The organism is Bacteroides graminisolvens DSM 19988 = JCM 15093, assembly GCF_000428125.1.
In the GTDB taxonomy this organism is placed as follows: domain Bacteria; phylum Bacteroidota; class Bacteroidia; order Bacteroidales; family Bacteroidaceae; genus Bacteroides; species Bacteroides graminisolvens.
In genome coordinates, this window is sequence record NZ_ATZI01000004.1 from 1 (window position 1) to 56946 (window position 56946).

70 protein-coding genes and 1 pseudogene (1 of these 71 only partly in view) are annotated in these 56946 nt (G+C 40.5%); 57 read left to right on the plus strand and 14 right to left on the minus strand.

Annotation, left to right across the window (positions count from 1 at the left end):
• The first annotated feature begins 8 nt into the window (after positions 1-8).
• On the plus strand, positions 9-116 hold the full coding sequence (locus tag C511_RS18270) for an ATP-binding protein (protein ID WP_262482321.1): 108 nt from the start codon (positions 9-11) through the stop codon (positions 114-116).
• Positions 117-310: 194 nt separating this feature from the next.
• On the opposite strand, the gene C511_RS17180 is transcribed toward C511_RS18270, so the two are convergent.
• From C511_RS17180 to C511_RS0104700, 3 genes are read right to left on the minus strand one after another with little or no spacing between them, the layout of a single operon-like run.
• Positions 311-1462: a KilA-N domain-containing protein gene (locus C511_RS17180; RefSeq protein ID WP_161625895.1), complete on the minus strand. Its 1152-nt coding sequence runs from the start codon at positions 1460-1462 to the stop codon at positions 311-313.
• The gene (locus C511_RS0104695) at positions 1449-1808 is read right to left on the minus strand and encodes a hypothetical protein (protein ID WP_024997413.1); all 360 of its coding nucleotides are present in this window, start codon (positions 1806-1808) and stop codon (positions 1449-1451) included. The genes C511_RS17180 and C511_RS0104695 overlap by 14 nt, the downstream gene beginning before the upstream one ends.
• The gene (locus C511_RS0104700) at positions 1805-2239 is read right to left on the minus strand and encodes a hypothetical protein (protein ID WP_024997412.1); all 435 of its coding nucleotides are present in this window, start codon (positions 2237-2239) and stop codon (positions 1805-1807) included. Before C511_RS0104700 ends, C511_RS0104695 begins: the two co-directional genes overlap by 4 nt.
• 267 nt (positions 2240-2506) lie before the next feature.
• On the opposite strand from C511_RS0104700, the gene C511_RS0104705 reads away from it, so the two are divergent.
• The 54 genes from C511_RS0104705 to C511_RS16235 all read left to right on the plus strand — a co-directional run bounded on the left by C511_RS0104705 (position 2507) and on the right by C511_RS16235 (position 36754).
• Positions 2507-3829: a phage portal protein family protein gene (locus C511_RS0104705; RefSeq protein WP_034781647.1), complete on the plus strand. Its 1323-nt coding sequence runs from the start codon at positions 2507-2509 to the stop codon at positions 3827-3829.
• 3 nt (positions 3830-3832) lie between these two features.
• Positions 3833-4642 (plus strand): hypothetical protein, encoded by an 810-nt coding sequence (locus C511_RS0104710; protein ID WP_226992570.1) that lies wholly within the window; start codon positions 3833-3835, stop codon positions 4640-4642.
• On the plus strand, positions 4639-5211 hold the full coding sequence (locus tag C511_RS0104715) for a hypothetical protein (RefSeq protein ID WP_024997410.1): 573 nt from the start codon (positions 4639-4641) through the stop codon (positions 5209-5211). The genes C511_RS0104710 and C511_RS0104715 overlap by 4 nt, the downstream gene beginning before the upstream one ends.
• Positions 5208-5954, plus strand: a complete 747-nt coding sequence (locus tag C511_RS0104720) for a hypothetical protein (RefSeq protein ID WP_024997409.1) — start codon at positions 5208-5210, stop codon at positions 5952-5954. Before C511_RS0104715 ends, C511_RS0104720 begins: the two co-directional genes overlap by 4 nt.
• A gap of 728 nt (positions 5955-6682) precedes the next feature.
• Positions 6683-6943: a hypothetical protein gene (locus C511_RS0104725; protein WP_027317870.1), complete on the plus strand. Its 261-nt coding sequence runs from the start codon at positions 6683-6685 to the stop codon at positions 6941-6943.
• A gap of 213 nt (positions 6944-7156) precedes the next feature.
• Positions 7157-7396 (plus strand): hypothetical protein, encoded by a 240-nt coding sequence (locus C511_RS18065; RefSeq protein ID WP_148297761.1) that lies wholly within the window; start codon positions 7157-7159, stop codon positions 7394-7396.
• Positions 7397-7572: 176 nt separating this feature from the next.
• A complete protein-coding gene (locus C511_RS16185) occupies positions 7573-8136 on the plus strand; it encodes a hypothetical protein (RefSeq protein ID WP_024997406.1) in 564 nt (187 codons plus the stop codon).
• Between the two features lie 518 nt (positions 8137-8654).
• Positions 8655-8879, plus strand: coding sequence for a hypothetical protein (locus C511_RS17780; protein ID WP_148297760.1), 225 nt, complete (start codon positions 8655-8657; stop codon positions 8877-8879).
• A gap of 116 nt (positions 8880-8995) precedes the next feature.
• Positions 8996-9133, plus strand: a complete 138-nt coding sequence (locus tag C511_RS17785; RefSeq protein WP_154657476.1) for a hypothetical protein — start codon at positions 8996-8998, stop codon at positions 9131-9133.
• 143 nt (positions 9134-9276) lie between these two features.
• Positions 9277-9672 (plus strand): hypothetical protein, encoded by a 396-nt coding sequence (locus C511_RS0104750; protein ID WP_024997405.1) that lies wholly within the window; start codon positions 9277-9279, stop codon positions 9670-9672.
• Positions 9659-9940 carry a hypothetical protein gene (locus C511_RS16195; protein WP_024997404.1) on the plus strand — a complete coding sequence of 94 codons (282 nt, stop codon included), beginning with the start codon at positions 9659-9661 and terminating at the stop codon, positions 9938-9940. The genes C511_RS0104750 and C511_RS16195 overlap by 14 nt, the downstream gene beginning before the upstream one ends.
• A complete protein-coding gene (locus tag C511_RS0104760; protein ID WP_230201966.1) occupies positions 9937-10257 on the plus strand; it encodes a hypothetical protein in 321 nt (106 codons plus the stop codon). The genes C511_RS16195 and C511_RS0104760 overlap by 4 nt, the downstream gene beginning before the upstream one ends.
• A gap of 46 nt (positions 10258-10303) precedes the next feature.
• Positions 10304-10456, plus strand: coding sequence for a hypothetical protein (locus C511_RS18110; protein ID WP_162831803.1), 153 nt, complete (start codon positions 10304-10306; stop codon positions 10454-10456).
• A gap of 12 nt (positions 10457-10468) precedes the next feature.
• Positions 10469-10675: a hypothetical protein gene (locus C511_RS0104765; protein ID WP_024997403.1), complete on the plus strand. Its 207-nt coding sequence runs from the start codon at positions 10469-10471 to the stop codon at positions 10673-10675.
• Entirely contained in the window at positions 10641-10877 is a 237-nt protein-coding gene (locus C511_RS0104770; protein ID WP_148335644.1) for a hypothetical protein, read from the plus strand. The genes C511_RS0104765 and C511_RS0104770 overlap by 35 nt, the downstream gene beginning before the upstream one ends.
• Positions 10878-10887: 10 nt before the next feature.
• Positions 10888-11130, plus strand: coding sequence for a DUF6926 domain-containing protein (locus C511_RS0104775; protein WP_027317873.1), 243 nt, complete (start codon positions 10888-10890; stop codon positions 11128-11130).
• Positions 11131-11160: 30 nt separating this feature from the next.
• Positions 11161-11454 carry a DUF4120 family protein gene (locus C511_RS0104780; RefSeq protein ID WP_024997401.1) on the plus strand — a complete coding sequence of 98 codons (294 nt, stop codon included), beginning with the start codon at positions 11161-11163 and terminating at the stop codon, positions 11452-11454.
• 4 nt (positions 11455-11458) lie between these two features.
• Complete coding sequence (locus C511_RS17790) at positions 11459-11656, plus strand: hypothetical protein (RefSeq protein ID WP_148297759.1); 198 nt, start codon at positions 11459-11461, stop codon at positions 11654-11656.
• Between the two features lie 201 nt (positions 11657-11857).
• Complete coding sequence (locus tag C511_RS18070; RefSeq protein ID WP_034781652.1) at positions 11858-12058, plus strand: hypothetical protein; 201 nt, start codon at positions 11858-11860, stop codon at positions 12056-12058.
• A 24-nt stretch (positions 12059-12082) separates the two neighbouring features.
• Positions 12083-13729, plus strand: coding sequence for an LPD29 domain-containing protein (locus C511_RS0104790; RefSeq protein ID WP_024997399.1), 1647 nt, complete (start codon positions 12083-12085; stop codon positions 13727-13729).
• Positions 13730-13731: 2 nt separating this feature from the next.
• Complete coding sequence (locus tag C511_RS16205; RefSeq protein WP_034781655.1) at positions 13732-13953, plus strand: hypothetical protein; 222 nt, start codon at positions 13732-13734, stop codon at positions 13951-13953.
• Entirely contained in the window at positions 13950-14927 is a 978-nt protein-coding gene (locus C511_RS0104800) for a hypothetical protein (protein ID WP_024997398.1), read from the plus strand. The genes C511_RS16205 and C511_RS0104800 overlap by 4 nt, the downstream gene beginning before the upstream one ends.
• 29 nt (positions 14928-14956) lie before the next feature.
• On the plus strand, positions 14957-15292 hold the full coding sequence (locus C511_RS0104805) for a hypothetical protein (RefSeq protein ID WP_024997397.1): 336 nt from the start codon (positions 14957-14959) through the stop codon (positions 15290-15292).
• Positions 15293-15355: 63 nt separating this feature from the next.
• Positions 15356-16624: a reverse transcriptase domain-containing protein gene (locus tag C511_RS0104810; RefSeq protein ID WP_148297763.1), complete on the plus strand. Its 1269-nt coding sequence runs from the start codon at positions 15356-15358 to the stop codon at positions 16622-16624.
• A gap of 886 nt (positions 16625-17510) precedes the next feature.
• The gene (locus tag C511_RS0104820; protein WP_024997394.1) at positions 17511-17969 is read left to right on the plus strand and encodes a hypothetical protein; all 459 of its coding nucleotides are present in this window, start codon (positions 17511-17513) and stop codon (positions 17967-17969) included.
• Positions 17970-17991: 22 nt separating this feature from the next.
• Positions 17992-19065: a hypothetical protein gene (locus C511_RS0104825; RefSeq protein WP_034781663.1), complete on the plus strand. Its 1074-nt coding sequence runs from the start codon at positions 17992-17994 to the stop codon at positions 19063-19065.
• A gap of 179 nt (positions 19066-19244) precedes the next feature.
• Positions 19245-19592, plus strand: a complete 348-nt coding sequence (locus C511_RS0104830; protein ID WP_024997393.1) for a hypothetical protein — start codon at positions 19245-19247, stop codon at positions 19590-19592.
• 18 nt (positions 19593-19610) lie between these two features.
• Positions 19611-20537 carry a DUF4866 family protein gene (locus C511_RS17795; protein ID WP_148297758.1) on the plus strand — a complete coding sequence of 309 codons (927 nt, stop codon included), beginning with the start codon at positions 19611-19613 and terminating at the stop codon, positions 20535-20537.
• A 12-nt stretch (positions 20538-20549) separates the two neighbouring features.
• Positions 20550-21257, plus strand: a complete 708-nt coding sequence (locus tag C511_RS0104840; protein WP_024997391.1) for a hypothetical protein — start codon at positions 20550-20552, stop codon at positions 21255-21257.
• A gap of 1 nt (position 21258) precedes the next feature.
• A complete protein-coding gene (locus C511_RS0104845) occupies positions 21259-21531 on the plus strand; it encodes a hypothetical protein (RefSeq protein ID WP_024997390.1) in 273 nt (90 codons plus the stop codon).
• The gene (locus C511_RS0104850) at positions 21528-21899 is read left to right on the plus strand and encodes a hypothetical protein (RefSeq protein WP_024997389.1); all 372 of its coding nucleotides are present in this window, start codon (positions 21528-21530) and stop codon (positions 21897-21899) included. The genes C511_RS0104845 and C511_RS0104850 overlap by 4 nt, the downstream gene beginning before the upstream one ends.
• A gap of 12 nt (positions 21900-21911) precedes the next feature.
• Positions 21912-22196, plus strand: a complete 285-nt coding sequence (locus C511_RS0104855) for a hypothetical protein (RefSeq protein WP_024997388.1) — start codon at positions 21912-21914, stop codon at positions 22194-22196.
• A 6-nt stretch (positions 22197-22202) separates the two neighbouring features.
• Entirely contained in the window at positions 22203-22793 is a 591-nt protein-coding gene (locus C511_RS0104860) for a tyrosine-type recombinase/integrase (RefSeq protein ID WP_024997387.1), read from the plus strand.
• A 3-nt stretch (positions 22794-22796) separates the two neighbouring features.
• Positions 22797-23093: a hypothetical protein gene (locus C511_RS0104865; protein WP_024997386.1), complete on the plus strand. Its 297-nt coding sequence runs from the start codon at positions 22797-22799 to the stop codon at positions 23091-23093.
• 14 nt (positions 23094-23107) lie between these two features.
• Entirely contained in the window at positions 23108-26101 is a 2994-nt protein-coding gene (locus tag C511_RS0104870) for an N-6 DNA methylase (protein WP_024997385.1), read from the plus strand.
• 21 nt (positions 26102-26122) lie between these two features.
• Positions 26123-26707, plus strand: coding sequence for a hypothetical protein (locus C511_RS0104875; RefSeq protein WP_024997384.1), 585 nt, complete (start codon positions 26123-26125; stop codon positions 26705-26707).
• 4 nt (positions 26708-26711) lie between these two features.
• The gene (locus tag C511_RS0104880; RefSeq protein WP_024997383.1) at positions 26712-28514 is read left to right on the plus strand and encodes a hypothetical protein; all 1803 of its coding nucleotides are present in this window, start codon (positions 26712-26714) and stop codon (positions 28512-28514) included.
• 92 nt (positions 28515-28606) lie between these two features.
• Complete coding sequence (locus C511_RS0104885) at positions 28607-29278, plus strand: hypothetical protein (RefSeq protein WP_024997382.1); 672 nt, start codon at positions 28607-28609, stop codon at positions 29276-29278.
• Entirely contained in the window at positions 29275-29526 is a 252-nt protein-coding gene (locus C511_RS0104890; RefSeq protein WP_024997381.1) for a hypothetical protein, read from the plus strand. Before C511_RS0104885 ends, C511_RS0104890 begins: the two co-directional genes overlap by 4 nt.
• A complete protein-coding gene (locus C511_RS0104895; RefSeq protein WP_024997380.1) occupies positions 29510-30049 on the plus strand; it encodes a hypothetical protein in 540 nt (179 codons plus the stop codon). Before C511_RS0104890 ends, C511_RS0104895 begins: the two co-directional genes overlap by 17 nt.
• A gap of 3 nt (positions 30050-30052) precedes the next feature.
• Positions 30053-30220, plus strand: a complete 168-nt coding sequence (locus C511_RS18115; RefSeq protein ID WP_162831802.1) for a hypothetical protein — start codon at positions 30053-30055, stop codon at positions 30218-30220.
• Between the two features lie 17 nt (positions 30221-30237).
• Complete coding sequence (locus C511_RS0104905; protein WP_024997379.1) at positions 30238-30549, plus strand: hypothetical protein; 312 nt, start codon at positions 30238-30240, stop codon at positions 30547-30549.
• Between the two features lie 13 nt (positions 30550-30562).
• On the plus strand, positions 30563-30820 hold the full coding sequence (locus C511_RS0104910; RefSeq protein WP_024997378.1) for a hypothetical protein: 258 nt from the start codon (positions 30563-30565) through the stop codon (positions 30818-30820).
• Positions 30821-30823: 3 nt separating this feature from the next.
• Complete coding sequence (locus tag C511_RS17185) at positions 30824-31399, plus strand: hypothetical protein (RefSeq protein ID WP_024997377.1); 576 nt, start codon at positions 30824-30826, stop codon at positions 31397-31399.
• Between the two features lie 78 nt (positions 31400-31477).
• Positions 31478-32152, plus strand: coding sequence for an antitoxin VbhA family protein (locus C511_RS0104920; RefSeq protein ID WP_024997376.1), 675 nt, complete (start codon positions 31478-31480; stop codon positions 32150-32152).
• Between the two features lie 10 nt (positions 32153-32162).
• Positions 32163-32810, plus strand: coding sequence for a hypothetical protein (locus C511_RS0104925; RefSeq protein WP_024997375.1), 648 nt, complete (start codon positions 32163-32165; stop codon positions 32808-32810).
• A 6-nt stretch (positions 32811-32816) separates the two neighbouring features.
• Positions 32817-33068 (plus strand): hypothetical protein, encoded by a 252-nt coding sequence (locus C511_RS0104930; RefSeq protein WP_024997374.1) that lies wholly within the window; start codon positions 32817-32819, stop codon positions 33066-33068.
• 195 nt (positions 33069-33263) lie between these two features.
• Positions 33264-33677, plus strand: a complete 414-nt coding sequence (locus tag C511_RS0104935; protein ID WP_024997373.1) for a hypothetical protein — start codon at positions 33264-33266, stop codon at positions 33675-33677.
• Positions 33678-33969: 292 nt separating this feature from the next.
• Positions 33970-34458, plus strand: coding sequence for a MutS N-terminal domain-containing protein (locus C511_RS17420; RefSeq protein WP_081698261.1), 489 nt, complete (start codon positions 33970-33972; stop codon positions 34456-34458).
• Complete coding sequence (locus tag C511_RS16230) at positions 34430-35125, plus strand: hypothetical protein (protein ID WP_024997370.1); 696 nt, start codon at positions 34430-34432, stop codon at positions 35123-35125. The genes C511_RS17420 and C511_RS16230 overlap by 29 nt, the downstream gene beginning before the upstream one ends.
• A gap of 122 nt (positions 35126-35247) precedes the next feature.
• Complete coding sequence (locus C511_RS0104955) at positions 35248-35766, plus strand: hypothetical protein (protein ID WP_024997369.1); 519 nt, start codon at positions 35248-35250, stop codon at positions 35764-35766.
• Complete coding sequence (locus C511_RS0104960; RefSeq protein ID WP_024997368.1) at positions 35766-36161, plus strand: ribonuclease H family protein; 396 nt, start codon at positions 35766-35768, stop codon at positions 36159-36161. The genes C511_RS0104955 and C511_RS0104960 overlap by 1 nt, the downstream gene beginning before the upstream one ends.
• A 77-nt stretch (positions 36162-36238) precedes the next feature.
• Positions 36239-36445: a hypothetical protein gene (locus C511_RS0104965; RefSeq protein ID WP_024997367.1), complete on the plus strand. Its 207-nt coding sequence runs from the start codon at positions 36239-36241 to the stop codon at positions 36443-36445.
• 15 nt (positions 36446-36460) lie between these two features.
• A complete protein-coding gene (locus tag C511_RS16235) occupies positions 36461-36754 on the plus strand; it encodes an HU family DNA-binding protein (protein WP_024997366.1) in 294 nt (97 codons plus the stop codon).
• A gap of 670 nt (positions 36755-37424) precedes the next feature.
• Here C511_RS16235 and C511_RS0104975 read toward each other — a convergent pair.
• Together C511_RS0104975 and C511_RS0104980 are read right to left on the minus strand one after the other, a co-directional pair.
• Complete coding sequence (locus C511_RS0104975) at positions 37425-38348, minus strand: Abi family protein (RefSeq protein WP_024997365.1); 924 nt, start codon at positions 38346-38348, stop codon at positions 37425-37427.
• 539 nt (positions 38349-38887) lie between these two features.
• A complete protein-coding gene (locus C511_RS0104980) occupies positions 38888-39691 on the minus strand; it encodes a tyrosine-type recombinase/integrase (protein ID WP_154657478.1) in 804 nt (267 codons plus the stop codon).
• An 83-nt stretch (positions 39692-39774) separates the two neighbouring features.
• Here C511_RS0104980 and C511_RS16240 point away from each other — a divergent pair, with 83 nt between their 5' ends.
• The gene (locus tag C511_RS16240; RefSeq protein ID WP_394356831.1) at positions 39775-40857 is read left to right on the plus strand and encodes an Eco57I restriction-modification methylase domain-containing protein; all 1083 of its coding nucleotides are present in this window, start codon (positions 39775-39777) and stop codon (positions 40855-40857) included.
• A gap of 41 nt (positions 40858-40898) precedes the next feature.
• Here the strand turns inward: C511_RS16240 and C511_RS17425 are convergent, their stop codons facing one another.
• From C511_RS17425 to C511_RS0105020, 8 genes and pseudogenes are all read right to left on the minus strand, one after another.
• A complete protein-coding gene (locus C511_RS17425; RefSeq protein ID WP_244877221.1) occupies positions 40899-41654 on the minus strand; it encodes a restriction endonuclease in 756 nt (251 codons plus the stop codon).
• A gap of 48 nt (positions 41655-41702) precedes the next feature.
• Positions 41703-41942 (minus strand): annotated as a pseudogene (locus C511_RS18525) (Eco57I restriction-modification methylase domain-containing protein); the annotation flags it as partial.
• Positions 41943-41963: 21 nt separating this feature from the next.
• Positions 41964-45881 carry an Eco57I restriction-modification methylase domain-containing protein gene (locus tag C511_RS0104995; RefSeq protein ID WP_027317876.1) on the minus strand — a complete coding sequence of 1306 codons (3918 nt, stop codon included), beginning with the start codon at positions 45879-45881 and terminating at the stop codon, positions 41964-41966.
• Between the two features lie 3 nt (positions 45882-45884).
• Positions 45885-46883: a hypothetical protein gene (locus tag C511_RS0105000; RefSeq protein ID WP_024996407.1), complete on the minus strand. Its 999-nt coding sequence runs from the start codon at positions 46881-46883 to the stop codon at positions 45885-45887.
• Positions 46884-47563: 680 nt separating this feature from the next.
• Positions 47564-52441, minus strand: coding sequence for a RecQ family ATP-dependent DNA helicase (locus tag C511_RS0105005; RefSeq protein WP_027317877.1), 4878 nt, complete (start codon positions 52439-52441; stop codon positions 47564-47566).
• A 428-nt stretch (positions 52442-52869) separates the two neighbouring features.
• Entirely contained in the window at positions 52870-53397 is a 528-nt protein-coding gene (locus C511_RS0105010) for a hypothetical protein (protein ID WP_024996406.1), read from the minus strand.
• On the minus strand, positions 53387-54100 hold the full coding sequence (locus C511_RS0105015) for an ImmA/IrrE family metallo-endopeptidase (protein ID WP_027317878.1): 714 nt from the start codon (positions 54098-54100) through the stop codon (positions 53387-53389). Before C511_RS0105015 ends, C511_RS0105010 begins: the two co-directional genes overlap by 11 nt.
• The gene (locus C511_RS0105020; protein ID WP_024996405.1) at positions 54097-54432 is read right to left on the minus strand and encodes a helix-turn-helix transcriptional regulator; all 336 of its coding nucleotides are present in this window, start codon (positions 54430-54432) and stop codon (positions 54097-54099) included. Before C511_RS0105020 ends, C511_RS0105015 begins: the two co-directional genes overlap by 4 nt.
• Before the next feature lie 1056 nt (positions 54433-55488).
• Here C511_RS0105020 and C511_RS0105030 point away from each other — a divergent pair.
• Positions 55489-56841, plus strand: coding sequence for an alanine/glycine:cation symporter family protein (locus tag C511_RS0105030; RefSeq protein WP_027317879.1), 1353 nt, complete (start codon positions 55489-55491; stop codon positions 56839-56841).
• Positions 56842-56858: 17 nt separating this feature from the next.
• On the opposite strand, the gene nfo is transcribed toward C511_RS0105030, so the two are convergent.
• Positions 56859-56946: the final stretch of a deoxyribonuclease IV gene (gene nfo, locus C511_RS0105035; RefSeq protein ID WP_027317880.1), read on the minus strand. Its footprint extends 752 nt past the window's final position; the window shows 88 of its 840 coding nt (coding positions 753-840); its start codon lies beyond the right edge, outside the window; the stop codon is at positions 56859-56861.

The following is a 56946-nucleotide window of genomic DNA, read 5'->3' on the forward strand; positions in this document are numbered from 1 at the left end:
AGGATAAAATACTTGTTGCTGCACTTATAGACAGAATTACGCAAAAAGCTTATCTGGTAAATATGAACGGGGATTCTTACAGACTGAAGCAGACGAAATTATTAAACAAAAAATAAATGATTTATTATGTGTATAGAAGTTTATCTAAACAGAAAACGGGAAAAGGGAAAATATCCTTTGCCACGTTCCAACATTTTAATATTTTTGCAAGTGGCAGTGGTCCATTTTTTAATTATTATATGGTACCTTTTCTGATTATTATTTACATCCGGTCTTGCGGATGATTTTTTGCAATACATTCTCTGCCATCTTACCGCTTCTTAGAATATAACTCCGGGTGTTGTTCACGCCACATCTCAATGATATACTCACGTCCGGCCTGCGTCCATCGTTTGACCGAACCTGTCGGGTAAATCTTGCCATCCTGTTTTTCCCACATATAGGGAACATCACATTGAAGAGCCTGATAGGGAGTGTGAACGACCCAGCGATAACCCTCAAACTTGATGATGTTATTCTCCGCCAAGAACCGATGTAGTTGTACGGTGCTGATTTCTAGTTCGTCCGCTATCCGGGAACTCTTGAAATGATCGCGTTCTTCGACATACTCTTCGTAAAAAGTGACTTTGGGTTCATCTTCCCGTATCTTCCGGGCTTGGTCGGCAGCCAGCATCAACGCCTCTTCAAAGTTTTGAGGGACAGGAAAATTACCAACGGCTTCGCTGAATGAGTTCCGATGTTCCCGTTTGGCAGGAACAAGTGTTACATATCCCTTTGTACCAAGTTCCTTAATGCGCTCGTTGCACCAATCGGAAAACTCAGGAGAGAGCCAACGGGCAAACTCCATCGCTAAAGGTTCTTCAATCCATGTTGCACCGTAATGACCGCGAGTAGTCATTACCTGGCTTTCCATCGAGAGCGATTTGCCGTCCCGGACCAGGGCAGATCTGAACTCTGTCGTGGAAGACTGCGTAAGCCATGTCGAAGGTAATTTATCAAATCCTTTGGCCATCTGAGTGGCATTGACATATATTCGTCCACTGTCGGCCTTGAACGTGTTGGGAAATTTATCCTGATAGGTAAACACCACGGGCTCTCCAGTCGGGATTGACAAGGATTTCCGTTTACTCTGTACCATTGAGGTAGGCAGGTCATTGACCCATTGTTGCATCCGTTCGCATAACTTCCCGACAATCGCATTTTCTGGTTGCACCACACGCAACAAGTTATGTACATCGTGGGGCTTTACACCCCAGCGGTTCCGCCCTCCATCTTTGAAGGGGATTCGAAAGGAAGTACGACAAAGTTTCATTGCCGTACCATTGTCCATCATACAAGTGCGGTCAAGAACCTTAAGTAAGTCATTTAGGCAAAGCCACTCGACCGCTTCTTGTGAACTGTATATCACTCTGATCGGCGCATCCTCAAAACGGATAACACCCATACTACTATTTGTTTTCATCCGCGTCATCGTTTAAATTGTTTTTTCTTTTATCATCTGCTATTTTCCTGCGTCGGGCCATTTCCCGCACAGAATGGTATCGCCGCTCTACATTACACATTTTATCGTATTCCTGTAACTTGAGCGTATCCAAATCCGTAATCTCTATTTCGATGTCGGGATGGATATGGCGATAATAAAAATTACCCGCAGAAATGGCTCGCCCCGTGCAGGCGAACGAGATGGCTTGCGGGTTGCCTCCGGAAATCTCGGAGGCACTACGAATGGAGCGCGTTATGCCTACCAGAACATAGGCTCCATTAAAAATTAAAACCGGCTTCGGTTTGTGAAATGGACTTCGTTTCATAAATCTTCAATTAAATTAGATAATGTTTCTTTCGTTAATCTATCTCTGATCATTTGCATGATTCGGGTGTCCGAAAGTGCTACACCATCCAGAAGCATCTCTGAAACTCGTTCAAGCATATATACCCCGAAAGCAGGGTCAATATATGCCACAAAGAGTAAAGCCAGCGACTCATCAATTAATACGTGTCCGGTTGCCTCATCCGTTATCACAACCTCATTGTCAGGTATCTCATAAGCCGCTTTTACACTTTCAAACCAGTGTGTAAACTTGCGAATGAAATCTACTGGTGAATGCTTCTGTGAATCTCCTTTCTGAAGAACATAAAGGGTGGCATCAAAATATACAGTGCCACTTTCGGACTTCCCAAACAGCAATTCCGGGAATTCCCTATACTTCAAAGTAAAGGAAGTCACGGTTTTAAGTTTCATTCATACTCATTTTTGTTTTTACAGTTAATAATTACGCTGCAAAGATAGATAATTCACTCAAAAAAAACGCTTTTTTATTTAGCTAAATACCTATTGTACAGCGTGTTAGATGCAAGAAAGTAGCTATTTTTGATATACTTTAATGTCGTATAAATCACTGACTAAGTAACTGTTTATGATATAATTACATTTGCATTGTTTAGATACTCTGATTTTACTTTCAACTTTTTTATGTGCGTAAGGCTATTCTGCTAGAAAATCAGATACATGCAGGTAGTTACAGCCCAAAATTCTTTCAATGGTGAGTTACTTGAGAGTATATTTCGCACCTCTAAAAAGACCATCACGGAATACGTTCGAGAGATTGAACGTAATAACCGATATAAATCCGTCCGGCAGGATATAACACTCGGAACCATACTTGATGACCGTTCAAGACTTGTAGATTTATACGAAGCTTGTCTGGAGCAGGATGCCCATATCCGGGCCGTTATTGAAACACTTGAAAGCCAGATTCTCGGTGACAGGTATATGCTTGCCCGGATGAATGACAAGGGTAAGTATGTTAAGGATATCCAATATACACAGAGGGTTCAAGGTTCCCAATTTGATAAAATCATAAAAGGAATCGTAGAGTCAAAGCTCTATGGTTTTTCCTTGATTGAGATAATGCCACACATTGACCCCAAGACCGGAAAACTGGCAGAGGTCAATCTCATCGAAAGACGTAACGTTCTGCCAGACCAGCACACAGTAGTGAAGCGGCAGGGCATTTGGCTTCCGAATTGGAATGTCAGTTCCAAAGCCTATCGTTCCAACTATGTATTGGTAAACTCCGGCGGCATCGGCCTTTTCTCCGCCACAACCCCTTTGATTCTGGCTAAGAAATTTACGGTTGCGAACTACGTGAACTTTAGCCATACTTATGGACAACCTATCATTCATGGGAAGACTGTCAGTGAGAGCAACGCTGACCGCAAACGTCTTGCCAATGAAATCGCAAATGCCGCTCAAAACAAAGTGGTGATCACGGGCATAGAAGATGAGGTGGATATCAAGACTTTCACCATGTCCAATTCGGAGAAGATATACACCAGCTTAATCGAGTTCGTCAATCGTGAAGTTTCCAATTTGATTTTGGGCTCTGAGTCAATGGCGGGTGCAACCCAGTCTTATGTAGGTTCCACCAAAGCACATCAAGATATTTTCAGGGAACGTATTGAGGTCTATCGTCGATACATCGAAAACATTATGAATGAGGAGGTGATGCCTCGTCTGGTCGCAATGGGTTACATCCCGGAAGGATTAGAGTTCAAATACTCTAACCGCATTGAGATGAACAACGAAGACCGGATCAAACTCTACCAACTTATCACTGATAAATACGAGGTCTCAGCCGATGAGATCGAGAAAGAGTTCGGTATCAACGTGGGTAAACAGCTAAACGCTGTCCCGATGACAAGTGGTGGAGTCAGCTCCGGTATTGGATCAAAGTCAAACAATGACCGTCGAGTGATGAGTGACGAAGAATATTATAAACGCTACGGCCATTCCAGAAGCAGCCAAATTGCCAACTTCCTAAAACAGTAACAAATGGCAGAGAGAGTTGAAATAAAATCAGGCGACAAAGCGCATCAAGAATACCTGCTGATTCTGGATGCCTTTCGCCGTATGGTGTATAACTACGAAAACAGTGCCCAGCGGCTTGAAGTATTCGATGACATCATATCTCTTCGAGCTTCGTTCTTGATAGGCCGGGCACTTACCGGACTACGCATTGACTTTGACAGGGCATTGGAGATTCTGCAAAGCAAGAACATTCACCTCACCGAGCGGGAGGAACTGGAACGCGATACATTGGTTGCAGCCATCGACAACTTGGTCGATTTCGCAGCAGTCGAAGAGGTCGCTATGATGCAAGAACTACCTGACACGTTAAGCCTTGCTGAGATGGAAACATACGAGTTGGTGTGCCAGAAGTATAACGAAACTTATGCGGAAACTGAAAATGCTCAGGTACTACATTCGGCAACCATAGCAGCATGGTGGATGGGCATATCGATGGACAGCATAGTTACTTTCAACACCCAGAACGATGAGCGGGTTCGGGCATGGCACCAGTCGTTTGATGGCATATCATACCTCAAGAGTGAATTTCCGCCGGAACTGATACCACCGATTGAATGGGCGTGCCGCTGTTATCTGACCTCGGATGGTTACGGTTCTGTTTTTGGCTCTATCTTAAAACCCGATTTTAAAGGAAAGGTAAATCCGGTGTTCTCGGAAAGTCTTGCCACTGGTGGCCGGATATTCTCAAAGGCGCATGTGTACTTTGCCATCTCTGTCCCCGTTGAAGTTGAAGCAATAAAATTGCGTATCAAACGTAAATTCGGTATCGCATGAGCAAGTTAACCTTAGAACAGTTCTGTAATCTCTGGGCCAAGGATATAAGATCAAAGCAGTGGCACAGCATACTGGCTAAGAATGCTGAGGACTTTGCGACAGAGGCGGGTGAATATGCTTTAAGTTGTTTTAGAGAATCATTTACCCAAGGTGGCTTCTACGGCAGTGGGACAAAATGGGCTCCTCGTGAGTCGAAATGGGGAAAGAAATTCACTCATCCGGTTCTAATTGATCAGGAAGAACTGAAAAGTAAGATTAAAGGAGAAAAAGGGCAGTACGGTTCATACAGTGCTTTCGGGAAACGGGATTACCGTCGTCGTTATAGTTATGACATTTGGACGAGTGAAGAGAGCAAGGCCATTAAAGGTAAACGAGGCAAGAAACGGGGACGCAATCAAAGTTATGCAGCAGTACACAACACCGACCCCAAATTTGGACTATATACCGTGAACCAATACTCATCACGCCGTCCCGTACAGAGGCAGTTTATCGGTCATAGCCTCAAAGTCTTAGAACATATAAATTCAGTATTAACACCAATAATTTTTAAAGGATTCCCACATACATGATAAAAGATAAGCAACAAGCCATCACAGCAACACCTCCGGTTAGCACTGAGAATAGGAAAGTTACCACACCAGAGGAAGTGGTAAAGAACCCGTTTGCTGAAATGTATTATGCCGTCAAACGGGCACTGCTCACCATTCGCGAGAATCCTGAAGTTCCGACTTCACCACCGTTCTTCAAAACTATTGCTATTGATAACGGACAGTACCTGCGCATCATTCGTGACACAAACATGGAGATGGAGGTCGCTTTCCCGGCTATTTTTATCCATTTTGTCAACGTCCGCTATCTGGTGCAGCAGCAACGCATCGGCGAAGGTCGGGCCACCATGCGGGTACGATTCATTCTGAACAACCTGAACAATAGCGATCCGGACAAGGAGTGTGAACCCTTCGAGGTCTTCCAGCGCATCAATGTTGCCATTCAGAATGCAAAAGGTAAGGAACCGGCACTTAACGAACGCTGCAACCTGACCTACTTCGATATGCCGCAAACCACCAATATGCTACAAGCTTACTGGATAGACTATGAAGTATGGTTCCGGGAAATCTCCGCATGGAAGTACAAAGACTGGATAGAGCGTTATCTCGTCATGCCACCGTTCACAAATCATAGCGATGCACCCCTGCACGACACAGAGAATCACGGGAACCATCCTCGCCCTATTTACAAAGAAGCAACAGGGCTGGTTCCTTCAGTTGAGGAACCGGGAACTCCCGAAGAACCGGAACAACCTGATGAGTAAAAACAGAAAAGCGAAGTGAGATTTTCCCGCTTCGCTTTTTTCATTGTAAAAATATCAAATAAGTAGCGGAAATCAACCAGGCGAAAAAACGTCAATTGTAATATATACACCTCGACAATAAAGATTCCCTATCCAACATATACAGTTGATGAAATAAATTGGGCTGGCTATTAAGCTCTTGTGTATTCCATTGTTACTTACCTCATGCTTATTCATATATACATAGAAGCAAAGCATCCTATTCTCTGTATAAGTCAAAACCCATCATTAAGGAGCTGAGAACGGTGTCTTTGGAACTCCGTTTACTTACTTACGATAAGTAAGTAAATCCTAAAACGAGACTTGAAAAATTACCCCCATCTCACGTATACACCTCGCACCGGCAGGCACACCCTCCCTCATCTTTTTATTTTTATCACACCATTGTATTTCAATTAGTTAGACGGTTTACTTTGTACAAAAGTAAACCTCTTTTCTCTGTATATTCAAAATTTGAAAGTAAAAAATAATTTTCTTATTCAATTGTCGTTTCTTAACAATTCTAATACATTGATAATCAGATAGTTGAATAATCTTTCATTTTTTCATACACTCATAATCATACCCAAAACCAAAAAACAGAAAGAAAAATATTTTTTCAAAAATCAATCTTTTTCTTTTTAAGTTGATATTCAACTACTTACAGCCTCCCCCTCGCGTGCGTGTGTGTTCAAGTCTATTTTTGACGTATGCAAAGAGCCACACCGAAAAAAAAATATTCAAAAAGTTTGGAGATTGAAAAAACGGTGTTATACTTAATCATGTCGAACGGCAAACGAAACAAGCCGAACGGCAAACAAAAAACAATATCAAAAAACGAATTAAAAAATAGTTTTAGGAAAAAAAGAAAAACAGACCGCAAAAGCGAGAAACAAAAGAGTTTTTTTATTGGAAACATTTTTTTGCACTCTGGAAAAGCAAAAAACGTCCGTTCGCTTTGGAGCGATTAAAGAGGGTGTTAAACAACCACACCGCACGGAACTACAAACCAATGTAGCAAGTAGGAACGGCAAAGTACGTGTACTTTGACCGCATACACAAAACGCAATAATTTGGGAGCGTGAGTTGTATGGAAACAAGGTAGTGAAAAAATAGTGCCATAAGTCTGCCCAGTTGCAGCCGGAGTAAAGTTCACAATGCGGGAAAAACAATCCGCACGGAGCTTGAGAAAGAGTGTATGCCAATGTTATGCACTGAAATCACCAGCCGCCCACCGCCTTGCTGTTAGCTGCCGCACTGGAAAAGGTGCGGGACGTGCCAAAGAAACACCTTTGCGAAATTGGAGTACCAAAGGGTTTGCCACGATGCAGAATAGTATCTATTTGCTGTCTGAACACTGCAAATATAACGCTTTATTCTTGTGGAGCAAACTATGTGGCACGTTTTTGAGTGAGGCATATTGAAAAAATTGCACGCATTTCAGGTGAATGAATTGCGTGCATTTTTTATGGGCTGACGGTAAGGTTGCCGTGTTTTGCTATACTCTGGCAAAATGTGGGGTTCGAGTCCCTGCCTGCCCTCAATATGCACTATTGCATAGGTTCAAACAATTCATTAACAATCTAAAAATTAAAAGATTATGGCAACTTGTAAGTTAAATGCAGAACAATTGGCAAATTTGGCAACAAACTTTGCAGGTGTGGTATTGGTGTACAAATCAACCAACAAAGATGGAGTAGAAACACGTACCGCACAACATTTTTTCGGGGCTGAATATGAACCTGCCGACAAATCGCAGGACGAAGTATTCCGTGTATGGAAAAATGTAGTGGCTACTTTCTGGGCTGTAAAACAGAAAGAAACAGACCTACGTGCCGACAATGACGGTATCCGGTCAAAACTTCGTGCCTCAACTCCGACTGAAATCATTTTCCAGACAAAAAATGGCGAACGTATTAAACGCTATGAACTGGAGGAATCCGTGTGGCAAAAAATCGGTCTTGTTCCTACTAAAAAGGATTTAGAACGTACCGCAAGGGACTACAAAAAAGCAATTCACGCCGCAACAAAGGCAAGTTTCGACGCACTCGGTTTCCGTGTGGAATTGCCGAAAGAAGCTGAAAAGCCTATTGAAAAAGTTACTGAAACAGAAGCGAAAAAACCAGCGACCAAGCACCAGCAAGCAACTCAAGCCGCTGCGTAACTGCGTGGTAACAGTTAGTTTGGTTTGGGGAGTATGCAGATAGCGGGTTGAAATAGACCTGCTGTCTGCTACTTTTTTATGTATGCCGTACCTATGTGGTAACGTGTAATCCATTCAGATTTTTCCACGAGTTTAGTGGGAAAGTTCTGCCCGAATTATCTATGACTATGTACAGACTAATAGCTTTTAACGAAGTATCTGCCAACTTTACGGCTCATTTTGAAGTAAGTATATCGCCGTATTTTAACAGGCAAGCAAGTAACAGGTCAGGCAAATTAGAGTTTATTACCCACAAATTTGTCCGATACCTAATGAACCGATACGGATATGCAGGAAGCAAAGGAGAATCTTTGCGGTCTTTTATATGCCGGAAATTCGGTGAATCTGCGTGGAATCTCCTTAAACGATTGATGTAAGGATATGGAAACGTCTCTATAAATGCTCAATGCCCAGTATCAAATGTGGTGCAAAGAGTGGACTACGTGAAGAAAGTAACAACAAATAAATATGCCGGTAATATGATAGAATTACACGATGTTAAGGGAACCAAAAGTTTTGGCTGCTTTAAGAACTTCAAAGCGTGCAAGAGTACGCTCCAGCGACTGAAAGAGAGTGGCGAATTGCAAGAGAATCGCGACACGGTAACTGTGTGTAGCTTCAAAAACGAGGTATTGCAACGGGTGTATAATGTGCGGTTTCTCCGAAATAAGTGGAGACCATTGCCACCAACACCAGCCGCGTAACGCTTCACACGTCTGGTAATTTGCCGGACTTTTCAGAAACAATTTTGTCTCGAAAGAGCATAGAACCAGCGTCTTATGCTCTTTTTTGTTTTTACCAGCCTCTAAATAAACTCAATATGAAAAAAATATATTCCCTGATCCAGAAGCACGAAGATCTGATTGCCAATACTGTATTTATTACCGGTTTGGTACTGATGGGAATTATAGCCTATGCTGTATTGTCTTGTCCCCGTGTCCCATGCTTCGGGTTCTAACACCTAAAGCGACTCAATATTTCCCGCCGGAATCCTGCAAAGTGTTCCGGCTTTTTTGTGCCCTACAAAAAAATGTTGCCGATAAAATAACCAAAAAAGTAATCGGGCAACTACTCTGAATGAAACCAATAAAATCATAAGATATGAAGCAAAGAACCTTTCACGGTGGCGACCTCAACAAAGCCACCAGCCTGTTTGAATATGGTCTGCTTGTCAGATATGTGCCCAACGTAAAAAGCTGGCAATGTGTCTATAAATCCGGCACGAACAGATACAGCTATGGTTGGATTAGCGAAATTGCTCTCAACGAAATCTTCACGAAAGACTGGGGCAAAAAACATCTCAAAGTCTTTATGGAAAACTGTTGCAGCTATTGGGACGAATGGGTATTGTTCCCGATGCAGCACAAGATAGATGATTTCATCGCCTATTTCGGTAGCCTTGAATTGTTCGGCGAGGATTATAGCGGAGGATATACCGCAAAAGAGATTTGCCGGAAGTTACACCTCAAATTCGACATCGACTATGAGCAGGCTTAATTACTACTACCTCGACTACTTGCATAAGGAAGTCGGGCTGACTCGGAAAGATGTTGATTCAGTCCCCGAATCCGGTAGAGCTGATGATGCGTGTTCTGTTATTGCCGACAAAAAGTATGTGCAAAAACAACTGGCAGAAGTTTCTGACGAGCAGTTATTCAAGGCTGTAAAAAGCCTCTGTGATGATCCGGAATTACCAACTCGAAAAGATGCTATCATGTACATTGTCTGGATGGTAGCTCTATCAATTAAGGAGGAAATAATATGAAAACACGGAAATTCTGCCCTAAATGCGGACAAGCATTAACCAAGTCTTCCACTGAAGGCTATGCCTTTCAATGCCTTACATGCGACGAAGATTTCTATGAGATTGAAGCTATATGTAAAGAAGAAAAACTGACACTTGATGATGTGAAAGAGGAATATCACAAAAGTGATGTCTGTATGGGCGAAACACTCGCTTTGATTCCCGCCGATTCACTTTCATTGGAAGAAGCCTTTCAACTTTACATTGAAGCGATGAAATGGGCTGAAGGTGACCGATTTTATAAATCAGAGAACGACGAACCCCCACAGGAGATTTAACATACTCCAATCAACTAAATATTAACTGACAAATAGATTAAAGATTATGCAAGGAAAATATGCAACCCTGATAACCCCATACAAAGGCTATCGAAACATTCTAATCCTCAGCCAAGAAGGTAACCGCTGGACTGTAGAAATCTGTGGTAGCGGTGCGATTATCGAAGTCTATGAGGATGAATTTATTATTGATTCTTAAAATGTTACGAATATGAGCGAAGAAAAATTACTGGAACTTGCCGAGAGTGGCGAGTGGAAAGATAGAGCGATTGAATTACTCCAGCAGAAAACAAATGCCTGCTTGGATGTGATTCAATCGTTTGTTTGTGACCATTGGCAAAACCTTGCCAGTGACGAAGAGAACCTATATAATTTCGAGATATATGAATCGGAATATCAAGAAGTCTATGCGTACTAACGATGAGGCTGAGACTGCAACAGTCCGCCAGCTCAAAAAGGGTGATTTTTTCCGACTGAATGACTCTGAAACTGCTCCTGTGTGGGTTCGGGATGAGTATATCCCATCAGCAAAAAAGTTTAGCACCCATCTGTACGACGATGTGAACCATGAACGGCTCCGCAAAGGTGAAACTACGGTTTATGTGGAATTTACCTTTTAAGAATCCGATTATGGCATATCCTATTATATACCTTCTCCCTGTTTATTGGGCTTGTGCCCTTGTCAACGATGACTATACAGGTCTTAGTGAGGAGGAGCAAAAGCAAATAAAGGACTTTCTGGAAACATCAGAAGGTCACCCGGTTGATGTAGATTTTGAAACTGAAGGGTTTTATCGGCATAATGATGCCGGTACTTTGCCTGGAAACTGTGCAAAATTCATCTTCCTAATAGATGAACCGATACAAAATTAACATAGTGAATAATCCATAAAAAATAAAACGATGAAAATATTCTGCCAAGAGCGGTATGACGAAGCAATGAAACATGCCGCAGAAACAAACGACCCGACATTGCAACAATGTTTGGATAGATTAAAAAGTTGGGAAACCAGCAATCCTGACCGCCCGTGTGAAATCGAACTGCATTATGACTTCGCTCCGCTCTCATTCCTTTTCGTACAACGCTACCCGGACGGACGTGAAGGTCTTGTGGGTGGCTTGGTATATCATGGTTCACCCGACCAGTCAATGTGTGTACAATTAGTACCGACAAAAGGCTGGCAAACACACACCTAATAATATGGAGCGAGACTATTTGTGTAAATGCAATAATTGCGATACGATTCTAATAGACAGGAATCCGCAATTTGATGCTCCAGAACTGCCACTACAAGGCAATGAGGAGCAAATGGAATGGCTGGAAGATGAAGATGGTCAGTTCTGGGGGTGTCCTCATTGTAAAACGGATGACTACCTGGTGGATTTACCAACATTATAAAAACGTGCGAGGCTTAGTTTTCGGTGCCAACCCTTTGAGAATGTGCCATCCGATAAAGGAGAATCTGAAAGAGGTTATGGAGGTTCGACGGACCTTAATCGCCGCAAGACAGCGATATGTCTGGGTTCAGTATGGTTTTGAAACAAGAATCTATCTGCGAAAGAGTACTGAATCACTAACAACCAATAAAAATATAAACTTATGGGAATAATAGACAGGATCTGTAACACATGCAGTTGCGACAAGAAACAAGCGGAAGAATATCTGGAAGACGAACTGCGTCATCTCAGAGATATGCAAAATTTAGGCGACCTAAGAGACCGAGACTTTGAGGATGCTTGCTCTAACTTGGGGCTTGAATCCGATTATATTATGTATTTCGTCACTCAGCTTGCCTGCTAAGTATAAACTCTAATAACTAAAACGATGATTGAACAAATAAAAGCCGGTGACAAGCTCACCGTGATAAAAGTAAACTCACTTGCTGCAACCTCCATCAACGAGATAACAATCGATTCAATACAGGAGGGCAAAGCCATATTTGCAGCAAAACGCAAAAGGTATTATCTCTCTATTGACAATAGTGTACTGGTACTCAAAGGTCACAACCTCGGCATCACACAGGGTAGTTGGAACAATGGTGCCACCTGCTTTCTAATGAGCGGTAACTGCAATTTAGGAGGACTGGACAGAGAGTCAATGATTGCGTTACTCAAAACCAACATCAATCCAGAGTTTAACCAGTGGCATAAAATCTACTGGTTTGATGGAACAAGCGATAAAGGCGATCCTATATTCGTTCCACGCCCTGTATCTGAGAACTATCTTCGCTATCAAGAACAAGCAGAAGCAAACAATGCCAAAACCGCCGGAGAAATCAATATTGGCGATTTCATATATAGCTATCAGAAAGGTTCAAAATTTAACGACCTGACGGATATGCTAAAATACCACTTGAGTACTCACAAAAGCTTCAGCGAAAAACTCGAACTGGGTAAAATCGTGGATATTGTCGAAATGAGCGAAGACAATTTTACAGCACTTGATTATCAGAACAGAGGTCATATTGTAAAAGATAATGGAGGAAGTGCCTCTGATGATATAGAAGAAGGACGGGATTCTGACAATCTCTCAGAGTTTGAACGTGAAACTATATATTTTCTCTTTACACTTATCCGTACCCCATCTGGTCGGGCAATTACAGTTGATGCTCAGGGTTTCGATTATATGAGATATACTGGATTGTTGTCACACTACAAAACCTCTATGGTTACTGATTGTGAAAAAGTTCAGAAACTCCTACAAAAAGATAGTGAGGAGATTCTACAAGAAGAGCAGGCAAAGAACGCAGAATTAGAGCAGGAAAAAATACGCATCGAAAAAGAATATGGCTTTCTCACCATTGTAACAAAGAACGATGGACAAAAAACCGCAGCCAATAATCTTCGTAGTCTTCTCAAGCATAAGTTCCCAGCTACAAAGTTTTCTGTCAGAAAGCATTATTATGACTCTTACATTGTTGAGTGGAATGAGGGACCATCAGAGCCACAAGTCAAAGAAATCACCCGATTGTTTGTAGATAAGGGATTCGATGGAATGACAGATTCTTCATTCTCTATTACCAGCCCTTTTATCAAACGCTACGGAGGCATTGGTCATATCTCAATCGACAGAAATATAAGCGATGAGAGAAGGAACGAAGAACTTGTCTCGCTAAATTCAGAGCTCGGTAAGTCATACGAAATGGAAGATTATGTAGCAGAAAGATGTGAGATAGCCAGAACGCTGATTCACCAACGTATTTACGAGAAAGATTTTTCACCTGTTATTGAATCAAGTCCGAAGGATAAATCAACCGCTACAAAACCAGACTCCAAATCCATGAACGTGCAAGGTGTCGAGATTATTGACTACTCCGAAAAATCCTTCGCCGTTATTGGAGACACCAAGCCCATCAAAGGGCTATTGAGTGATTTAGGTGGCAGTTTTAATGCCCGTCTCAAATGTGGAGCAGGCTGGATCTTCTCTAAAACCAAGCTAAACACCGTGAAGCAAACCCTTTCAATCACTTAAACATGAGCAATCTGGACAACATACTCTCATTTGCTACCCAAGTTGCGGAAGAATCCGACAGGCAGATGCAGAGGTTAGAACTTTGGGAAACACACATGACCCCAATGCTTCAACAGAAATTTGGTGTGAAGTATGATATTTCACTTGACGGGATGTATCGCAAAGACACACAGGAATTTATAAACAAACAGCGTGTAGAATTCAATAAACAAAATCCATTATGAATGCACAAATTCAAACATACTTACCAAGCTACGTGAATCTATACTTTGTGGATTACCGAGACAACTTATGTGAGAGTAAAGACCTACTTCAAAAATCCGTCAGTTCGAACTCACTGGATTCAATACATGAAAAGGTGTTGGAATGGTGGGATTATCCGGAAGGCGAATACCTCAAAGAGATACGTCAAAAGATGGAGCAAGATGGAACCGAAGAGCTATACGAAGAAACTGAGGAAGAGATTCGGGACTGGCTCTGTGAAAATGATAAATCGACACCTGTTGAAGAATTGTTACGTAACACCGGCAATATCTCCATGTTCTATTCACTCGGACTTGAAATTGACGGCTGGCACTCCGCTTTCATGTGTAATCCGTGGAGAGATGGAAGCTATGCAATGGACGCATATAAAATCAGACAAAAGTTAGGTGTCAAAAAAGGAACTCCCGAAGCTGAGAAAATTGACTCCATTGTAAGAAACGCATCGGGAGGCGGCGAACTAAGGCTCTATTTCGGTAATGAACTTACAGCCGTTCTTTCTTCTGACTCAGAAAACGATTTTAAACAGATTCACTTTAAGGGAGAGATTGCTGTCGCACTGTATAACGCTGGAGAAGGTTCCGGGGATTTCGAGTATTTAAAAATCGACAAGTCATTCCCATTTGTCAGAGAAAACCTTTACACATCAGAGTCAGACAAATATAGCCTTGAGAACTGCTTTGGAATGTGCAGCGATTGGTTGGATAAATCAGACTCCCCTGTATTCTCTATGGATAAGCCACGAAAGCCTCAAACTATTGCCAAATCAAAAAATGCCGACCAAATTGCTCGTGAAGCAGAACTGAATCGGGTATTCAAAGCCGGAGGATGCACTTTTGGCGATATGGACTACAACCGACACCGAGGGGTGTACTATGATAACAACGTTCCCTGTGGAAGCCACTGCCCACACTGCGGAACTTTCTGGATTGATTAGCTCAAAATCAAATTAATAAATACCAGAAAATGACAAGAAAACAAATTGAAGAGGCTAAAAATTCATTGCCTCGTTTTAACAACAGAACATACGAAGAGAAACATATTGCTGACGAACTAAGTTGCCGAGAGATGATTAACAGTTGCTTAATCTATTGTAATCCAACTGCATTTTACGATGAAACAACGCATGAGTTTCAATATTATGCTCTGAGATATGTAAAGGACTTGGGTGAAGAAACCGTCAAAAGATTGTGGGACGAACAACTTACAGACTTCGGCAAAGCAACTGTGCAATTTGGTGTTCACACGGATAGTGAGGGGTGCTGCTATAATAATTGTATCTGGGCTGACGAAAGAAATTAATCACCCTGAAATAAACAAAAAAGTAATTCACTAGCTACTCTGAATAAAACCAATAAAATGAAGATTATGGCAGATAAAATTTTGCATATGTTTTTCGACATCGACAGATGGACGAAAGCAATTGAGAAAGGAGTGTTCAAAGACATTCGCAAAGACCAACTCATACGGCTGACTGATGAGCATACCAGACTGGCGATTGCCGATGCAATGCTGAAAGGCAAGTATGAAATCTCTCCACCCCATACTGCACTGATACCAAAAGATAATGGCGAGTTCCGCACGGTTTACGTCAATGAACCTATGGATCGTGTAATACTGAGTATCGCCAACGATTTGCTGTTCGACCTGATGCCAGAAATGCTTCATAAGTCTTGTAAATCATATCAAACAGGTATTGGATGCGGCAAGGTTGTAAAAGAGGTAAGTCTTCAAATCACGAATGCTCCCAGTGGTGACTGTCTGGGTTGGAAGTCCGACCTGAGCAAATACTTCGACAGTGTGCCGCTTCGATATATCGACGAGGCATTTGACAATGTGGAAACAAAATATGGCCATTCAGCCCTGATTGACGTATTGAGAAAATATTACCACTGCGACTTATACTTCGATGAAGAGAACAATTTCAAAAGTAAGTTCCAGTCGCTGAAACAAGGTTGCGCCGTGGCAAGTTGGCTGGCAGATGTTCTCTTATACGACCTCGATGATGAGTTGTCTCAACTGAATGGCTTCTATGTACGCTACTCAGACGATATGCTTTTTATCGGAGATGATTACGAGAAAGCAATGACCGTACTTCAACAACGACTTAGTGAGATGTCAATGGCTCTCAACCCTAAAAAAGTGGAATATCTAACGGCTGACAAGTGGTTCAAATTTCTGGGGTTTAGCATCAAAGGCAATATGATTTCTCTATCGTCCAGCCGCATCAAAACATTCCAGAAAGAAATTGAGTCACGAACTATCCGTAAGCCTGGTATCACTCTGGCAAAAGCTATTAACTCCGTGAATCGGTATCTCTATAAAGGTAACGGTGAATTTAGCTGGGCAACACAAATACTACCTGTATGCAACGTCAGAAAAGATATAGATGAACTAAACAAGTTTGTGATGGATTGCCTAAGAGCCATCGAGACAAGAAAACGCAAGATAGGCGGTCTGGGATATATCAAGACAAAGGGCGATGGCTGTATTGTCCGAGGTTTGGGGCGGAATGTAAAAGCAAACCGCAATAAGACCAACAATAACATATCAGGCTATCTGACAATTGGTTGTATGCAGAATGCCATACTTACAAGCCATACTGTGTATAACACATTGGTTTCATCATTATAGGAATGCCGAGCACACGGTTAATGAATGAAGAGCGAGAATTTAATGTTACAGGTATGTATACCAGAACCCATATTACGATTCACCGGTCTAGCAACCGGTGAATCCCATCTTGGTTCTGGAATTACCTGTAAATATCAAGAGATTAAAGAGATGTGTCGCTTGCTTGACATTCACACAGAGATACTGAAACACATCAGTGAAGTTCAAGGAACAACAATTTACCAACCCGCGTACGGAACCAGCTCCTACAGAGTCTTGAAGGCCGTTCATAAACCGCCTTCAGACTCTTCTGAGCTGGAAACGCGGGTAACATCAAGAGTATAAAGCAATGTGTCGTTGTTATGAGAACTTTCTTATTCTTAGCACAAAACGTGATTCAAGGGAATAATATTTAGTGTATCGTGCTCAATAAGCCTCCGCTGCGGCGTCGTGATCCCTACCGTTATACGACGCCGCTGCTTAGGCTTCCAGCCACGCTAAACATCAAATTCATAGAGGAATGTGCCAATATTCTGAGAATCACAACAAAAAGAACTTAGCACAAAGTGAAAGCCCAGATTAGGAAATTTAATGGTGCAGCTCTGCAACTGCTGGAACCATACGTCATCTCCGTATATCTTCCGATATGACGTGATGGGGCCAGCAGAATAGCTGCTCATATCAAAAACAGTAAAGTTATGTGCCATCCTAATTGAGACTTTCTTTTAAAAGAGAAATGGTAACGCAACCGATTAATGCACAAGGAGTCGAATTTAACATACAGTATTATACCTGGTCCCTGAACCTGGTTATAACCGAGGTTCAGGACCAGGAGAAACTGTATTTATCAGAATGATAAAGTAATGCGTCAGCGATTTGAATGCATCTAATTTATAATTGAGGAAACATGAATAATATCTATCAAGCATCTATCCAAGCTGTCGAGGACGGTGCAAACTTCAGAATTGATTTCCAGTCCCGAAGTCTAAAACTGAACGGCAAGTTTATCATACAAGACGGCAGATATGAAGGTGAATTGGGGGTGACGGATTGCAACGAAGATGAGTTTTTCGCAAATGTGGAAGAACTGTATTCTCGGTATAAAAACTCAGTTCCATCAGAGCGCAGCGAAAGCAAGCCGCACCAATATTTCATGGCAGTGCCCGAAAGGAGTTTAAGTGATGATGCTATGTTGTATGGTGAACGTCGGGATAAAGCACAAATTGAACTCGAATTATATGTTCTCTGCCAGATTATCAACGGGTTTAAATGGAACCCAGAAAAGATGGGCAAATGGTTCTGGAAAAGTAAGGTCGATAAAGATTTGGTGATACTCAAAAACTGGATAGAGACTAACTGTAATTAATCACAATAATAAAAAGAAGAAAATGAAAAAAGAGACAAAAATGTTGTGTCCCAAGTGCGGCGCAAAGCCCGAAATTGCAAAGGGCGACTTTACTGCTGTAATCGCAATTGTAGGCAAGGGTTTAGGTTTGGAGGTAACAGCAACGGAACATAGCCCCTCAACGAAACTGCCCAAAACAGCACAGGAACGTATTGATGCACTTCGCAGTGCCGGCGTGGATGTAAATAATCTATTTGCCATGAAGGGGGCCAACGGTGGCGAGTATATCGGTTCAAACAAGGATGGTGTACTTTCCATGCTTGATGACAACGATCCTATTTTCAGTCACATCATTGAACAAGGAACAGTCCCTAACCGCCGTCTGTTCAGACGCTGGGTTATGGCTCAAATGTTTCACATGATGTCTTATACACCTCATCGTTCAAAAGAACCGGTAGGTGTGACGAACATGATTCATCGTTTGGGTTATGATTATCAGTGGAAAATGTTAATGGATGAGTTATACGCTCAGATGAAAATGTCGGAAAGGGATGCCGTAAATTTCACAGATCGTAATCGTTGGTTTAACACTGACGTTGTTATGGCTATGGCGAATGATTATATTGTACAGCTAAAAGAGCGTGTGAATAACCTGAATGTGAAAAAATGTAAGGGAGTACCTTACAAGCGCATTAATAGCCAGAATATTTTCGTGTCAGATTTGCAAAGTAAATTGTATAACCCGTTATACGCAGCAATAACACATATCAAACAAGCAAAGAACGCTTCCCAACTATACACTGCGGCTAAAAAGTTTAATGAAATGCGTATCAATATGCGATGTGACACACCCCAGAGCAAAGCATGGGTAGATGCCTACAAAGGTTCTGGTGCATTCTTTACAATGCAGAACCTCGTTCGTTTCCATAACTGTGTTGCCATTGATGATGCAGGAAATCGTCTGGACAAATTTCAGTCTCTTGCATTTCTATCACCCAAAGCAGAAATGTACAAGAATGGTGAAGGATGGCGACTGTTTGCTGTCTTGAAAAAGATGCTGGCGGACAACAATATTGATATCAAGAAAAAGGTCTCAGAGTGGCGTAAGAGAAAGTAAACAATTTAATTGCTTGGCAGGCACGATGTGGTGGATCAGTAAATTTAGTTGTCGCCCCTACATTGATGAGGAGCCCACTGCAAATGCCAGGGCTCCTCTATCAAGTAGGTGGCCTCACATCAAACAAGTAAAGAAATGCCCCTATTGGTAATCACATCATTATTAAACAGAATCAATACATGAGTATCAATTTACATATAGCAAAAAAATATCAAGTGCAGTACACTTCCACAGTTATATGTGGCTACCAATCACAAGAGGTGTTGGACTTAATCTTTATGGAGTTCGAAATCACCACTAACAAGGGAGATGAGTATGATAACGAATACGACCTGCCGAGAAGTGAACTGGTACGGTTAAAAGACGAAATTATCAATCAAACTGACTACTTCAAGGAACGAGAGGGGTTCCTTACTAAGGAGTTGGCAAAAATCGGATTGACCATTGACGAATTTGTGTCAGCTCTCGACAATTTAATCACAACCAGCGACCAGAACAATGATGACGTTCTGCTGAGTTGGTACTAAGCGGCTAAATCAAATAATATGTCAAAAATAGTATGTTCGGTTTGTGGGTCTGATGACGTGCAGGCCAAAGTTTGGGTGAAACTAAACGAGAATTACGAAACCACCACTGAATTTATCGATGAGATGATTCGAGAGCCTGCCGACTGTTGGTGCTGCAACTGCGAGGAAAATCAAAAGCTGATTATTATCGAGGAAGAGAAAAAACAACCTAACAATACATCAAAAAATAATATACACATGTTCATAGACGAAAAAACTCAAAATACTATCCACGCCACACTTGACAAAAGCGTGTCGCATGGGACGATGCGATATCAGGAACTTATTCCTGCTTTTATGAATGTCATTCGCGATACCCCTGAGTATGTGCAACTGATGGATCAACTTCCCGCTTATGCACAAGAAGATAAAACCTCTAATTGGTGGGAAAGCGAGGATGCCTCATGGCTATTTACAGAGCTGTTGGAAACGCTTGAGCAATACGCACCGGAAGGCTATACATTTGGAACCCACCCCGGAGATGGTTCAGATTATGGCTATTGGAAAGTCGATAGTTCAGAAGAGGATAACGGAGACACCCTTGAATCCATACTTGAAGACACGGATAAGTGCGAAAGGTTTGCCGAAGTTGTATTAGACGAAATTAATAGTGACGAAGAACAGCCGCATCACATTGGCTCCAATATTATCAAAGCATATCAGAATGGCGATTGTGATGCACTTCTGATAGCTCTGTGTGGTTGGTCTATGGATTCTCTGCTCGGCAAATTCAACGACAATAAGCCCAATGAGCCTAAAATTTGTCCTGATTGTCAGGAAGAAGCATTGAAATATGCAATGATTGACGTAGATGACACCAACCTCGAAGAGGGGTACTCTTGCTCAGAGTGTGGGGCAAATTTTATCGGACTCGATAATGAACAGGTAATCAAAGCAAACACCTAAATAGTAAATTATATGAATCGAAAATTAGTAGAAGATCTCCACCAATACTTCGAGAAAAAAGATAATAAGAATGCCTCAGAGGTGAGTTTTCTCAATCAGCTCACCGAAGAGTTGCCATACTTTCAGATTACCGCAATAAGCCGAGAAGATTTAACACACCGAGGTTTTGATGTCGATGATGTCGATGATGAAGATATGCGAGAGCTTGCACAAAAGATGGAAAGTGATTACTGCGAACAACTATTCTGGCAGAGCATGGAAATCATTGCCAGTGAAGGTTTAGAAATCCCTAAATTTATTTGTCCTAAGTGCGGTAAAGGTGCCAGCACATTTGATTCTCAAAGTGAAATGTACGATTGTCACTCTTGCGATCACAGTTGGAAGTTTACAGAACCGACCGGACGATATGTGTTGGTCAAATATCCTGAAGATAGCAAGTTTTTCTCTGACTGTGAAGTTGGGTACGACAGTTACAACTCGGAGGACAACGGAGCGATGTATGTGCCAGAACACTTCTATACAGCCCACACCGGCACTGAGCCAGATGCTAACAAACTCTTTATTCCGGTTACATGGCCTGAATCCCAGGAATATTTCGAACTGCAATACGAAAAGAAGTCCATCTTTGAACTGTGCGAATCTATTGAGTACGGCAAGGCATTCGATGATTTCAGTTCTCAGGCCATTTGGGTTCCATTATCAGTGATTAATAAGCAATAATATGGATGAGTTAAATCAAAACTATCTTGCCAGAGTTTGCCTATGGGTCAATAACTACGGTGATGGCGAAGGACTCACCCGCGAACTTTTTGCCGAAACGTACGGCAAGGTTATGGGCGATCATTACGCTATCAAATGGGAGAGCGAGTATCGTCACAATATTATGGCAATGGTTAACTACTTCGGTCTCGGCAGTGAAGATGGTCAAAAGTTCTGTGATATGATTATGAAGCAAATGGCAAAGTACGAACAACGAGTAGGTCACAAAAGATGAAACTGAGTGAATACATAGATAAAACCAACAAAGCCCCTATGGAAGGAGGCTTGAGTTTTTCGAGTGTCCCATCGAAGCGGCAGTTGATTACGACAAAAAGAGGACGTGAATCACTACCATATTGGTATGGCATAAAACCAATAAGGTTTATCTGGAGAGGTAGTTGGTCAGATCCTGAAATATGTTACAATCGGATGGTAGTGAACTCTCATTCCGTTGAAGATGCCATGTTTGAGCGGTATCACGAGTATTGTAAAGAAGAGGGCTTGGAATCTACTGACGATGGATTTGCTGAATTTATGAGAAACAACAAAGCTGAAATTGTGGAGCTAATCTATTTGGTTCACAATGCTGAAAAGAATAATTAAAAATGTAATATAATGGATGACGAACTTAGAATAACTGAAGACGAGGGCGATGTGGTTGATATTTACCTATCCCCAGACAAAACACCGGTAGCATATCAACGAAAGAAAAAGGAATTGATGGAGCATTGCGGAATGACGGAGGACGAAGCCGAAAACTGTTTGCTCAGGCCAATTCCGATAGAGATATTTTATAGTTATGACCAAGGGTTATGGGGGATTGAATCCGAATGTCTTTCGTCTTGTGAGGTTTATGACCCTTACACCGGAAAAGAGATCCCAAACGACAATTTACCGTAAAAAACCATGAGCAGAGACAAAGGAAAACTAACAACAGCAGACTACTTGTCGATAGAAGACTTCAATCGATTGGTAGATGGACTGCATAATGATGGACTATATATGTGGGAGCTCTATTGCAGGTTATCCTTTTGTACTGCTTTACGAGCCTCAGATGTATTAACCCTCACATGGCAGGATATACTTAACCGAGAATTTCTCGATAAGACTGAGAAGAAAACCCAGAAAGGAAGACGGATCACATTTAACTCCTCCGTCCAACAAAAGATCAAAGAGCTATACACTCTACAAGGCGAACCCGATAAAAAAGGTTCGCCTTTTTTAAACCCAAAAACTCAAACAGTCTATTCTTTGGAGCATATCAACCGATTGCTCAAAAAGTTTAGGGTGAGATACAGATTACCGATCAAGGCATTCTCCACACACACTTTTCGAAAGACTTTCGGACGATATGTATACGAAAGCAATGGTCGAAGTGCCGAGTCTCTAATATTGCTCAACTCAATATTCAGGCACTCAAGCATAGATATTACAAAGGTCTACATCGGACTTCGACAGGCTGAGATAGACAAAGTTTTTAACTCAATCAAATTTTAGAATATGAGACGAGTACAAACCTTAGAAGGTATAGCTCGCATACTTGGAGCCGAGGGCTTTAAGAAGTATGCAAAAGATTATGGCAATAGTCGTGTGAACCTTGATGGTGATGTGGTCGATGCTATCAATATTCTCGACATCTATCAGGGTAGTGACATGCTTATAGAGCACTTTAACTACTTCAAGCGCGAGATGACAGAGAAATACGCATCGAACACAGTGCCTTTTTATAAAACAGATGCTTTCAAAGAGCAGTGTGAGCAGGAACGCAGAGAGTTCGGCTATTTAGTATCAATGTAATAAACCAGAAGATAATGTATCAAATAACTCCACAACAAATATCACAGAGTGCCAGAAAAACGCTCAACGCAAAAATACTTTCAACAATAGGGACTGGCAACTCCATGTCTGCCGAAGAAATCTATAACGGATACACCGGTATCGGAGGTCTACACGAACTAAAACAAGCGGATTTCTCATCGTATCACGACTTTGCTCAAGCAAAACGAGAGGCCGAAATGGGACAGTTTTTTACTCCGCATGAAATATGCCGCAAGATGGTTGAGGCAATTCAACCACAGCCGAATGAGATGGTACTGGATATGTGTTGTGGGATGGGCAACTTCTTTAACTTCCTACCAAATGAGCACAATGCCTATGGGTTCGACATTGACCCGGATGCCATAAAAGTAGCCAAACACCTATATCCCAACGCAAACATAGAACTAGCCAATATATGTACTCACAATCCGGAGGAACGTTTCGATATAGTGATTGGTAACCCGCCGTTCAATCTTGACTTCGATGGTGTTCAATCGCAGTATTACTATTGCAATAAGGCGTACTGGATGCTCAAACCGTCGGGATTGATGATGATGGTCGTCCCAGTGTCATTTCTGCAAAACGAGTTCTGGGAACGCTCCAAGGTCAATGCGATAAACCGGGACTTCTCATTCATCGGACAGACCAAACTCTCCGCTGATGCTTTCAAAAGCGTGGGTGTTGACAAGTTCGATACCAAGATTATGGTCTTTATGCGGGAGTCGAAAAACATTGATATGAAACCGTACAACGCCGAGGAGTTTGTCTCAATGGAGGAGCTGGCCGAACGAATTGCGGAAGCTAAAGGCATCACGGCAGAATCGAAATTGCAGATCCAACAGGAAGCCAAAGAGGAGGTGTCGGCAGAAAATCGGGAGTTTGAGTATAAGCTAAAAAAATATCTTTACGAAATCAAGACTCACAAATCACTTCAAAAACACTATGATAAATCAATAGCTTTAGTCGCTAAGTTTCGCAATCAACGACCGCCAGAAGGCTGTTCAGTTGATGAGCGCAAGGAATGGGACAAACGCAAACTAACCTACAAAAAGGTGCTCGCCGTACTGAAACGGTATATTAAAAACCAGAATGTAGTACCACGAAAAGAGGTCGCATTGGTCAAAACAAACTATGGTTTTAAATTGAAAGGATATGCGCCTCGCCTGCTGGACAAGGTTGAGGTAACAGCAGTCTCACTCAAAGGTATTCTGGCTTTTGGAAAAACACTGCCACACCCCGAAAAAATGACCGCCAAGCTAAGGCGACAATATGCAGCAGCCGAGAAATATATCGAACGTAAACGAAAAGAGTATGAACTGCAATCGAGCATTTTTCCGACAATGAAGCGGGACGAGGCGTTGGATAAAGATATTAATACCCTGACATTCTTTAATAAGGAGATGCAGGCTTGCTCGTTCACGGAGTTGCAAAAACACGACATGGGATTGGTCTTTCAAAAAAGATATGCCCTGCTTAATTGGCAACAAGGATCTGGTAAAACGGCAGTGGCCTACTATTATAGCAAGCACAGGAGGATAAATGTTAAAAACACGGTTATCCTTGCTCCTGCAATCGCCATCCATCTGACATGGGAGCCATTCTTGAAACGCCACAGTGAAAAATATATCATAGCCAGCAAGCCGGAACATCTGGTAAATATTCCCAAGGGCTATTATGTTCTTCTTTCTCTCACGATGATTGGTGAGTTAGTTGCACCGCTCAAGGAGTTTATGAAAGTACGTTCAAATAAAGTCTGCCTGCTCTTCGATGAATCGGATGAGATTACGAATCCGTCAGCACAGCGCACAAGGCAATCGCTCAACATCTTCCGTCGTGCCAAGTATAAGTTGTTGGCAACTGGAACAACTACACGAAACAATATTGGAGAATTATACTCTCAATTCGAACTGCTGTATAACAACTCTGTCAATATGATGTGTGATGCCTATTACGTCTACTTCCAAAACAAAGACGGAGAGATTGAGATGAAACGGAATGACCGCTACCTCGAACCATTTCCGGCTCGTGGTGGTTCGACACTCTTTAAGGCTTGCTTTTGTCCGGGCAAAGCTTCGGTGTTTGGTATCGAAAAGCAAAACCAAGACGTATATAACCAAGAACATCTGGCTGCTCTTATCGAAAAGACCATCATCACCCGTAAGTTCAAAGAGTTTGCAGGTGAGAAGTACGAAATTATTAATTACACCGTAACGCCGAGCGATGGCGAACGAGCAGTTTATCGAACTATCCTTGAAAAGTTCCACGAGATTCTGCATCTCTATTATAATCCCATTAAGGATAAGAAAAAGGAGTCTCAGTTGAATCTTGTACGTCAGATACAACTTCTTATCAAAGCATGTTCTGTTCCGCACCAAATGAGCGGCTACTTTGGAGAGCCATACCCACAAAAGGCAATTACCATCGAAAACAAACTTAGGTATGAACTCAAAGGGAAAGTGGCAATTGGATGTACTTCAATTGACGCGGTGGAGTTATACACCAATTTTTTGAGTGAACGTTTCCCTGAACGTCCTTTGTTTGTTGTTCGTGGCAATGTCGATTTTAAGAAGAGGCAGAAGATACTCGATAAATTCGAGAAAACAGAGAACGGTCTATTGGTCTGTACCCAGCAAAGTTTGAAAAGTTCAGCAAACGTACCAAGTTGTGAAGACATTATAATCGAGTCTCTCCAGTGGAACATCCCTCGAATGGAGCAGTTTTATTTTCGCTTTATACGCCTGGACTCAGTTGGGATGCGCCGTGTTCACTATCTGACCTACGAGGAGTCTATTGAGCAGAATCTAATGGCGTTGATACTCACCAAAGAGCGACTGAACGAGTTTATCAAAAGCGGCGAAGTCAAAGAGGAGTCCGAAATTTTTGAGGAGTTCGACATTTCACCGGACATCATCGAAACCCTCTTCCGTCGTGAACAGGACGATCAAGGTAAGTTCCACATTCGCTGGGGAGCACAAAAAGTAAGTTAAACAATCAAAATCAATAAAATTATGAGCTTGTATATTGGCAAACAACAAGAAAGCGAAGTTATCAAATACACTTCGGTCTCGTGGACTCCGTTTTACAATGGAGTGGCTTCCAAATTAAAAAATTTCTATCCAACCCCAAAACGTGTCGAGGCACTACTTGAACTTGGCAACCTTGTTGGGCTTGGAGCTACGCCTTATGGCAAATATAGCTGGGACGAAGGTTATGACTGCATCCATTGCAGAGCTGAGATTCGAGATGACAAAGAAAAAAAGGGAAAACATCTGCCCCGATATAGCAGTGAAGCTGAATTTCTGAAACTTGATGGACATCTATTTCTTTTTAAGGATGATAATTGGCACTATCGTTATTCCGATGGGCTTTCTACTTATCTGCCGGAAACGGAATTACCCAACTTGTCGGAAAATTCATTGGAAGGACTGGAATTCATGCAGCTAAACGATAAAGGAGAGCTCTCAGTCCTATATGCCAGGGAACTCAAATATTGGAATGACATCGTAGCCAAATCCAACGAAGAGCAAATACCAATATTCGTCTTTCGTAAGGGCAGGCTTATCACAACAATCAATCACCCTCTAAATCAATAATAAAATGGGAAAAAGAATCTATGAAGCGGTAGCAAACCTCCCCGAAGAACTAATAACTCCCGAAATAGCAGCTGCTGCTATTGAAGAGGGAAATATTCAATTATTAGACTGCCTTCCTCATAAATACCTGACAGGAGAGGTTGTTGTTAGCGTTATTGAGAAAAATAGCAATTCATACAGCTACTATGGGTTTAAATTATCCAGTTTACCAGAAGAGATTCGCACCAAAGAGATATGCGAATTTGCCGTACAAAAAGATATATCCAACATTATCAACGTACCTGTTGAGTTTAGAAGTAAAACAATGCTGAAAGCAATGCTGAGTCGAACAAAGCAAAACTTAAAGTATCTACATTTGTTCGCACCGGAAGTTTGGTCGGTAGAACTTGCCATTGAAGGAGTAAAAAGCATCTATTCTGAAACCGTATCAAATTATGGACGTAGGGGTGGCTATCACAGTTCTTCAACCAAAACGGATATTAAACCGGTACAGATATTTCTCTCGTATGTCCCAATCAAGATAAAAGCCAAAGAGTTTTTTTCTAAGTTGGCTACTACGAATCTTAAACAAGAGGATGTGGTGTTTATCACTCCGGATAAGTATAAAGCGAAAACGTACTATTTGAATGTTGCCGCTAAAGATTTCAGTCTTGTACCTAAACAATTCTATGATTATGATGTATTTATGGCTGCTATCGAAAATCAAAAAATATCGTTTCACGAGCCATCTTCATACTCATATAACGGAATCCAAACTGCTGAACAAAAAGCTGAAAAGGAGAAACACCAAGAACTTATGGCGGCTATTTTCTCTGTCATTGATGATGCGATGGCTGACAAGATCATTGAGGTAGTGCCATACGCTTTCAAGAAACTGCCAGATGTATTTCAGACACCACAACGATTAATAGCTGCCATCAGCAAGCCTAATAGCGAGGTTGTGGTGATTGATAGCGACACTCTCTCTCATCTACTCACCAAAGAGGTGTGCGAGGCTTACATTAAGAAAAATAGTAACCTGCCGGCACTTCCACATACGATATGGACACCGGACTTCGTAGAATACTGTATGAAATATGGAACAAATTTTCGTTGGTTTAAGCAGTTACCTAAAGAGTTACAGACCCGTGAGATTGTGCACAATGTATTAGAGTACAGCGCCCAATATGTTGAATACGTTCGTATTGAGTTGATCTCATTGGAGAAAGCATATGAGATTTATAGAAATCACAACTATTGTCGCCAATATATCCCAGCGATGCTTATCAAAGACTTTGAGGACGAGACAGGACTGAACAGCGATTTTGTCGGAGGGGAGTTGAGTTACACAAAGTTCCGAGAACAACGAAAAATGAATACTTACTGCAAAGTGGGCAATTCATTCTTATCAATCAGTGACGGGGGATATCGAGCATCTGCCGTAATAACCATGACGCGCCGCACTCCTCAATCCTTCCGCCCGGTAGTCATATTCTCGAAGTCTATCGACACTTTCCATACTACGTGGCTCGAAAAGGTGATTGCCGACTATGATGCTTCGTTTGTAAAGCCAACTGTGAGCAAAGCTCTGAAACCTTATCAAATCAATGGCTATTTTGCTATTAAAAAGGTAGGCTCCGAATATGGTATTGATATCTACGCAAACGTACTGCTCGGAGAACAGATATCTTTCGCCACACTGATTGGCGGAGAGGTGGTTCGCAATGAGTCATTAGACAAACTCAAAGAGGAACTAAAAGAGTTCCATACAGAAAGTATAGATTTCGGAACTTTGGTACTTCCGACCGGATTGCAGGTTGCCATCTGAACTGATAATCAATAATAATTGAATTGGGGTGAATTTCTTCACCCCTTTGTTTTTTCAATCACTATTCTAAAATCGAACAAATAAGTATAACGATGAATATAAACGCAAAACACATCGAGGCATTGGGTGGGCTAATGTCTCTCGAAATGGAGTTAAACACTCCCGACCTCCCTGAATTTGACGAGAAAAAGGTAACAGCCTATCTGTTTGATGCCTTTGGCGTTGCTATGTATGAGGACAAATACCTATTTTTAGAATATCCCGGACTTGGCAATGCTATGGAAGATGAACAATTACGCCGTACCATCAATCAAGATCGCTTTGGGAATCGCTTACCGGATGACTTCAAAGTTACTATTGACGACTTGGCAATGTGCTTTGCCGAAGTCGAAGAAATAAACCATGAAGAGTACGTCAGACAACTGATGAAGGGCATTTTTACAAACTCAAAATCCCTGTTCAGAGGAACCGGAATGACAGCAGAGAAGTTCCGGGAACATAATCTGAGAATCATTATGGCTCCTTGTAAGCATCTCTACATCTACAAAGACGATAGGGAGTTTCTCAAAGATTTGGACGGTAAGATTTACGCCATCTCAAACCTTAACGGAGATATTATTTGTGATATTTTGGAGGAAGATATGATAATGCTTGAAGACCAAGGTCTCATTTCTAATAACCAAATCATTTCCGCTGATTCTATCGAATATATACGTTCTCAACGAGTAGAGATCATTTTCCTAACCAAACCAATCAAACGATGAGACATTCAGATAATGTAATCATGCTATACAGCACAGATGCCTGGCATACTCATAACAGCCGTGAACTGGTCGGAGTATTTTCAAATCAAGATGAACTGAACAAGTATTTATCGAAAATGAAACGAGCAGGCAAATTGTCTGATGAGGATATGGCAATGCTTATCAATTATAACCAGACACAAGGTCGAGATATAAATTACTTAGTAGAAACCGAAAAAATTAATCCAAAATATGAACGAAAAAATTAATTCATTTCAAGAACGTGCCAAATTATTACGCTGTGAAGTCACTGATGCCATTATTGGTATACTCAAAGAAAACAATCTATCCGAGCTTCAACTATCACAAAACCCAGATGAGGTACCTTGGGTTGTATGGTTCAACGACGAAATGTACGGCTATGATTCCCGTGTAAAAGTGGTATCAATCGAGGGCAACGGCATTGCAGTTGAGGTCTATGATGAAGATTGTTGCAGTTCTGCAACCCTTACCAGTGATAATCTCGACTTAGCTTGCACAAACATCGATTGGCTATGTATAATCCTTAATAGTATTACCTACACTCTAAGTCTTCCTAAATCAACAGGAATAACTGAGATCGCAGGCCATATCATTGAATGGTCCTATGACGAACCGGGACTGTCCGAGATTCCTGAACGTGAACAAGAGGAGATTGAGGGATTAATCCAAGCTGGGAATAGTAATGGTGCTTTGTTCTACAACGATAATGATATGGAATTTGAAGGAACATGGAAAATAAAATCTATTTAAGTTATGGCTACAAGAACAGTATATATCACAGTACGTCTTGATATTACCAATGACAAGACAAATCAAATCACCGATGAGGATATGGAAAACATCATCAGCGAAACAGACTACAACTTTGGAAATGTCGGTGATTTTGAACTTGAAACGGAAATCTGTGGACAAAATGAATAACTCTAAAAATTAGAACAATGAAAGACCTGAATGATTACAAACCCGAAGAGTTCGGGGTGAATAAAGATGAAATCAACTCGCTCATCATGGAGCAAGCCAGCGACTGTGCCATTGAAAAAATGGTAAAAGCTAACGGTCTGCCTTTTGAAGCATTTGTTGAACCAGACATCGAAGAAGGCGAAGAAGCTGATGATGCCACACCAACCCGCTACAAAGAAGAATATCAAGAGCAATACAACCAACTCTATGATGAAGAGTATGACCGCATCGCAGCAGAACTCGGCTTTGATTTTTGTAAAGAGGATGGTATTCTCATTTTGGAATCATAATGGTAAGAGCAACATGAAAGTAATCTTCCGCAAATTCAAGCAAGGCGGTGATATCATCGCCTTATTTCCTGAACAAGGCAATAAGAAAAATCTGATGGTTGGCTCCTATATGCGCGTTGGACAACACTCTGATGCCGATTATATCGGAGTAATCGCGGCAACCACTCCCGCCAAAGAAAGTGAGTATGCAGAACTTCTGGCCGAACTGAAAAGTATTGGATATGATGATTTACAAATAACAAGGCGATGTAAGCCCAAATACAACAATTAAATTATGGACATAATAGAAGAACTTACCAAGTGCAAAAGCACTATCACTCAGGCACGGGAAACAATAGGAAAGTTGATGCTCTCTCTGGCCAAAATATATGGTGGAGAGATAGAGTCTCCCGCAGGAAGAACATACAGTGGCGTAGAAGCAGCAACAGGAATTCCTTGCCAGATCAAATCATTTTCTGAAAATGAATCATTGATGGTAAATGCCTCCTTTGATGGAGATGACTACGAACTACCAATCTCTAATTTCTACGCTGAGGAGTTGGTCGAAGTTATGCAATCGATGATAAAGGAGCGAAAAGATGCTCTTCTCGCCAAAGCCAACAAAGCATACGCTGACTATAAAAACAGAACAAAGCAGGAACCGCACTATTTGAAATGTCAGATTACCTACAAAGACGATGGTTCACAACTGGATGTAATTATCAAACTCTCGTTGGATGTAGTTGAGAGCGAAGATGACAAAATTTTCTTCAACTTCAATAGCTACGATGACCTTAAATATTTTGTAGATATTGGGAAGGAAGATTTTATTGTCACCAAATTCTACCATCTTGAAGAATATCTGGACTAACTAAATACCCAAACTATCACTTGACCGACCGAGATTAATATCACTCTCGGTCTTTTTTCACCTTAAAAATAAAGTAACATGATATCGATTATAGTAATATTTGGACAAGATGCTGTAAAATACCACGAATGGACAGGTCAGGTTCCATTAGATAAGTTTCTTTCTCTAAATGGAGGAGTGGTCTCAGAGGTTAAATTCAACACGCAAGAGGAGTACTCAGCCTACTTACAAGCTCTTGCAGATTATGATTCTTGGCCATCTTATGCAACCATTGAAAAAGAGATCGTAATTGAGAAGTGCCCTCATTGCGAAGATTGGGAATCTTTCTTCGCCGACCGTGACAGCAAAGTCTATTGCCCTGATTGTGGCTCCCTCATTATTCCGGCAAAACAAAGAAATGATAAAATCGCTCCTGTAAAGCTACAATTCCAAACGACTGGCAACACTGAATGGCGGAATTTTCCAGAAGTCCCTACAGTGGAAAACTATACAACTGATTTTCCTTCTGAATTCATGCACGGCTACCATTCCAGTGATTACGTGGCGTGGGAGGATGATATGCGGAGATTTGTGGACGGAGAAATAACTCTGGAAGAGTTCAAAGAATATGGCCATGAATTCAACACCCAATGGCAGGCAGAAGAGGAAATGAAACGGCTTAGACAAATCATTCTCAACGAGACAATGGAAGACTTCTTTGTCGATTTTGTCGCTGTGAAAATTAAGTTCAGACAAGTACAAACAACCCTATAAAATTACGACTATGACATTCACAACAAGATTCAATCAGTTACAAACAGATATTATCGCTAACATCACGGCAATAACTAATCGTCCCGATGGTTGGTTACCACACACTGTCTTTGTCGAAGAAGAGGATGAAGACAGAAGTGGAGCCGGAACACCAGTCTATAAAAAATATCAGCTTATTGATTTCAAGCCAGATGGTAGTTGTACTCTTCGAGATACGAAAACCGGCGAGGATGAAACAGATCGTCATCTCTCAGAAATCAATATTGATTGGCTGATGACTCTCTATGGATATTACCAAGATTTATCCGAAGAGCGTGAAGCTTTAAACACAGATCCATACAACAATCCGCTCGAACACTCACTCAGGCTGCTACTTGATGTGGCGTGTCTCGAAATCACTCGTTTTGAAGAAAGTGAGACTTACAACCAGTGTGTTAAGGCTCTCGCATCTTCCGAAGAAAAGGAGTTATCAGTCTTTCTATATCCATTGGATTGTTTTGAGCGCAACGCAACAAATAAAGAAATTATCTATGACTGGGAGAGTGAGGTAGAATATGAGATTCCCACCAGAAAACTTACTCCTGATGAATTCGCCGCAGAATGTAACGACGAAATGTTTGCCGACCAAGTTTATTGGGTGCGTTTCATTAAATATTAAACAAGTATGGCAAAGAAAAAGGAAAACAAACCGCCCACATTGAATGAGCGGATCGAAAATGCGGTAAACTTGGGGCCTCTGACACCATTATATTTCGTTGTGGCAATTGATATGCTCAAAAATCATATCGACAGTTCGGAAGACGAGTCGATAGAACAATTATTTGAACGCTTATTCTCGGCTGATCGAGTAAGAAGTAACATCAAAGAAATTCACAAAGTAATTAATAATCTTCCTAATGAACAAACAACAACATGAACAACTGCGAAAATACCAGCGGGACAAGCTGGTATTTTTGCAAATGGGTTTGGAGTAAAACATCAAGGGATTGATACATCAGATTGAGAAATACCCAATCACCGATGTTACAATCCCTTCTTCATTGCTTATCGAACTTGAGCCATTACAGCAGCGAATAAATTCACTTGTACAACAACTTAATAATATCAAACAATGAACTTTCAAGAATTAACTGACGCATATAAAAAGAGAATTGATGAATTTCTCCTCCAAATTGAAGAGAAGTGTGCTAATCGAAATGGATCGACAATATTGCCTCAGACTCCATCTTATTTGGAAGAAGTCATTATTCCAATTTTCAAAAGTCTGGCAGAAATCATACGCAAAAAAGGCGTGAAAATTCCTACCACACAAACTTATCGCCCTATAAAAGGCTATTATAGAATAAAGATTGGACTAACAACGGTCGGAGGATTTTCTGTTCCTGGCAATGGCGACTATGCAATATATTTCACCCCGATGAAAAATGCAAATCCCATAGGAGACAGACAATTAGTATCCGATACTGAGGAATTACTACAACTAATTAATAATCAATTAAAAGCAAAACAGCAGTTAATTACGTAAAAAACGAATATCTTTGTTTTCCTGTAAATGTCGTATAAGTATAATGCTCTTGCGAACAAAGGGATAGACTGCTGTTTTTCGTATATAGTAGCAATGAAGCAAAAGCTAACAAAAGAAGAGCTGTTTATGCTTGCACGACTGAAAAAGATAGACTTAGCACTACTTTCCCGTATGCAAGATTGTCTCGATCCCCAAAAGGTTCGTAGTAAACTTATCCAATATGAGTTTACTTGCTTGGCAAAAGAGAAAAGATTCAGGAAAGGACATATAATCAAGGCATTGATGGACAAGTATGATGTATCAAAAAGCTATATCGAACTTATCATCTACAGTAATAAACAAAGCAAAGGGAAACAGTGTGTACGATGTGGCAGACTCGTTACCGCATACAAATGGGGGCGGAATAACGGAGTCTGTGATAGCTGTATTACAAAAGCCATTAAAAATTATGAATATGAAACAGGCAGCGAAAATGAAAATGCTCAAAGAAATGAAGAGCCGCCGGGGAACTAACACGTTAATCCTCTTCCGTAATGGAGATTATTATGAGGCGTATGATAAAGACGCAGAAATTATCGGCAAAGTCTTCACTTTAGAAACTTTTATAGAAGATGAGTTAAAAACGGTCAGGTTTCAAGCGTCAGACATAGAAGAATATTCAAATAGATTGTTGGATGCCGGACATGCCGTTTGCATCTCTGAGATGCGTGATGAATCCGGCAGTTTCGTTATTAATATAGCACAGGAAGAGAATGGGCAAGATAGTACGGATAATCAATGACGGCTGTTTTCTGGTCGGTTTGATTGGTGGTACCACTTCTCTTATAATTCTTATTGTTATCATTGGATTATTCAAAAGCTGTTTTGGAGAAAAGATCGACCCGATGGACGATACTTATATGAAGCAGCGGGAAATGTATGACCGGCACGCTGTTTATGACAGCACCAGAGTCGGCTTTGATTTCTTATGGTACACCACCAACGCAGTGTCTAAGAAAAGGGCAGAGGAAATTAGTTCACGAAAACACATCCGAGAAGCCCAAAAAGAATTTGTAGAAACCGTCGCCGATCATTTCAATCACAATTTCTTTAACACCGACATTTATGAGGTAGCCGAATACGCTAAAAAGTTCGACGTAGACCCTGATGTTCGTCTGGTAAATATTTTTGTGATTGGACAACGGCTGGAAGACCAGTATTTACGTCCTAATCCTGATTTGCCTGGCGGCGGATGCACAGAACCCTACTATGGAACCGACCAAGGAGTTATGTATATAAAAGAAATTGATATATATCCTCCATCGCCCGATTCTTTACGGACATACCGCTACTGGGATTGTTGGCGAACCTCCTCAACAGATGAACGTTATACGCATTTTACCGAGACAGAACGCAAACAAGGTAAATATGGTACTGTACTGTATATTCCGAATTATAACCATCAGTAAATTAAGAATATAAAGTTTGGAGGAGTGAGAAAAATCCTATAACTTTGGTCTCCTCAAAGAGAATACTGACTGAAAAATAGATTGTAAATTGATCGAAAAAAGTTGAAAATGATGAATTAAAAATGATCGTAGAAAAAACGCAGATTAAGTTTGCGCAATCGGAGCAGACGGGTGAACTGATTGGATTTGTGTCCCGCCACTCCAAAACACAGAAGTTAATGGGAGTTCGTGAAGACTCCCGTTTTGGTAAGAAGATATGTGTACTTTCAGAAGAACTGAAAGGAACTATCCAGCCAAACAAGTTGTACGCTGTCGAACTGAAACCTATGCACAACGGCAGTGGATATGTGGTGGTCAAAGCATCACCCATGTTGTTTCAAGCGCAGGTGGACACGCTAATCGTCCCCAAGAGTATTTATCAGGTTACGGTAACCTTCGGCAACAAAACCGTATTCTTCGACCCGAAGGATGGCAAGAGTGCATCAAGTCGCACGCTGGCCGGAGTCATAAAACTCCTTCGTGAACGAGAAGATATTGAAAATCCAGAGTTCGTCATCGAAGACTTGACAAAACAAGCCAAACAGGTTGTTAAGCGTATGCAGAACGACGGATTCATTATTCCGGACTACACACTCAAATGATGCGCCCTCAGTGTGGCATAGCCACCGATGGCGCTCATTCCGTTAAAAACAGGCTGACGCGCTTTCGGGCAGTAGACATTGCAACAGGCGAAGAACTATTCAGCGGGAGCATAGGAAATCAAACCATCAACATCGGAGAATTTCTGGGTGTCGTAGAGGCGGTGAAATATATCATCGCCAATCACTACACACCCAGAATCATCTATACGGATAGTATGACGGCTATCGCTTGGTTTCAGGCTAAACGAACAGCGTCCAAAAAGGCGCATCCCGCACTGAAACGGGCTGAGATATTCCTGAAAGCCTTTGCTGCTGAAATCGAATCCATCGAAGTCAGACACTGGGATAATGACGGTTGGGGTGAGACTCCAGCCGACTTTGGAGAGAAAAGTTAATTGATTGATTTTAGATTGTTATGAACCCAGCTTCTCCCTGCCGGGAGGCCCGGAGAAGCATTTTTTTTAATTATAACATGGCGAAGATAAAATCGGAATCAACAAAATATATAACCATTAAGGAGAGCGAGTATCTCCAGATGGTTGAGAACACAATGCTAGTTGAGGCACTTAAGATAGCGGGGATAGAAAAACTCCCCATGTATCAGGCCGCACAGCGCATATTAACAGACAAGCGGGTAGAGATACACATCAAACCGCTTTGTTCCCGTTATTCATTCTAAAACACATAATTAGGCATGAATAAACAGGAAATCATAGACAGGTTATTCGATAAGTTGAGAAATAGCGGCTGTCGTTATCCAAAATGGGAGCTTATACAAATTATCGATCCTTTTTTAGAGGTTCTTAAAGAGTCTTTGGAAGAGGGGAACGAGATTCGCTTGACGAACTTTGGTAAGTTTGTTGTAAAGGCTAAGAAAGGGCGTAAATACTATAATATCCAAACTGGAGCCATAGGTTACACCCCAGATAAAAGAGTGATTGTTTTTGTTCAACACAAAAGCCTTGATTCCATGAGTAAAATCAAGTAAGGTACATTCCACCTTATAATATAGCTCATATACCTATTAATACATAACACCGGAACTATCCAATCAACAGAGATAGTTCCGGTGTAGTTTTTTAAGGGGGCTACATACACACTCTTAATCTTCAGATACTTGAAATCTTTAATAATTGGACTATATAGTCTCAAAAGTATCCAACTTATTGCGTACCTTTGCCAGACAAATAATTCAAGGTTCTACCATCTATATGTAGTCTCCTATGTAGGATTTGAGTTCTTTGCCAAAATACAAGCATTGATTAACAATGTGTTATAGCCCAAGAGGGTGCATCAACTAAATAGCACACCCTTTTAATGTTTCTACTCTCCAGTCTATAGAAAATGAACTTTTCTGTCAATGGTTTAATTATTTACTTCGCGCATAACAAGTCTGGGAAAGCGTAATATTCAAGCCTGGTTTTTCTTCTGAATATTTTTTATCACTAATTTGGCAATAGAGGTTGTTTATTGCCAAATTAGTGATATATCTATTCGCATTCAAATAAATTCATGAATCAACGATCGCTCTTATGAAATGATGCTTAGCGCTTTTTTAAAGATATCATTCTCCATCTCAATATTATGTATGTATTTTTTTTATCTCAGAGCGTTTCTTTTCTTCAGGAATCTGTTTGATGATGCCATTGCCTTGGAAACTACCTTTGCTGTATTGGCATATTTATAGTTTTCCAAAGGATCTCATTCTCCCATTCTGCAGGAAATCCCATTGCCTTTATATCTACCATAGGATAACGGTTCAGAAGCTCCTTGAATCTCGGAATAAAAGAATGATTCGGGTTGACTGTGTTAAGCAGATAATTAATCATGCTTAATATAAAATACACTTGTTGTGTTCCACTTGCAGGAATTGGGATAAAGGTATTATGAGGAGAACGAGGCATTAGCGGCCGCACTCCTAACACTTTATTCCATAATCTGCTATGATGAGCACATATATTTCTGATGTATACAATGCTGTGAAGCCATGAGGAAAAGACACTGTCAGCCAGTCCGAAGTAGGCAGCAATCTTACGTTTGGCCTGTCCGGGCAACAGATTACTGTATAGGATAGACAATGTGCCGAATGAGGCAATTTCCATGATCATCCAGCTTGGCGGATAGTGGTCGGAATACTTTGCACGGAAAGCTGTTATGAACACTTCATCACTTCTCTGATGTTCTTCATCTATCTTTACCAATATCTTGGCATGGCGTACTGGATTTGAAAACAATGAAGCATCCTCAAACCAGTTGGCACTGTATATGGAAGAGAGAATATATGCTGTCTGCGTGCGCACGGCTACCTCTATCTTTTCAAGTTCGGCGATGATAAGCTTCCGAAGTTCACTGTCAAACTTGTAAAGTGAATATGCCGTTTCAAAGGTACTTTTCGGACGGAATATATGATTCTGCTTATCTATCAGCAGAGGATACCAATAACCGCTCAATCGGTAATAGCTGATGTTCTTTAAAAGATGAAGAGCCTTCGTCTCATCTGCAAAGGCCAATCCACGCTGTTTTAGCAACTCAATCTGATCAGTAAAGGATGTAAGCTGCTTGGGGTATGGAATTTTTGTCATAGCTATAAAAATAAAAAGCTTACCCTGAGCGCGCTGTTCTTACGGGAAGCGGGGTAAGCATGTTGATGCAAAGATAAAACAAATATTTCTCTCTGCAAAATTTTTATTCTTTCTTACAGCTTATTCTTTTATAATCAGGTTTTCTTTTCTATCCATCCCTTTTGTAGTTGCTGTTCTGTTCTCCGCCCTGCGATCTCAAGAGATTGTACTTTTCGGCAAAGGTAACCGCCGGTTTTCATTCCGGTCAATGCCGGTATTCTGCTTGTGGAATCTCAGGAAAATCTTCCTCTCCGGCTATTGAGCATGTTTTTCCTTACTGCCCATGGCTGATAGCTACTGCCACCTTTCAATGCAGAATAATGATTTTAGAGGGGGCAAAATAACCATATTTGTACGATATAACACATAACTATTTGATTTACAGGTGTGGTTGTTTTAGAGGAAGTGAAGTAAGGTGAATAACTAGAAATAGATAAATACCTATCAACTAAATAGAATGGAGATGTATCTTCATTTTGAGACATCTCCATTCTTATTTATTACCATGTTATGACCTTATTCACTATTGCTTGTTGCTCGCTGGCAGTTCGGCGCAGATATATTCGGGTTGTTTCTATGCTTTCATGCCCCATGAGATCGGCGAGAAGAGATATATCATTGAATTTTTCGAGAAAGTTCTTGGCGTATCTGTGGCGGAAGGAATGCGGATAAACAACTCTCGGATTGAGACCATACTTCACGGCAAAGCTCTTCAACTGTTGTGCAATGCCTCTTGTCGTTATCCGTTCCCCGAAGCGATTGAGAAATAGATAACCACTATCCCTATTGTTTTTGTTAAGCCATTCCTGAGCTTCTTCTTGCAATTTTTTGGGGATGAAAAGCCGGCGTATCTTGCCACCTTTGGTGTAAATGTCATAATGACCCACGTTTACGTGTTCCACTTTCAGTTGCACCAATTCGCTAACTCTTGCACCCGTAGCGGCAAGGAAGCGAACAACAAAATACCATTCCAGATTATTTTCTTTCTTTAGCTTGTTCTTCAGGAATGTGTAATCAGCGTTACTGATGACATTTTCCAGATAGGTGCGTTGCTGCACCTTTACCGATTTCAGACACAATTGTGGTTTGCGCATGAAATCCAGATACTTGTTCAATGCCTGGATGCGTAAGTTTACGGTTTTAGGCTTGAATGTTTCAATGAGATACGCTTTGTAAAGCACCAAGTTTGCCTTAGTTAGCTCTTTGTACTGAGATTTGAAATCGTTCACTGCATAGATGTAGGCAGTGATAGTATTCTCGGCCATATTCGATAGCACGAGAAAATCTTTGAATTTTTCAACCATGATGTTGCGTTTGTTATAAAGTTGTCTATCATATATAATAATCATGGTCATAAGCTATATGTTTTGCAGTCCTACCTTCTCGTATTAAGTATTATAAGAACTTAATCGAAAACATAACCCAAAAATCAGCCGTTGTAGTAAACTGCTTTAAGGACGGCAAGCGTTTTTGGAGAATCAATCAAAGCGACAATATGACCATAGATGCTATTATAGGAAATCCACCATATCAGGTAATGGATGGAGGAGGAATTGGCAGTAGTGCTATCCCCGTGTACCACAAGTTTGTTGATATTGCTAAGAAAATGAAGCCTACATATATTTCCATGGTTATGCCAGCGAAGTGGTACACTGGAGGAAAAGGGCTTGATGATTTTAGAAATGAGATGCTCAATGATAATAGGATTGCATTTATTGCTGACTTTGACGATTCAAGATTATTGTTCCCTACGGCTGACATAGCAGGTGGAGTATGCTATTTCAATTGGTCTTCTCAGTATCAAGGGCAATGTACTTTTGTAAGTTATAAAGATAAGTCAAGAATATCAAATACAAGGCGTCTTTCAGAGGGTAATGTATTTATAAGAGATATGATTGCTTATGAAATCATCAACAAGGTTAAAGCATTGAATGAAGGAACAATGGACTCTACGGTGTATAGTCGTAATCCGTTTGGATTTGCAAGCAATAGTAATTTTTCAACCAAATATTTTAAAGAATCAGTACGCATATTTACAAGTAAAGGTTGGGGGTATGTAAAAAGGGAGGATATTCGTTCAAATGTGAATCAGGTTGGCAAGTGGAAAACAATTATGTCAAAAGCTGGATCTGAACATGCTGGACAGTCAGATATTAATGGTATGAAGCGAGTAATTTCACGCATTATAATAATTGCACCAGATGAGATTTGCTCTGAATCCTACCTACTATTGTCATGTTTTGACCACAAAGAAGAAGCAGAAAACCAAGTTAGGTATATGAAAACACGATTTGTACGTTTCTTACTCGCAGCAATTCTTCTTACCCAAAATATTGCAAAGGATAAATTCCAGTTAATCCCTTTACAAAATTTCTCTCGCCAATGGACGGACACTGAACTATACAAAAAATATAGCCTTACATCAGATGAAATTGCTTATATCGAAAGTGTAATTAAGCCAATGGAATAAAGTATATCTCTATCGTACTATAAACGATAGAAATATACTTGTTACTCCGCTTTCTTTGAAAGTATTTCTCGTATGTGTTTTTGTGTATCAGATTCTATCTGGAATAGTTTATAAAGTTGTTTACTGACATCAGATGTAAAATCAATATAGGGATTAGTGTCTGAATAATCCTGTATATCTGGCACTTGCTTTGCCAATGAAGTTAAGGATTCGTCAGTCATTAAGAATGCAAACCTAATAAGTTCACTCTTGACGTACTTGTAAAAATTTCGGGCTTCAGCTTCTGTATCGAAGATTTTGAGCGCTACACGTGAACGGCCAAAAGCACTATGATTGTCTAGGACCGTTAACTGATTATTACGCTTTTGTCCTCCAGCATTAGCACTTGATACAACCACTTTCCACTTGTCGAGATATTGTTTGCCTGAGAGTATATTATCCTTGCTGGTAACAAACCAACAAGCTCTTCCACTCTTACCTGCTTTGTCGTTGGTAAATAGCTTAATTTCTTTGTTGAAATTTACAGATGAATCCGATTTATATTCATATACAAGCGAAGGATTTTTTTCCACAAAATTACTTTCTATTCCGAAGAGTGTTCTGGGAAAAATAGAATCATGCAGATATGCAAGATTATTGGATATTACAAATGAGTTTATCTTCCCGACGACATCAACATCCAATGGATTAAGTGGCATTAAATCTTCACCTGGATTTAGAGCTTCCACTTCAATTCTCCTTCCATCAATAGAATAGACATAGGTAAAACCTGTCGTTTTCTTTCTTGAATCCTTCATCACTATAGAGATCCCATCTGGTATGCCTTGTTGGCTAAACAACTCATTTGCATTTGGATAAAATATTATTTTCCGTAAATGGGGGTCGTTGATTTGTTCTAAACCAAAGTTCCCTAAGCCCTTTCCTGAGCGATGAATCCATCGACCACCAGGATATATTAATGACGTATATCTTGCTATATTATCACTAATGATTTGGAAATGATGAAAGATGTTTGTTACAGCTCTTTGTCCGTTTTCTGTATCCTTCTTTGCTACAGTTAGCTGATATGGTGGATTTCCTATAATAGCATTTTAAGGAAGTCCCTATCAGCCTAAAGGCTTGATGATGGACTCGATATATTCACGCTCGTTTCGTGTAAGGGCATATAAATTATATAGTTCCTCGTCAGTCCAATCTTTTGCAAAATCTTGAAGTGGGACAAAGCGAAAAACATCCTTGCTAATCATAATGGACGTCATAGATTGTAGCATCAAGAAACGAACAAATTTAGTGGAAAGATAATGCATTAGATGCTCAGCTTTCTCTTCTTTCTCAAATTGTCCAATACAAATATAGGTTTCAGCGCAAATTTCTCCAGCCCGCATAACCTTCATTGTAGCTGGAATGATCTGATAACTGCCATCAACATTAGGCTTGTTTCCACCAGACATCGCCCTCGTTGTAATAACATTGTACGTGTCTATTGCATCCTTACATCTAGATACCTTTGAACGAGCAACATATCCAACGCCATCACTATGAATAAAGCGAATACTGTCCTTGAATGGTTCAGATTCGCCTCTTATATATGTTCGGAAGCCAAAGGGGTTGGACGGAAGAACTAAAGATGAAAGGCTTTTACTATTGGATAGGTTAGTTTTGCGGATAATACTAATAGACAAGTTAGACCTCACAAATACTGGATATTCGTTCAACTTTCTTTCCATCTTGTTACGTTGACCTCTAATAACATTGACGATATGGCACAAGCCCTTGTGCGTATCGCTCCATAGAAAATAGTTAATGCCACCACTTATTATGACCGTTGGAAAACATTCCTTAGAATCGGCATAATCAATAATTTCCACCATACGATTATCATTCAACATTTCATCACGATATTCGTTAAGACCACGCCCACCAGCGAACCAGCGTGATGGGGTTATCATTGATATATAATGAGGATTGAGTTTCTTTGATAATGTGACGAAGTGTTGATATACAGGCAACGCACTTGCGCTGTTTCCTCCATCCATTACTTGGTATGGAGGATTTCCAATAACTGCATCCAGCTTCATGTTGTCAGTTTCTTTTAGATTCCAGAATTTCTTTCCATTGCGGAAGGTGTTTACTACGAGGTCAGAGTACTGGGTTATGTTTTCGATTAAGTTCTTATAATACTTAGCATTCACAGTTGTGTCACGGAAGCCAGCCAAGGTACGACGTGTGATACAGCGAGCCATCGGGGTCTTGCAAATGACAAGAATGTTGTTTTCAATGGTCAAGTCCCAGAGCTGCATGGCAAAGGCATGCCCTATCTCGCCATACTTTGCCTTGACAGTTTCTACTCTGGAACGATAGATGTTGTATGCCACATACAACGGGTAGAGACCACTCTTTGAGTTGATTTCAAGAATATGACTTTCAGGACGGAATACATTCCGTGTCACTTCTCCACGATCCACATAGCGTGGAACGTCGAGAACAGTCTTAAACTCTTCGTCATAGAAGCAATATCCACCGAGACAATCACTCATGTGCATATTGACCACACGCCAAGGTGTGAGAACCGTTTCCTTGTCAGGGTTGCGGAAGGTGTTGAAAATTCCGGCTATACGTTCAATCCGTTGCTCAATAGTAAACTTGTCAGCAATACGTGCCATGGCACGTATGCGCTTTCCCGCTTCACGAAACACATCCTGCTCGTAGAAACGCTTGAAGTTTTCAAAGATTTCTTTGGTAACGCCCCTTGGCATGAACTCATCCCATGACTGATCATCAATGAGCGTAGAGAAGTTGTTGAGTGTTATCTCTTCATCTTCATTAGTAAGATCAGCACCGAATATCAGCAATGGCATTCGGATGGATATACCACGAAGTATGCTAATGGCCTCTTTCCGTTGGTCGGTACGCTGGTTTAGTTCGTCAAGACGAGCTTGTTCTTCAGGAGTGCGTTCACGTTTGAGCTTTTTCTCCAAACGTTCCTTTTCTTCATATTCCTCATTGGTAAATCCCTGCTTGTTTACGTTAATGTCGTCAGAATTCGCCATCGCTTTTGTCTTTCCAATCTTCACTTTGAGGTCTTTGAAAGCAGCAAGGTCAATGTCGGTCAACTTCAAAAGTTCATCACTATAGAGTGCTCCATCCTCGAAGCCGCATTGTACTACCTTTTCAATCTGAGCTTTCTTTAATTGTCCCATCATTGTCTTCACATCGTATGGCTTCATCTGACTACCCTCAATAGATATAATCGGACAGAAGTTCAGAAAGTCGCCTAGTGCACGTCTATCTTCGTCAGTAGTCTTTCCTACCTTGGATGATACTTTCGCCACTTCTGCGAGTACACGAAGTGTACGATCAGGTGCAAAGTCGAAAGCGTAACACTGTTCCTTTATCCGTCCTTTATGCGTGAATGGTGTCTGTACACGGAATATTGTCTGCATGTACTGTGCAGCTGACGTGCTATAAGAACCTGTCATCATAAATACGGCAGTCCACGGTTTGATGCTTACGCCGGTTGTCAAGCGTCCGCAAGACAAAGTAATTGTATATGTTTGGTCGGGATCGGGACCGATGGCTTTATTGACCATCTGGAGTGCATCGACGCTTTCCTCATCCTGGTCGCCGTCACCAGCCACATTGACGATTTCAAAATTGCCGAAAACAGGATGTGTCTTGAGTTTTGCACTCAACGCTCTTGCAGACTTAACGCCAGGGATTACCCATAATGTATGGCGGAATATGCGTCTGTAGTTATCATTGGAATAAGGATAAAGGCTATCCTTGTCGTCCTTGCAGAGCAGAGTAAGGAATTTGTTAATATCCTTTTCGTGGATGAATGTGTCATCATCCTTTGTGCGGAAAAACTCTCGGAAGTTGAAAGCCTTTTCATCGTCTGAGTAGTCGCTCATCAGCGTACCAAGGTCATAGGTATAGATATTGATTGCTGGCAGCGACTCATAGGGATTGGGGTCGCCCATGTGGAGCAAATCCCATTCGATTTTTGCCTTTTGCTCCATTATATAGTCCCATGTAAATATTTCATCTTCTGAATAATCATCAAGAAGATTGAATGGTGTGCCAGACAAGCGTAGTACCTTAGTGTTCTCACCTGTCAATTCAGCGATGACCGTCTTGCCAAGTTCGGTTAGTGTTCCCTCATGAGCTTCATCTACGATAAGATAATCCCATGTAGTGCAGAATATTTCATTATTCTTATCAAACTTACCACCGATAATTTCAGAGCCACGCATATCCTGCATGGAGGCGAAATATACATACTTGTCGCCTTTCTCGGCAAGGTGTTCAAGTGATTTAAAATCTTCTCCCTTTGTTCGTGAGCCATAATGATAGTCGGGGCGGTCGCAGAATATCTTCCCGAAATCCTCAAACCATCCTTCATCAACCACTGGTCGGTGGGTGACGATGATGGTGCGCTTCATTGCCATGTCTTTTGCCACACGAAGAGCGCATAATGTTTTACCAAAGCGCATCTTTGCGTTCCAAAGCATCCGGTTATTGTGACGGAATTGCTTCTTTGTCTTTTCCACGGCAGCATCTTGTTCGGGGCGCAACACGATAGACATTTGTATTTGGCCGATGTCACCTGGATGAAGGCTCGTTTGCCCGTGCTTTACAGCGGTAATGGCTTTCTTAACCATTTCAAGATTACAGCAATACCATTCATTACTGCCCTTTACTGTCTCGAACACTTTTTTCTTTATCCCAGAACGTTCCAATACGCTATGTACCTGTTTATCATTGAAGGAGTGAGCTGTACCCCCCTTGATGTACAATGTCAATTCAGTATATAGCAATTGGTATGCAATGCCTGCAGTCTTCGTATATTGGTCTATACGTTTTCGGGCAGCAACATTTAGTGACTCACTATTAGGAGATGGTAAATCACCATCGTCCTCGTCTAAGGTGGTTTCGCCAATCTTCAGGCAGTCTTTGTGCCATTCGTCACTGATGGCAAAGACATATATCAACCGAGATTTCAAAGAAGATTCAAATGTTGCCATATATTACTTTTTGATTAAATCAATGAATCTGATTTTCTTATTATTCTCGCCAGTCTTGGGGTCTTTCAGCCCCCAGTCTCTTATTTGGCAGTAGATCCCATTGTGACCTATATAGGTTTCTTCTTTACAGCCTTTGCAGAAAACAGTGTTTTCCACTTCACCAAACAAATTGTGTTCAACGATTTTGATGCCATTTTTGCAACTGCCGGGTATCACACCTTTCAAACCATCCATCTGCCACACATTCCATGATATGATATAAGCGATATATAGGATAGACCTAAGTAGTGGTTCTTTACCAAACTTTGCTTGATAGTATTCAATGAAGCTTGTGAGCAGAGCTTCACGTGCTAGAAGAAGATTGTCACCTTGCCATTCAAAAGCGTAGATATTCTTGTAGGCCTCCTGTGCCATCTCCAACCATTCGCCACTTGTTTCTGTGTTTTCACTGATGACACGCAGTTTCCGATCAAGTAAACCTATTCGCTCTTCCACGGGAATGAAATCACCTGTGGTTGTATCGTAGCGGCTTACAAGGTAAGGGCCTTCGCCACACGTGATTTCCATTCTTGTGGCACGGACATACTGTTTCCATGTTTTCCCTTCTGGAAATTGTATTGGTCCTACCGTTGACTTCCAAGTCTTCGCGTGCGTATCTTCCACATTGAAGGCATCCTTTCTGCCGAACCACGCTTCATCAACAAGATTATTTTGGGCGTTACATACCCAAGATGGGGTGAACACTTCGGCCATATCCTTTGTACGTCCAATCTGTTCTTCTTTAGATTTGATCGCACGAGGGCGTATCATCATGCCATTGTTTCCTGTAATTTTGTCAATGGTAATGGTTTCATGATACTGAAAGCCATCACCCTTATCGGTGTAGCTATCAGTAGCCCAAAAGATGTTCTCATGAGTTGTATGGTCTTCCAATAGCTTCTCCAACGTTTCTGGATAGCGTTGGAAGATGTCATTTTCACTTATATCAACGTTGTTGGACATGATGTGATATTCTTTTAATGGGTGCTAAGATACTCTTTTTCCTGCGAAATCCATTCGATTGCCTTAAATTAATAAAAGAAAAACGGCACGATTCTGCGCATTTTTGGTGGTTAATTGTTCACCTTGCTTCCCTTTTTGATGGTGGTATGGTATTACTTGGTATTCACAAATACATAAATCTCTGCATACCAAAAAAATACCTGTCTTGTTATATATAAACATTGATACAATAGGGAAACAAAATAACCTTCAGTAATGAATATTGTTAATTGTATTATTGGGCAAATATAACTTCCATGTGATAGCAGGAAATCGATTCCGCGGAAAACTGGGGCATATCGCCAATTGAAATGGTTACTAAAAAGACAAGAAACTATTAATATGGATGTGGATAGATGTTCCATTTATAACTTGAATACTGCTCTTTATTCTAAGGCAGAATAATGATCTTTGCATTTAGATAGCTGATGCTTTTATTTGCTATTGCTTAGAATTAGAATATAAAGAAACACGGAATAGGTACCTATACACTCTATAAGAAACCTATTCTGTTTTTCTTATCACTTTACAGAAGATTAGGAACTGGTACTATGTGATGTCTACATGATGGGAATGATTGTCTGTCTTATTGGCTCTTAGCGTGGTTGATATGAAATGAAAAGGTTAAATCACGCCTTAAATCACAAAGAAAGAACTAAATCTGCTAACAGAACGGCTGTTTCAGATTCATCTTTTTGTGCGTCTTTGGGTTTCCATGCTACAATGAATCGAACGGATGCGGATTTTACTTTATAACCTTGTTCCTGCCATCCCAACAATGTGGTCTGCATGTTTTGTGATAACTTTGCTACAGGTTTATTGGTTAGTGTGTTATACAAGCAGAAATTGTTGTAATTTAAAGCATCGCCACTTCTTAAAACCAATACTTCTTGTTTAAGTCCTTTGAAAAAACCTAGATTGACATCTTTATGAGAAAGTTGTAGAACAATTTCTTCGGGCATGGTATACTGTTGTTGGTCGTCAGTATATCGGTCTACACCTAAATGATTAAAGGAAGAACTATTTGTATGCACAAACAGTCTATTTTTTGCACGGGTCATTCCCACATAGTATCGACGCATTAGATGGGCGTCCTTCGAATAATTGTCAGATATGAGCATATATACGTCATCAAACTCTCGACCCTTCGCTTTATGAATAGTAGATACCACAACATCTGTACCTGAAACATCACAGAAATCTTCCAACGATGACTCCAATATAAATTCTTTGAAATCACTAAAATATTTTGCTTTGTTAGTCTGTTCAAACAGTTGTACGCAACGTTTTATATACGTCAAACTTTGACTTTTCTCATAAGCGGCAAAGGTGACGCGTTTGGCATCTTCCCATAATGCATCCGGAATTAAGGGTGTCTTTACACGTTTGTCAATGTACTTCCAAAAATATCTCACTTCAACTAGGTTCCAGAATGGGAAACCCTCCATAGATTGTATTAGTTTACTATTAATGCCTTGTTTTCGCAGAAGAGCAACTAGAATTACAGCTTCTTCGTTTGTTTGGGTGAGCGCACACGAATTGTTATTATTCATCTGATTGTGAATCAATTCTTCAACTAGTGGCTGATACATATACTTTGATTGATGGCGTGTCACCGCCACCCAACCATCTTCTTTTTTCATTGAGATAATTGGCGTACTTTTCATTCGTTGACTAATACCTTGCACAAATTCGTTGGCGAATTTAACCGGATGGTGAGCACTGCGATAATTCTCAGTCATTTCAATAAATTTGCTTCCGGGTTCTTGCGTCAACTGATACATATACCTAGAATCAGATCCACGAAAATCATAGATGTTTTGATCATCGTCACCTACCGCAATTATACGCATCTCCTCGTTTCTAGTCATGAGAGCCTTAACAAGTGCATGTTCTTCAATACTCATATCCTGAGCTTCATCAATGACTAGTACCGTCTTTCCTATTTTGTTTGGCTCTACTTCTCCTTGATCAATCATATCGGCAGCTTTTGACACAACGTTTTTGGCTGCCTCAAGATTTCCTATTCGACCCAAAAGATCAAAACAATAAGAGTGAAATGTCTTTATCTCGACAAAATGAGCGGCATTGCCTATCAGTTCCATGAGCCTCTGTTTGAATTCCGTAGCGGCAGCTCTTGAAAATGTTAACATCAGAAGTTGTTCGTGTTTTACATCCTCGAGCAGTAGAAGTGATGCAAGCTTATGTACCAATACCCGAGTCTTTCCACTACCGGGACCAGCTGCAACGACGATGCAGCGCGAATCTTTATCGGAAATAATTTCCATTTGGCGTTGAGATAGCTGGCCAAACAGTTGTTTGTATTTCTGAGGTGTCAAGTTGCGTTGTATTTCACTTACTCTTTCTTCTTTGAAGTATTTTGAGACAAACTTTTTGTAGTCCATCTGGAAGTAGTCTTGAACGTACTGTAAAGCTGAATTGTAATCTTTTACCATTAAATTGGCATATTCGCCCACAATATGCACTTGCTGGATTTTCTGCTTATAGAATTCATTAAGCATTCGGTAATCATCTTGTTTATATCTTGATTTGCTGTCTTTTATTCTTTGTATATTCATCGCATTATATAGAACCAAAAAACCGCCTTCGAGTTTGAGAGCACCGATTTTCGACAGATACAGAAGTGCTTCTTCCACCTCTTCCAACTGCAGATTATTGAATCCGCTGAAAAGAGATTGAGAGTTTGATTTTATTTGATTTAAAAGTTCTACAACGGAAAATTGAACAGGTTTGTTCTGTGAAGTCCCTTTTGCCGTTTCAGCAGCTAAACGATATAACCATTCGATAGTAAAATGACTTATTTCCAATCGTCTTTCAAAACGCTTGGTGATTGATTCCATGTCTGTCAGACGATGGATTTCCATATTACGGTTTGCATCCTCTTTCTTGCGAATATATCCTTTGACAGTGAGGAAGTAGAGTAGTGTCCGAATATCTTTTTCTGTGGATGTAAGGATGCTGTCATTTACAGCATTATCATTCAGTTGTTTGCATGATATCCGCAAAGAATCGTCAGGAATATGATTGAGTATGTATCGTTCCAGTTTCCCAAAACGTTCGAGTTGTGTCCACGATTTCCGTTCCGAACTACCGACATCCAACAGATAAGCAGATATATCTTTACTGTCCGCTAAAATACCTTCTTGTCTCATTCGTTCTACAGCTGATATGACTTCATGCTTACTTATTCCCAGTATGTCTGCAAGATAATCAATTCGTGATTCAGCTTCAGAATCTTGAGCCTTAGCAATATGTTTCTGAGAAATCAGTGATTTGATGATGCGTACAGCTTTATCTATTTCATCAAGGCCAAATAATAGCGAGGCTGATATCCGCTCTCTTGCTTCATCCATGTTTTTTACTGTAATACCTGTTGCATATACATGGGGCACGTTGTTCCCTCTTACCAAATATCCACTTTGCTCCAAAGCAGCCAAAGCTGTGCGTACGCGGGTTTCAATATCGAACACTGAATCATCCCAGCCTGCCTGCCGGGCAATCTCTAATGCAGAACAGCTCACTCTCATGCGTTGCCTGGTAAGATCTTTTATAGCTTTCCATATCTGTTGAATTTCGCTAATACTTAGTTTTGTTTGGTTCAACAGTATAAAATGTTTGTCAAGATCATTGTCACTATAAAGCACATAGCAACGTGCACTGAGGCTGGGATCACGACCAGCCCTGCCTGCTTCTTGAACATAATTCTCTAATGAATTAGATATATCGTAATGTACCACAAGACCGACATCTTTCTTGTCAATTCCCATACCGAAAGCTGACGTAGCTACGATGATGTGTACTTGATCATTCATGAATGCATCTTGGTTTGCAATCTTTTCATCAGAATCCATTTTGCCATTGAAAGGCAATGCTTCATAACCGTCATGGGTTAACTTGGCTGCTAGCTCTTTTGTGTGTTTTGTGCGTGATACGTAAATAATTGTTGGGCAATTATGCTCACCCATAAGACTCCTAAGTTTTGAGTATTTATCATGATCATTTTCAGCATGTATCACGGAATAGCGCAAATTTGTCCTTGAAGCCTTTGATGCGAACAACTCCATATCTAAATTCAACATCTGTTTGAAATAGTCACAAATATCTTGAACGACTTTCTGTTTGGCCGTAGCAGTGAAGCATGATATGGGTATCGGATTCTTACATCGTTTTTTCTGTTGGTATTTTCGTATGAATTTCCCTATGTAGAGATAATCAACTCTGAAATCCTGTCCCCATGAGGAAAAGCAGTGGGCTTCGTCTATTACAAATCTCACGACATGGCGTGCCATCAAAATTTTCTCGATGGTTTTTGAACGAAGCATTTCAGGAGATATATATAAAAGTGAAGCTTCTCCATCTTGTACTCTTTGTATGGATAGCGCTCTTGTGATAGGGTCTAACAGACCATTAATGGTTACAGCATCAGTAATACCTCTGTCAGCAAGATTATCTACCTGATCCTTCATTAGCGATTGTAATGGTGAAATAATGACTGTAAGTCCATGTACTGAACGGCCAGACATGAGTGCCGGTAATTGAAAAGTAAGCGATTTTCCACCACCCGTAGGGAATATTGCCAGCAATGACTTACCCTTTACTGCTGCTTCGGCGGCTTGCTCTTGAAGCGGTTCACCTTCATAGGTACGGAAATGTTCATATCCAAAGAAAACTTTTAAGTTATGGAGCACATCCAGTTGGGTATTACAATAAGCGCAATTTTCATTGCAACTGGTATGACGCAGAAGCTTCACGATAAATTCAACGTCAGGATAATTGTAAAGTACCCATCCGGGAGTAATGGAGCGATAGTCGGTAGTGTCTATTAGCGCCAATGCGTATGCAAATTCGCATGGATGTTGCTTGATCAGCATGTCAATATCTGCATGTCGGCAAATTTTTCCCACATAAAGGTCTTTTACGAGTTCAACTAGTCCTTCATTGACGTGTTCAGCACCCACCATGCTAAGAAATCCTTCAAACTCTTTCTTATCCTTTAGTATAGATGCAAACAACTTGCGCTTTTTGTCCGACAATGAATTCCATCGGGCTATTTCGTCCAATAGCAGATCTTTTGCCTTTTCGCAATCGTTCACAGGATTATTTATCTGCTCACTTATCAGTTTGTCATCTTTCAGCAACCTATGATAAGGGCGTTCCGGAAACAATAAAGGCGAGATATAAAGTGTATCGACTAGAAACCAGTGACATGGTTGATCTATGAACAGGTATTTAGCATCATGATGAATTATATTGTGTCCGCAGATATAGTCCGTACCATCAAGAAAATTAAATAGTTCCTCTTTAGAAGTTTTATGGTAGGTTGCTCCATCGTGCCGGAGTGCACCTATATCATGAATTTTATGATCTTTCAGGCCAATTTCAATATCTATAATGACATAATTGGGGAGGTCATGTGGTGCAGATATAATTTTATGACTGATTACATTGTTTGTGTTCTCAGTATTTCTGATTCCTAAGAGTCGGTTCCATATTGACATACTTGTTCAATATAATAAGGTGTTTTATAATTTGAATTTATAATGTATCTGCATGTTTTTCAACTTGTCGTTTGGATAATACAACCCAACATCATTTACAAAGATATGGATAATATCCAAAAAAATGTGACTTTGAGCCAAATTGATTATGTTGTAGAGCGAATATGTAGTACTTCTCCGAATGTTTCATCCAAATAAGATGATTGATTGTAACTTTTTTGTTTTTATGCACGAATAATAAATAGTTTTGTTTAGTTTTAAGTGAATAATGACTAGAAATAGATAAATACCTATCAAAAAATATAAGAGGAGCGTAATTCAATGAGTTACGCTCCTCTCTTTTATTTCTTGTGTTTAACTATCGTTCGTTTCGTAATTTGAGTTATATTCGTACCGGTACTTCTTTGTTAGACGTTGTGATACGTTAATCAGATTATAACTGAACAAGAATACTTTGATATATCAACAATCGGTAATATACTGCCTTTAGCTATAACCTGTTGAATAAATGAATCACATTCCTGTTTTGTCATCTTCTTCCTTATATAGGCGTAATATAGAAAATCAAGCGTTGTTAAATAGGTGATATCATGTGATTCACAATACTCTTTGATGTCTTTGAGATTGCTACTTCCTAGTACATCGTGATTCTTATAGCAATAAATCATGCAAGCACTTTCTCCCTTGCCTAGAGTCTTCAATAACAAAGCGTATTCTTTCATCATGGAACCGTTAGGTTTGAATTCAATTATTTGAATCTTGGAAGTCATGAACTTAGATATGTTATCAATGAAAGTTTTAGTCTGTGGGTTTCTAGTTAGCTCTGCATAAACAACATCAAGTATCAAATATTGATATTCTGGAAAAATATCGAACAGGATAGTAAAACAATCACCTTTCATGAAATGAATGACAACATCTGAATCAAGTACAATTTTTGTTTTATTATTTGCCATTGTAATCCAATTTGTTCAAAAGCTCAATATAATGGCCTTCCGATATTTTACCTGCATCAAAGAGAATACGAGCTTTTTCACCAAAATCACCGACAATTAGATTTTCATTTCCTGGCTGATAAAGGGAGGTGTCATATCCATATTCACGTGCAGACTGAGTAGCCGATATCTTTAGTAATTCTTCTTTTGATGCCTTGTTGATGAATGACAAATCACTTAATCTGTTTAGAAGGGCTTGGCGTGACACAGAATAGTAGTGTTCTATTCTCAATACAGAAGCCAAAGTCACTTCGCCTTTTTCAACTTCATTTTTTGATAATAATTGTAGGATCCCATCTTCTGGCATCAGTAGAATGGAAGCAAACATATTGGCTTGTTGCTCAATTGGATTTTTTGATCCGTTACTTAAGGTACATTTATGTGGTTTTGGATTCTCTTCTATAAAAAGGTGGAACAACTCATGGGCAATAGTAAAATGTTGTCTTCCTTTGGAATGATTGGAGTTGATAAGCATGAAACGATGCGAGGAAGAGTCTTTTAAACTCATTCCACAGAAATCATCCGACAATGGACGGAATATACTAACAACTTTCAGTTTAAGAAGTAAGCTCTTTAGGTTGATGGCATCTGTATTTCCTAATCCAACATCTTGGCGGAATTTTACAACCATCTGTTCGATCAATCTTATTTGATTTGTTCTCATAGAGATGCTACTAATTGGTCCATTTTGATGTAAGATTTAACAATATCTTTAAAATGAATAATCTCTTGTAAATCATTACTATTAAGATCTTCTATTCTGAAAGCTGTTGCCAAAATCATGTCTTCAGAAACATTTTCTTCAAAGAATACATATAGCTCGCAACCGAATAAATCTGCTGCTTTCTCCAATAAATCCAATGGCATTTCACGTTCCCCACTTTCGTAATTGCTATAAGCAGAACGGTTGATTCCGAGAGCTAAAGCTATTTCTTCTTGAGTGAAAGCTGAAATAGATCTTATTTTCTTGAGGTTATTTCCTACGAGCTTATTCATGGCTGTTTATTATTTCGTGGTTCTTATTTCCGTGGCAAATTTACTGCTTATATTTATATATGTATAATCTTGCCACGGATTTGTTTTGTGTTTAACACTTTCGTATGTGGTTTTGTTGGTTATTAGAATACTTTTTAATTAGTATCCATTTTAAAAGTCAATTGGGAGCCAAAGTTATAGAAATGTTCTGTATTTCATTACTCTCACCTTCACTTAAAAACGCCTTTATGTTTTTCAAAAACATAAAGAGCTTTTTTAAAAACATAAAGAGGTTTTCAGCAGAACCTAATAAAGCTGTAAAATGTTGAATAAGTATATAATTATTATCCTGTTATTGTCTTTAAGCGAACAAATCTTCTACTCAGGCTGAAAAGAAAATAATCACTTTTATATTCATTATTTATTCATTCCCCTTAGCGTATCTTTCCGTCGCTCCTTTTTGCGCTATTTTTGCTAAAACCCTTTTGTATAAGGGTTTTATGCATAATATCCTCTTGTGGTATATTTTTGATGATGCTGGTTGAGATGCTAACAAGGTTCCGGCTCTAATTAATACTTAATGTATTAATGTGGAATAATATTGTGTTTATGTTTTACTATTATGTCAGAATGATAAAGTGATGTGGCAAATATTGGTTGATAATGTAAGTGGAGTTACTGTACTCATTTTTTCGTGTTATTAAACAAACTGCCTTTTTGTGAGGGGGTACCCCCGACGGGAATACTCGCCCCCGAAGATTTGATTATAAAGTGAATATAAATATTTTTTTTGGCTCTCCTTATTGTATGCTTAATCTACTGATAATCAGTTGATAAAGCTTTTTTTGTTTCGTCTTTCGAAAAATTGGAATGAATAGATAATTTGTTTGCTTATGCAATTGTTTGATCCTCTTTTTTGTATAGAAAATACCTTACTTATTCGGACGATAATGAAAGATTTCACAGGTGAGCCAATAGAATAAATGGCTATCTGCTAAATGCAACTAATATGATTTATACTTGTCTATTTGATATTAAAAAACTACTTTTGCTGTACAATTGTAATACATAGCACGTATGGAACGGTTCGAAGAGTTAACCGCGCAGATTAGTTCGGCTTTATGGGGGTGGCCGATGATTATATTACTTCTGGGAACACATTTGTTTCTTACCATCAGACTGCGCTTTCCTCAAGCCAAGATTTTCACAGCAATTCGTTTATCAGTCACGAAAGACGATAATGCGAGTGGTGATGTTAGCCAGTTTGGTGCATTGGCTACTTCGCTGGCTGCTACCATCGGTACAGGCAACATTGTGGGTGTGGCTACCGCGGTTGCGTTTGGCGGTCCCGGGGCGGTGCTTTGGTGCTGGCTGACCGGCGTGTTTGGTATTGCAACAAAGTATGCGGAAGGGTTGCTTGCCATCAAATATAGGGTGCAGACAGAAAATGGTGAGATGCTTGGTGGACCGATGTATGCTTTGGAGCGCGGACTGAAAATGAAATGGCTGGCTGTGCTGTTTTGTGTGTTCACGGCAATTGCGGCGTTTGGCATTGGTAATACCGTTCAGGCAAATTCCATCTCCATGCTGCTGAATGAGAGCTGGGGCATTTCAACGTATGTTACCGGTGGCATTCTTTGTTTGCTTCTGGCGCTGGTAATCCTTTTCGGATTAAAAGGAATCTCAAAAGTTTGTTCTACTCTGGTGCCTTTCATGGCTGCCTTTTACATTGTGGGATGTATCATCATTTTGTGGCTGAATGCTGCCTATCTCAAAGATACCGTCGTTCTTATTTTCAATTCGGCTTTCACTCCCCAAGCAGCCGGAGGAGGTTTTATGGGTACCACGGTAATGATGGCTGCCCGTTTCGGTATCGCTCGCGGACTGTTTTCAAATGAGTCGGGGCTGGGCTCGGCACCCATTGTGGCTGCAGCGGCACGCACGCGCAATCCAGTACGTCAGGCTTTGGTTTCTTCTACCGGTACGTTTTGGGATACAGTTGTTATCTGTGCGCTCACCGGACTGGTTTTGGTGAGCAGCATCATTGCTTATCCGGAAATTGACCATACGCAAGGCGGAGCACTCACGAAAATGGCATTCGGAAAGATTCCTTATGTAGGACCGGCCATTTTATCGGTCGGTATCCTGACTTTTGCCTTTTCTACCATATTGGGATGGTCTTACTACGGTGAAAAGGCTATGGAGTATTTGGGAGGGAAGAAGTGGATCATTTATTATCGCATTGCCTACATTGCAGCTGCATTCGTGGGATCGGTCATGAATCTCACTGTGGTGTGGAACATTGCCGATAGCATGAATGCATTAATGGCCATTCCCAACCTGATAGCACTATTGTTATTGTCGGGAGTGGCAGTCAGGGAAACCCGCAAGTACTTGTGGTCGGGAAGGCTTAATGATGATGAGTTCTGAAAAAGGCGAGGGGATACTTACCCTTGACTGATTGCTCTCAACCACGCGATCTCTTTTGCCCAAAGAGTCTCGTCGGGTGTTTCCAGTATAATAGGTAGGTTGTCG

What these genes read in the sequence shown, in the direction of transcription:
- C511_RS17180 (WP_161625895.1), bottom strand. Translation starts at nt 1,462, where the DNA reads ATGAAAACAAATAGTAGTATGGGTGTTATCCGTTTTGAGGATGCGCCG.
- C511_RS0104695 (WP_024997413.1), bottom strand. Translation starts at nt 1,808, where the DNA reads ATGAAACGAAGTCCATTTCACAAACCGAAGCCGGTTTTAATTTTTAAT.
- C511_RS0104700 (WP_024997412.1), bottom strand. Translation starts at nt 2,239, where the DNA reads ATGAAACTTAAAACCGTGACTTCCTTTACTTTGAAGTATAGGGAATTC.
- C511_RS0104705 (WP_034781647.1), top strand. Translation starts at nt 2,507, where the DNA reads ATGCAGGTAGTTACAGCCCAAAATTCTTTCAATGGTGAGTTACTTGAG.
- C511_RS0104710 (WP_226992570.1), top strand. Translation starts at nt 3,833, where the DNA reads ATGGCAGAGAGAGTTGAAATAAAATCAGGCGACAAAGCGCATCAAGAA.
- C511_RS0104715 (WP_024997410.1), top strand. Translation starts at nt 4,639, where the DNA reads ATGAGCAAGTTAACCTTAGAACAGTTCTGTAATCTCTGGGCCAAGGAT.
- C511_RS0104720 (WP_024997409.1), top strand. Translation starts at nt 5,208, where the DNA reads ATGATAAAAGATAAGCAACAAGCCATCACAGCAACACCTCCGGTTAGC.
- C511_RS0104725 (WP_027317870.1), top strand. Translation starts at nt 6,683, where the DNA reads ATGCAAAGAGCCACACCGAAAAAAAAATATTCAAAAAGTTTGGAGATT.
- C511_RS16185 (WP_024997406.1), top strand. Translation starts at nt 7,573, where the DNA reads ATGGCAACTTGTAAGTTAAATGCAGAACAATTGGCAAATTTGGCAACA.
- C511_RS17780 (WP_148297760.1), top strand. Translation starts at nt 8,655, where the DNA reads ATGATAGAATTACACGATGTTAAGGGAACCAAAAGTTTTGGCTGCTTT.
- C511_RS17785 (WP_154657476.1), top strand. Translation starts at nt 8,996, where the DNA reads ATGAAAAAAATATATTCCCTGATCCAGAAGCACGAAGATCTGATTGCC.
- C511_RS0104750 (WP_024997405.1), top strand. Translation starts at nt 9,277, where the DNA reads ATGAAGCAAAGAACCTTTCACGGTGGCGACCTCAACAAAGCCACCAGC.
- C511_RS16195 (WP_024997404.1), top strand. Translation starts at nt 9,659, where the DNA reads ATGAGCAGGCTTAATTACTACTACCTCGACTACTTGCATAAGGAAGTC.
- C511_RS0104760 (WP_230201966.1), top strand. Translation starts at nt 9,937, where the DNA reads ATGAAAACACGGAAATTCTGCCCTAAATGCGGACAAGCATTAACCAAG.
- C511_RS18110 (WP_162831803.1), top strand. Translation starts at nt 10,304, where the DNA reads ATGCAAGGAAAATATGCAACCCTGATAACCCCATACAAAGGCTATCGA.
- C511_RS0104765 (WP_024997403.1), top strand. Translation starts at nt 10,469, where the DNA reads ATGAGCGAAGAAAAATTACTGGAACTTGCCGAGAGTGGCGAGTGGAAA.
- C511_RS0104770 (WP_148335644.1), top strand. Translation starts at nt 10,641, where the DNA reads ATGAATCGGAATATCAAGAAGTCTATGCGTACTAACGATGAGGCTGAG.
- C511_RS0104775 (WP_027317873.1), top strand. Translation starts at nt 10,888, where the DNA reads ATGGCATATCCTATTATATACCTTCTCCCTGTTTATTGGGCTTGTGCC.
- C511_RS0104780 (WP_024997401.1), top strand. Translation starts at nt 11,161, where the DNA reads ATGAAAATATTCTGCCAAGAGCGGTATGACGAAGCAATGAAACATGCC.
- C511_RS17790 (WP_148297759.1), top strand. Translation starts at nt 11,459, where the DNA reads ATGGAGCGAGACTATTTGTGTAAATGCAATAATTGCGATACGATTCTA.
- C511_RS18070 (WP_034781652.1), top strand. Translation starts at nt 11,858, where the DNA reads ATGGGAATAATAGACAGGATCTGTAACACATGCAGTTGCGACAAGAAA.
- C511_RS0104790 (WP_024997399.1), top strand. Translation starts at nt 12,083, where the DNA reads ATGATTGAACAAATAAAAGCCGGTGACAAGCTCACCGTGATAAAAGTA.
- C511_RS16205 (WP_034781655.1), top strand. Translation starts at nt 13,732, where the DNA reads ATGAGCAATCTGGACAACATACTCTCATTTGCTACCCAAGTTGCGGAA.
- C511_RS0104800 (WP_024997398.1), top strand. Translation starts at nt 13,950, where the DNA reads ATGAATGCACAAATTCAAACATACTTACCAAGCTACGTGAATCTATAC.
- C511_RS0104805 (WP_024997397.1), top strand. Translation starts at nt 14,957, where the DNA reads ATGACAAGAAAACAAATTGAAGAGGCTAAAAATTCATTGCCTCGTTTT.
- C511_RS0104820 (WP_024997394.1), top strand. Translation starts at nt 17,511, where the DNA reads ATGAATAATATCTATCAAGCATCTATCCAAGCTGTCGAGGACGGTGCA.
- C511_RS0104825 (WP_034781663.1), top strand. Translation starts at nt 17,992, where the DNA reads ATGAAAAAAGAGACAAAAATGTTGTGTCCCAAGTGCGGCGCAAAGCCC.
- C511_RS0104830 (WP_024997393.1), top strand. Translation starts at nt 19,245, where the DNA reads ATGAGTATCAATTTACATATAGCAAAAAAATATCAAGTGCAGTACACT.
- C511_RS17795 (WP_148297758.1), top strand. Translation starts at nt 19,611, where the DNA reads ATGTCAAAAATAGTATGTTCGGTTTGTGGGTCTGATGACGTGCAGGCC.
- C511_RS0104840 (WP_024997391.1), top strand. Translation starts at nt 20,550, where the DNA reads ATGAATCGAAAATTAGTAGAAGATCTCCACCAATACTTCGAGAAAAAA.
- C511_RS0104845 (WP_024997390.1), top strand. Translation starts at nt 21,259, where the DNA reads ATGGATGAGTTAAATCAAAACTATCTTGCCAGAGTTTGCCTATGGGTC.
- C511_RS0104850 (WP_024997389.1), top strand. Translation starts at nt 21,528, where the DNA reads ATGAAACTGAGTGAATACATAGATAAAACCAACAAAGCCCCTATGGAA.
- C511_RS0104855 (WP_024997388.1), top strand. Translation starts at nt 21,912, where the DNA reads ATGGATGACGAACTTAGAATAACTGAAGACGAGGGCGATGTGGTTGAT.
- C511_RS0104860 (WP_024997387.1), top strand. Translation starts at nt 22,203, where the DNA reads ATGAGCAGAGACAAAGGAAAACTAACAACAGCAGACTACTTGTCGATA.
- C511_RS0104865 (WP_024997386.1), top strand. Translation starts at nt 22,797, where the DNA reads ATGAGACGAGTACAAACCTTAGAAGGTATAGCTCGCATACTTGGAGCC.
- C511_RS0104870 (WP_024997385.1), top strand. Translation starts at nt 23,108, where the DNA reads ATGTATCAAATAACTCCACAACAAATATCACAGAGTGCCAGAAAAACG.
- C511_RS0104875 (WP_024997384.1), top strand. Translation starts at nt 26,123, where the DNA reads ATGAGCTTGTATATTGGCAAACAACAAGAAAGCGAAGTTATCAAATAC.
- C511_RS0104880 (WP_024997383.1), top strand. Translation starts at nt 26,712, where the DNA reads ATGGGAAAAAGAATCTATGAAGCGGTAGCAAACCTCCCCGAAGAACTA.
- C511_RS0104885 (WP_024997382.1), top strand. Translation starts at nt 28,607, where the DNA reads ATGAATATAAACGCAAAACACATCGAGGCATTGGGTGGGCTAATGTCT.
- C511_RS0104890 (WP_024997381.1), top strand. Translation starts at nt 29,275, where the DNA reads ATGAGACATTCAGATAATGTAATCATGCTATACAGCACAGATGCCTGG.
- C511_RS0104895 (WP_024997380.1), top strand. Translation starts at nt 29,510, where the DNA reads ATGAACGAAAAAATTAATTCATTTCAAGAACGTGCCAAATTATTACGC.
- C511_RS18115 (WP_162831802.1), top strand. Translation starts at nt 30,053, where the DNA reads ATGGCTACAAGAACAGTATATATCACAGTACGTCTTGATATTACCAAT.
- C511_RS0104905 (WP_024997379.1), top strand. Translation starts at nt 30,238, where the DNA reads ATGAAAGACCTGAATGATTACAAACCCGAAGAGTTCGGGGTGAATAAA.
- C511_RS0104910 (WP_024997378.1), top strand. Translation starts at nt 30,563, where the DNA reads ATGAAAGTAATCTTCCGCAAATTCAAGCAAGGCGGTGATATCATCGCC.
- C511_RS17185 (WP_024997377.1), top strand. Translation starts at nt 30,824, where the DNA reads ATGGACATAATAGAAGAACTTACCAAGTGCAAAAGCACTATCACTCAG.
- C511_RS0104920 (WP_024997376.1), top strand. Translation starts at nt 31,478, where the DNA reads ATGATATCGATTATAGTAATATTTGGACAAGATGCTGTAAAATACCAC.
- C511_RS0104925 (WP_024997375.1), top strand. Translation starts at nt 32,163, where the DNA reads ATGACATTCACAACAAGATTCAATCAGTTACAAACAGATATTATCGCT.
- C511_RS0104930 (WP_024997374.1), top strand. Translation starts at nt 32,817, where the DNA reads ATGGCAAAGAAAAAGGAAAACAAACCGCCCACATTGAATGAGCGGATC.
- C511_RS0104935 (WP_024997373.1), top strand. Translation starts at nt 33,264, where the DNA reads ATGAACTTTCAAGAATTAACTGACGCATATAAAAAGAGAATTGATGAA.
- C511_RS17420 (WP_081698261.1), top strand. Translation starts at nt 33,970, where the DNA reads ATGATGTATCAAAAAGCTATATCGAACTTATCATCTACAGTAATAAAC.
- C511_RS16230 (WP_024997370.1), top strand. Translation starts at nt 34,430, where the DNA reads ATGGGCAAGATAGTACGGATAATCAATGACGGCTGTTTTCTGGTCGGT.
- C511_RS0104955 (WP_024997369.1), top strand. Translation starts at nt 35,248, where the DNA reads ATGATCGTAGAAAAAACGCAGATTAAGTTTGCGCAATCGGAGCAGACG.
- C511_RS0104960 (WP_024997368.1), top strand. Translation starts at nt 35,766, where the DNA reads ATGCGCCCTCAGTGTGGCATAGCCACCGATGGCGCTCATTCCGTTAAA.
- C511_RS0104965 (WP_024997367.1), top strand. Translation starts at nt 36,239, where the DNA reads ATGGCGAAGATAAAATCGGAATCAACAAAATATATAACCATTAAGGAG.
- C511_RS16235 (WP_024997366.1), top strand. Translation starts at nt 36,461, where the DNA reads ATGAATAAACAGGAAATCATAGACAGGTTATTCGATAAGTTGAGAAAT.
- C511_RS0104975 (WP_024997365.1), bottom strand. Translation starts at nt 38,348, where the DNA reads ATGACAAAAATTCCATACCCCAAGCAGCTTACATCCTTTACTGATCAG.
- C511_RS0104980 (WP_154657478.1), bottom strand. Translation starts at nt 39,691, where the DNA reads ATGGTTGAAAAATTCAAAGATTTTCTCGTGCTATCGAATATGGCCGAG.
- C511_RS17425 (WP_244877221.1), bottom strand. Translation starts at nt 41,654, where the DNA reads ATGAAGGATTCAAGAAAGAAAACGACAGGTTTTACCTATGTCTATTCT.
- C511_RS0104995 (WP_027317876.1), bottom strand. Translation starts at nt 45,881, where the DNA reads ATGGCAACATTTGAATCTTCTTTGAAATCTCGGTTGATATATGTCTTT.
- C511_RS0105000 (WP_024996407.1), bottom strand. Translation starts at nt 46,883, where the DNA reads ATGTCCAACAACGTTGATATAAGTGAAAATGACATCTTCCAACGCTAT.
- C511_RS0105005 (WP_027317877.1), bottom strand. Translation starts at nt 52,441, where the DNA reads ATGTCAATATGGAACCGACTCTTAGGAATCAGAAATACTGAGAACACA.
- C511_RS0105010 (WP_024996406.1), bottom strand. Translation starts at nt 53,397, where the DNA reads ATGGCAAATAATAAAACAAAAATTGTACTTGATTCAGATGTTGTCATT.
- C511_RS0105015 (WP_027317878.1), bottom strand. Translation starts at nt 54,100, where the DNA reads ATGAGAACAAATCAAATAAGATTGATCGAACAGATGGTTGTAAAATTC.
- C511_RS0105020 (WP_024996405.1), bottom strand. Translation starts at nt 54,432, where the DNA reads ATGAATAAGCTCGTAGGAAATAACCTCAAGAAAATAAGATCTATTTCA.
- C511_RS0105030 (WP_027317879.1), top strand. Translation starts at nt 55,489, where the DNA reads ATGGAACGGTTCGAAGAGTTAACCGCGCAGATTAGTTCGGCTTTATGG.